Annotated in this window: 45 protein-coding genes, 1 tRNA gene and 1 pseudogene (2 of these 47 cut by a window edge); 22 read left to right on the top strand and 25 right to left on the bottom strand. The window is 60.7% G+C overall.

Annotation, left to right across the window (positions count from 1 at the left end):
- Together BLU74_RS18625 and BLU74_RS14930 are read right to left on the bottom strand one after the other, a co-directional pair.
- Positions 1–481: the beginning of a cupredoxin domain-containing protein gene (locus tag BLU74_RS18625; RefSeq protein ID WP_139175857.1), read on the bottom strand. It extends 1,184 nt beyond the left edge of the window; 481 of the gene's 1,665 nt are visible here — the first part of the coding sequence; the start codon lies at positions 479–481; the stop codon falls past the left edge of the window.
- 309 nt (positions 482–790) lie between these two features.
- Positions 791–1,807 (bottom strand): tyrosine-type recombinase/integrase, encoded by a 1,017-nt coding sequence (locus BLU74_RS14930; RefSeq protein ID WP_089768760.1) that lies wholly within the window; start codon positions 1,805–1,807, stop codon positions 791–793.
- Between the two features lie 734 nt (positions 1,808–2,541).
- On the opposite strand from BLU74_RS14930, the gene BLU74_RS14935 reads away from it, so the two are divergent.
- On the top strand, positions 2,542–3,327 hold the full coding sequence (locus BLU74_RS14935; protein WP_089768762.1) for a DUF8102 family protein: 786 nt from the start codon (positions 2,542–2,544) through the stop codon (positions 3,325–3,327).
- Between the two features lie 126 nt (positions 3,328–3,453).
- On the opposite strand, the gene BLU74_RS14940 is transcribed toward BLU74_RS14935, so the two are convergent.
- Positions 3,454–4,281, bottom strand: coding sequence for an IS5 family transposase (locus BLU74_RS14940; RefSeq protein ID WP_089768847.1), 828 nt, complete (start codon positions 4,279–4,281; stop codon positions 3,454–3,456).
- A 73-nt stretch (positions 4,282–4,354) separates the two neighbouring features.
- Positions 4,355–4,585 (bottom strand): annotated as a pseudogene (locus BLU74_RS14945) (hypothetical protein); the annotation flags it as partial.
- A 112-nt stretch (positions 4,586–4,697) separates the two neighbouring features.
- Here BLU74_RS14945 and BLU74_RS14950 point away from each other — a divergent pair.
- Both BLU74_RS14950 and BLU74_RS14955 read left to right on the top strand, forming a co-directional pair.
- Positions 4,698–6,995: a pentapeptide repeat-containing protein gene (locus BLU74_RS14950; RefSeq protein ID WP_089768764.1), complete on the top strand. Its 2,298-nt coding sequence runs from the start codon at positions 4,698–4,700 to the stop codon at positions 6,993–6,995.
- 34 nt (positions 6,996–7,029) lie between these two features.
- The gene (locus BLU74_RS14955) at positions 7,030–9,555 is read left to right on the top strand and encodes an HsdM family class I SAM-dependent methyltransferase (protein WP_089768766.1); all 2,526 of its coding nucleotides are present in this window, start codon (positions 7,030–7,032) and stop codon (positions 9,553–9,555) included.
- A 110-nt stretch (positions 9,556–9,665) separates the two neighbouring features.
- On the opposite strand, the gene BLU74_RS18630 is transcribed toward BLU74_RS14955, so the two are convergent.
- A complete protein-coding gene (locus BLU74_RS18630; RefSeq protein WP_139175859.1) occupies positions 9,666–10,172 on the bottom strand; it encodes a hypothetical protein in 507 nt (168 codons plus the stop codon).
- Between the two features lie 231 nt (positions 10,173–10,403).
- On the opposite strand from BLU74_RS18630, the gene BLU74_RS14960 reads away from it, so the two are divergent.
- The 8 genes from BLU74_RS14960 (at position 10,404) to BLU74_RS14995 (ending at position 22,058) form a co-directional block, all read left to right on the top strand.
- Complete coding sequence (locus tag BLU74_RS14960) at positions 10,404–10,997, top strand: site-specific integrase (protein WP_089768768.1); 594 nt, start codon at positions 10,404–10,406, stop codon at positions 10,995–10,997.
- A 317-nt stretch (positions 10,998–11,314) separates the two neighbouring features.
- Complete coding sequence (locus BLU74_RS14965; protein ID WP_089768770.1) at positions 11,315–12,574, top strand: right-handed parallel beta-helix repeat-containing protein; 1,260 nt, start codon at positions 11,315–11,317, stop codon at positions 12,572–12,574.
- Between the two features lie 508 nt (positions 12,575–13,082).
- A complete protein-coding gene (locus tag BLU74_RS14970) occupies positions 13,083–13,670 on the top strand; it encodes a nucleotidyltransferase domain-containing protein (RefSeq protein WP_089768772.1) in 588 nt (195 codons plus the stop codon).
- Positions 13,663–14,151, top strand: a complete 489-nt coding sequence (locus tag BLU74_RS14975; RefSeq protein WP_089768774.1) for a DUF8154 family protein — start codon at positions 13,663–13,665, stop codon at positions 14,149–14,151. The genes BLU74_RS14970 and BLU74_RS14975 overlap by 8 nt, the downstream gene beginning before the upstream one ends.
- Positions 14,152–15,293: 1,142 nt before the next feature.
- The gene (locus BLU74_RS14980) at positions 15,294–18,122 is read left to right on the top strand and encodes a hypothetical protein (RefSeq protein ID WP_089768776.1); all 2,829 of its coding nucleotides are present in this window, start codon (positions 15,294–15,296) and stop codon (positions 18,120–18,122) included.
- A complete protein-coding gene (locus BLU74_RS14985; protein ID WP_089768778.1) occupies positions 18,115–19,035 on the top strand; it encodes a PglZ domain-containing protein in 921 nt (306 codons plus the stop codon). The genes BLU74_RS14980 and BLU74_RS14985 overlap by 8 nt, the downstream gene beginning before the upstream one ends.
- 9 nt (positions 19,036–19,044) lie before the next feature.
- Complete coding sequence (locus BLU74_RS14990) at positions 19,045–21,666, top strand: DUF1156 domain-containing protein (RefSeq protein ID WP_089768779.1); 2,622 nt, start codon at positions 19,045–19,047, stop codon at positions 21,664–21,666.
- Positions 21,667–21,668: 2 nt separating this feature from the next.
- Entirely contained in the window at positions 21,669–22,058 is a 390-nt protein-coding gene (locus tag BLU74_RS14995; RefSeq protein ID WP_089768781.1) for a DUF8076 family protein, read from the top strand.
- 281 nt (positions 22,059–22,339) lie between these two features.
- On the opposite strand, the gene BLU74_RS15000 is transcribed toward BLU74_RS14995, so the two are convergent.
- The 7 genes from BLU74_RS15000 to BLU74_RS15030 form a co-directional block, all read right to left on the bottom strand.
- The gene (locus BLU74_RS15000) at positions 22,340–24,466 is read right to left on the bottom strand and encodes a DUF7845 domain-containing protein (RefSeq protein WP_089768783.1); all 2,127 of its coding nucleotides are present in this window, start codon (positions 24,464–24,466) and stop codon (positions 22,340–22,342) included.
- Positions 24,467–24,803: 337 nt separating this feature from the next.
- Positions 24,804–24,875 (bottom strand) — tRNA-Ala (locus tag BLU74_RS15005).
- Positions 24,876–25,016: 141 nt separating this feature from the next.
- On the bottom strand, positions 25,017–25,325 hold the full coding sequence (gene rpsJ / locus BLU74_RS15010; RefSeq protein ID WP_049985148.1) for a 30S ribosomal protein S10: 309 nt from the start codon (positions 25,323–25,325) through the stop codon (positions 25,017–25,019).
- Positions 25,326–26,591, bottom strand: coding sequence for a translation elongation factor EF-1 subunit alpha (tuf, locus tag BLU74_RS15015; protein WP_089768785.1), 1,266 nt, complete (start codon positions 26,589–26,591; stop codon positions 25,326–25,328).
- Positions 26,592–26,868: 277 nt separating this feature from the next.
- Positions 26,869–27,828, bottom strand: coding sequence for a homoserine dehydrogenase (locus BLU74_RS15020; RefSeq protein WP_089768787.1), 960 nt, complete (start codon positions 27,826–27,828; stop codon positions 26,869–26,871).
- A complete protein-coding gene (locus BLU74_RS15025) occupies positions 27,825–28,373 on the bottom strand; it encodes an amino acid-binding protein (RefSeq protein ID WP_089768849.1) in 549 nt (182 codons plus the stop codon). The genes BLU74_RS15020 and BLU74_RS15025 overlap by 4 nt, the downstream gene beginning before the upstream one ends.
- Positions 28,374–28,899: 526 nt before the next feature.
- Positions 28,900–31,089 (bottom strand): elongation factor EF-2, encoded by a 2,190-nt coding sequence (locus tag BLU74_RS15030; RefSeq protein WP_089768789.1) that lies wholly within the window; start codon positions 31,087–31,089, stop codon positions 28,900–28,902.
- A gap of 240 nt (positions 31,090–31,329) precedes the next feature.
- On the opposite strand from BLU74_RS15030, the gene BLU74_RS15035 reads away from it, so the two are divergent.
- Entirely contained in the window at positions 31,330–32,094 is a 765-nt protein-coding gene (locus BLU74_RS15035; RefSeq protein WP_089768791.1) for a DUF5781 family protein, read from the top strand.
- A 116-nt stretch (positions 32,095–32,210) separates the two neighbouring features.
- On the opposite strand, the gene BLU74_RS15040 is transcribed toward BLU74_RS15035, so the two are convergent.
- The 9 genes from BLU74_RS15040 to BLU74_RS15080 form a co-directional block, all read right to left on the bottom strand.
- A complete protein-coding gene (locus BLU74_RS15040; RefSeq protein WP_089768793.1) occupies positions 32,211–32,825 on the bottom strand; it encodes a 30S ribosomal protein S7 in 615 nt (204 codons plus the stop codon).
- A gap of 1 nt (position 32,826) precedes the next feature.
- A complete protein-coding gene (locus BLU74_RS15045) occupies positions 32,827–33,255 on the bottom strand; it encodes a 30S ribosomal protein S12 (protein WP_089768796.1) in 429 nt (142 codons plus the stop codon).
- A gap of 247 nt (positions 33,256–33,502) precedes the next feature.
- Positions 33,503–33,925 carry a NusA-like transcription termination signal-binding factor gene (locus BLU74_RS15050; RefSeq protein ID WP_089768798.1) on the bottom strand — a complete coding sequence of 141 codons (423 nt, stop codon included), beginning with the start codon at positions 33,923–33,925 and terminating at the stop codon, positions 33,503–33,505.
- 3 nt (positions 33,926–33,928) lie between these two features.
- Complete coding sequence (rpoA2, locus tag BLU74_RS15055; RefSeq protein WP_089768800.1) at positions 33,929–35,176, bottom strand: DNA-directed RNA polymerase subunit A''; 1,248 nt, start codon at positions 35,174–35,176, stop codon at positions 33,929–33,931.
- Positions 35,169–38,093: a DNA-directed RNA polymerase subunit A' gene (locus BLU74_RS15060; RefSeq protein ID WP_089768802.1), complete on the bottom strand. Its 2,925-nt coding sequence runs from the start codon at positions 38,091–38,093 to the stop codon at positions 35,169–35,171. The genes rpoA2 and BLU74_RS15060 overlap by 8 nt, the downstream gene beginning before the upstream one ends.
- 12 nt (positions 38,094–38,105) lie before the next feature.
- The gene (rpoB, locus tag BLU74_RS15065; RefSeq protein WP_089768805.1) at positions 38,106–39,935 is read right to left on the bottom strand and encodes a DNA-directed RNA polymerase subunit B; all 1,830 of its coding nucleotides are present in this window, start codon (positions 39,933–39,935) and stop codon (positions 38,106–38,108) included.
- A gap of 3 nt (positions 39,936–39,938) precedes the next feature.
- Positions 39,939–41,507, bottom strand: a complete 1,569-nt coding sequence (locus tag BLU74_RS15070) for a DNA-directed RNA polymerase subunit B'' (protein ID WP_089768807.1) — start codon at positions 41,505–41,507, stop codon at positions 39,939–39,941.
- Positions 41,504–41,731 (bottom strand): DNA-directed RNA polymerase subunit H, encoded by a 228-nt coding sequence (locus tag BLU74_RS15075; protein ID WP_089768809.1) that lies wholly within the window; start codon positions 41,729–41,731, stop codon positions 41,504–41,506. The genes BLU74_RS15070 and BLU74_RS15075 overlap by 4 nt, the downstream gene beginning before the upstream one ends.
- Positions 41,732–42,104: 373 nt before the next feature.
- The gene (locus BLU74_RS15080; protein WP_089768811.1) at positions 42,105–43,397 is read right to left on the bottom strand and encodes a hypothetical protein; all 1,293 of its coding nucleotides are present in this window, start codon (positions 43,395–43,397) and stop codon (positions 42,105–42,107) included.
- Positions 43,398–43,494: 97 nt separating this feature from the next.
- Between BLU74_RS15080 and BLU74_RS15085 the strand changes: the two genes are divergently transcribed.
- From BLU74_RS15085 to BLU74_RS15105, 5 genes are all read left to right on the top strand, one after another.
- Positions 43,495–44,028, top strand: a complete 534-nt coding sequence (locus tag BLU74_RS15085; protein WP_089768814.1) for a DUF8056 family protein — start codon at positions 43,495–43,497, stop codon at positions 44,026–44,028.
- 97 nt (positions 44,029–44,125) lie between these two features.
- Positions 44,126–44,620: a DUF5812 family protein gene (locus tag BLU74_RS15090; protein WP_089768851.1), complete on the top strand. Its 495-nt coding sequence runs from the start codon at positions 44,126–44,128 to the stop codon at positions 44,618–44,620.
- Between the two features lie 85 nt (positions 44,621–44,705).
- Complete coding sequence (secF, locus tag BLU74_RS15095) at positions 44,706–45,593, top strand: protein translocase subunit SecF (RefSeq protein ID WP_089768816.1); 888 nt, start codon at positions 44,706–44,708, stop codon at positions 45,591–45,593.
- Complete coding sequence (locus tag BLU74_RS15100; protein WP_089768819.1) at positions 45,593–47,191, top strand: preprotein translocase subunit SecD; 1,599 nt, start codon at positions 45,593–45,595, stop codon at positions 47,189–47,191. Before secF ends, BLU74_RS15100 begins: the two co-directional genes overlap by 1 nt.
- Before the next feature lie 160 nt (positions 47,192–47,351).
- A complete protein-coding gene (locus tag BLU74_RS15105; RefSeq protein WP_089768853.1) occupies positions 47,352–47,564 on the top strand; it encodes a DUF7511 domain-containing protein in 213 nt (70 codons plus the stop codon).
- A gap of 91 nt (positions 47,565–47,655) precedes the next feature.
- On the opposite strand, the gene BLU74_RS15110 is transcribed toward BLU74_RS15105, so the two are convergent.
- From BLU74_RS15110 to BLU74_RS15125, 4 genes are all read right to left on the bottom strand, one after another.
- The gene (locus BLU74_RS15110) at positions 47,656–50,532 is read right to left on the bottom strand and encodes a beta strand repeat-containing protein (RefSeq protein ID WP_089768822.1); all 2,877 of its coding nucleotides are present in this window, start codon (positions 50,530–50,532) and stop codon (positions 47,656–47,658) included.
- 89 nt (positions 50,533–50,621) lie between these two features.
- Complete coding sequence (gene rnhB / locus BLU74_RS15115; protein WP_089768824.1) at positions 50,622–51,338, bottom strand: ribonuclease HII; 717 nt, start codon at positions 51,336–51,338, stop codon at positions 50,622–50,624.
- A complete protein-coding gene (locus BLU74_RS15120) occupies positions 51,335–52,675 on the bottom strand; it encodes a tRNA pseudouridine(54/55) synthase Pus10 (protein WP_089768826.1) in 1,341 nt (446 codons plus the stop codon). Before BLU74_RS15120 ends, rnhB begins: the two co-directional genes overlap by 4 nt.
- A gap of 92 nt (positions 52,676–52,767) precedes the next feature.
- Positions 52,768–53,373 carry a DUF4112 domain-containing protein gene (locus tag BLU74_RS15125; protein WP_245705815.1) on the bottom strand — a complete coding sequence of 202 codons (606 nt, stop codon included), beginning with the start codon at positions 53,371–53,373 and terminating at the stop codon, positions 52,768–52,770.
- A 118-nt stretch (positions 53,374–53,491) separates the two neighbouring features.
- On the opposite strand from BLU74_RS15125, the gene BLU74_RS15130 reads away from it, so the two are divergent.
- From BLU74_RS15130 to trmY, 5 genes are all read left to right on the top strand, one after another.
- Entirely contained in the window at positions 53,492–54,448 is a 957-nt protein-coding gene (locus BLU74_RS15130; RefSeq protein ID WP_089768828.1) for an ABC transporter ATP-binding protein, read from the top strand.
- The gene (locus BLU74_RS15135) at positions 54,445–55,212 is read left to right on the top strand and encodes an ABC transporter permease (RefSeq protein WP_089768830.1); all 768 of its coding nucleotides are present in this window, start codon (positions 54,445–54,447) and stop codon (positions 55,210–55,212) included. Before BLU74_RS15130 ends, BLU74_RS15135 begins: the two co-directional genes overlap by 4 nt.
- 144 nt (positions 55,213–55,356) lie before the next feature.
- Positions 55,357–56,262, top strand: coding sequence for a S49 family peptidase (locus BLU74_RS15140; RefSeq protein WP_089768831.1), 906 nt, complete (start codon positions 55,357–55,359; stop codon positions 56,260–56,262).
- Positions 56,249–57,241 (top strand): motility-associated ABC transporter substrate-binding family protein, encoded by a 993-nt coding sequence (locus BLU74_RS15145; protein ID WP_089768833.1) that lies wholly within the window; start codon positions 56,249–56,251, stop codon positions 57,239–57,241. Before BLU74_RS15140 ends, BLU74_RS15145 begins: the two co-directional genes overlap by 14 nt.
- A gap of 90 nt (positions 57,242–57,331) precedes the next feature.
- Positions 57,332–57,671: the 5' portion of a tRNA (pseudouridine(54)-N(1))-methyltransferase TrmY gene (gene trmY / locus BLU74_RS15150; protein ID WP_089768836.1), read on the top strand. The gene runs 257 nt beyond the window's last position; the window shows 340 of its 597 coding nt (coding positions 1–340); it begins with the start codon at positions 57,332–57,334; its stop codon lies beyond the right edge, outside the window.

Genomic DNA, 57,671 nt, shown 5'->3' on the forward strand with positions numbered 1-57,671 from the left:
GCCCGTCAATTGTTATGCCGCGGAGATGTATATGCTGGTGGCTGATCGTGAAGACGCTGTAGGTTTCTGTTTCTGGACGAATGACAGCATCTGCTGGCCCTTCAATCGTAATCGGATTATTGTGTTCACCATCACGAACGGTGAAAAGACTCTCGCGGTACTCACCGGATTTCAAGCGTATCGTCTCGCCGGGTTGTGCTCGATTTAGTCCTTCGCTTACTGTCGCAAGCGGGCTGTCTTGAGACCCGGTGTTTCCGTCTGCTCCGTCGGTACTCACGTAATAATCAGCTTCGCCTGTGGTTGATGTCGCTGAACTTGACTGTACCTCGCCGTTTTCGGTATTTGATGCTACCTTGTTGGTGCCTGTACTAGAGTTCGTACCACCTGATTTGGTGGTTTCACTGCAGCCTGCCACCACACCTGTTGTCACAACACCAAGCGTAGCGAGCATCCGGCGGCGAGACGAATAAATATCAGACATATCGAGCGGACACAACACGAGTACATAAATGATTTGGCGGAATTTCGGGGATGAGAGAGTCTATTCGCAAGCCAGCGCGCATCCTCGACACGGATCATTACGAACTCTCTAATGAGTCTGAATATACGAGCCACACCGCTGTCCAGCGATTCGGAAACTAAGTGGACTCGCTGGGATTCTCGTGAGCGCAGCGAACGAGAAGTCAGCGAGGGAACGACTCGAACGTAGTGAGAGGAGTGGACTCGCTGGGGAGGAACCTTTGAGTATTTGATACACAACTCTCGCATAGTACTGCCCGACTGTGGAAATTCATTTGTCTGGAAGATTATCTTTCCGAACGCTCATTTTTTCGCGCTCATCACGAACGTCGTAGTGTTTATATAGGACTTCGAGACTGACGTCCATTCGTTCGGACGCGACCTCCGGTGACGTACCGTGGGCGAGGTGGTGCGTGATCGAACCCCGTCGAAGCCCGTGCGGCGACCTCGACGACGGACAGCGGCTTGGATAGCCGTCCGTGGAGTTCGCCTCGCAGGTTTTCGGATCGCGGTCGTGTGGGCACTCACGGCCGTATTCGCACGGCTGCGTTGCCATATTGACCCACGTGTAGATCGTATCGCCGGTTGGACGGCCGTACCGGGTAGTAATCAGCGGTTCACGGCCGTAGTCGTCGGTTACATCGATACGGTTCTTGTCGATGTATTCGTCGACAACCTGGTACCAGCGCGGGCCGAGGTAGACCCAACGTTCGCCATCCTCGCGGTTCTTCAGTTTTGTCTCGGTCTCCAAGCGGTGTTTAAGGACGACAGCGTGTTCATCCGGGCGGAGGTCGTCAAGATCTATCGATCGCAACGCGGAGCGTCGCATCCCGGTACGCCAGAGTAATGCGACGACAACGTGTCGACGGCTGGCGTAGTCGTATTTATCGAGGTATTCGAGGACCTCCGTCGCATACTGTGGTTTGAGGTGGACATCGCGGGTGTCGGCACCATCCGGCAGTTCGGGGGCGTGGAGCTTCTCGGCGAGACCATCGGTAACCCCCTCAATATCCGCCCAGTAACGGAGCGCCTGGCGAACGGTGGACAGCTGTTTCTGGAGTGTGACTGTCGCGATCTCACCACGACGCCAGGTGACGAAATTGGCCAAGTCGCGTCCGGTGAGCTCGTTGAGATTCTCGATGTCAGCTTCTTTAGCCCACTCTCTGAAGTGCCGCAGCCGTGTGCGGGCGTTGGCCATCGTTGATTCGCCGACACTCGACTCGTGGTGTCGGAGAAAACGATCGATACCCTCTTTGACGTGAAGCGGCTGAAGATCGGCGTCGCTCACGCGCTTTCCACCTCCGTTTGTCTGGCTCCCGTCTCAGCGACGAAAGTAAAGACAATACCGTAATTGTCGATGGTAGGACGATACTCTTCGCCCCGCCCCGGAGGGTCCCATATGTAGTTGTGTGCGATTCGAGCATTCGATGCAGTCTTTCTATTTTGCATTAGATCGGTTTTCCGAACCGATCGAGCCGATACGGGACACTAAGTGGGGCACAGCCTTCACCCGAACCGTTATGTCCCTGCCAGACAAACCCTGAGACACAGGATCTGGTCTATCAGGCCCGATCCACTTCCTCACACGCCCGAAACTACTATCCTTGGCCGGGAGGGTTTCGGGTGTGTTGTTGAACTGTTCCATAGTAGCAGCTACTCGTCGACTTCGAGGTTCTCACTCGGGTCGTACTGCCGAGTCATCTTCTGGAGGAGCTCGTCGTATGACTCGCCTCCTCGTTTTTTCGCCTTCACCAGCTGGCGAGTTTGCCGCGAGCATGCGATTCGTGCTTCACTTGCGTTGGTCATAGTTTGCTACACTTGACAACAATAACATGCACTGGTAAAACAATTTCGGGTTATAGAATATCATATAATAACCGTATATCGATTATAATGAGTGCCGGTGAAATGTGGATAGAAGGGCTATGAGCGGAGACTAGAGTCGAGAACCTAGCAGATGAGTTCTCCATAACAACTATTACCGGCAATCAACTATTGTTCTATAACCGCATCCCGATTAGTATGTCTGATGATGAAACAGAAGATGCCGACAATATAGACGTCGAGGATCTAATCGAGAATCCACCTGAGGTGGAACGCGAGCCAACGCTATTTGAAGAACTACCGAACCTCTCTCTCTCAAGAAGGCTCGAAATGTGGAGAGATTCGGATATCGAAGGACAACAAAGACCTCGCGGAATATTATCTAAGACAGACCGAGAGTACCTATTGGGATTGAAAGAGTATGAGAACGAACAGTCTGAAGCCAACCGTAGGCAGGACATTCGCGACCGGATAAAAAACTCTCTCAAAGATTTCAAAATAATCTGGGCATTGCTGGATGAAAAAGATCGAAATCAAATTTTCAGTAGTCTTGATGATGAAACCGTCGATAACTGTATTGAAGCGATGGTTTCGTTCATCTATCTCGGGCTAGACGGTGACATCCCACGTATTGAAAAAGCAATCAAGAGGGGGATATTGGCCGGAGAGAATGCTACCTCGGAAGGGGAGACCAAACAGGTGGAAGTTTCGATCAATATTGATCACTATCCTGATGTGGAGGCTGCAAAGGAGAAAATGCAAAGAAGCCCATTGGTTGAGCTCACAGTGGAGGAGCTCGGAGTCTTGGCAAAAGCAAATGAACTAGACCCGAGTCATATTGAAAAATTGAATGATGACCATATCTACCCACCTCCAGGATACTTTGATTCTACAAAGACTGAACCTACAGTAGATAAAGATCCACTAAATTATGATCTTGAGGAAGCTGGGGAAGATTCGGATATCAATTCCGATGGCTCGTAATAGATGATGTGTCTGGTATCATAATTCGCTCTTCTAGAGCAATATGTCCCGTCTGCTCTGGATTTACCTCCTCAATCAAGATCCTGCTCTGATAGGCCGTGGTGAATCGCCAGCCGTAGCGTGATTTCACTGTTTCACCGTCTGCTTGATGTTGTGAACCGCACACATCAAGACGAGTTCACGAAATTCACCGTACCAACTTCGCGCACGTACGGCGTCGCCGAGCGTGCGCTTGATCGTCGAGAAGACGGTCTCACACATCGCTCTCTGACGGTAGCGAGGCCCATCGATCCGTGCGTTGTGCGCGTGATCGATGGGCCGGAACTCACGATGCTTCATCAGCGGTCTCACGTCCTCTTCACGGAGTTTTTCGCGTAACTCCATCCAATCGTAGCCTTTGTCGGCGGCGAGGCTGGCGAGGTCGCCCGCGTTGCGGCAGGCGACCTGCCAGCCGAGCTGTGTGTCGTGACGTTTCTCGGTCGTACAGTGAACGTCCAGAATGGCTTGGCTTTCTGTGTCCACGAGAGCAGTTGTTTTCAGCGTCTGGACGCGATAATTCGTCCGACGGCAGTAGTGCTTGCTCGCGTTTTCGCGGTCGAAAAACGTCGCGTCGATGGCGGCGTGTCCGCTCGGGTCGTCCAGTTGCGCCGACAGGCGCAGCAGCACTCGCCAGAGTGCTGTCTTGATCCTGTCAAACCACTCCACTAGCGTCGAGTGATGCGGGAGATCGGCCGGTTTGAGGCCGATCTCCCCAAGAATATGTGGCATCTCGCTCAGCAGATCCAACGTCTCTCGGTAGGACTTCTTCAAGTAAACCCGGAGACAGTGGAGCGATACAACGGCGTAATCGGCGAAGCCGCCACCACCTTCGGGGGCGGCGACTTCGCCTCGGCCACCGACAGCATTTTTAGCTAACTGAACCGCTTTGCTCGTGAAGCGGGAAATCTTCGACATAGGCATCGCGGTTTCCCGCTTCATTCCACTAGTTCTGACGGCCGAAGCCGACGCCGTCCAGCGATTCACCAGAGCCGAATACTTCGAAGTCGTGGCCGGCGAAGCTTTCTGGGTTGCAGCGTCGGATCGCCTCTTCGTTTTTCCACTCCCACAGCTCCACCGGCAAGTACTCCCGACAGAACTGCTCGAAGGCTAACTCCCCCAAGTTTCCGATCCGCTTACTGTCGATATCGTCTGCCCCTTGGATTACCGCTTGGTGGTGGGCCCGCTCTCTGTCAATCTTATCTGGAGTATAGAGATACACGCTTCGAACGACATCGCGTCACTTGATGAAGGTATTGGCACTTCTACGTCAGCAGGACCGATCTTGTCGGATGCATAAAGCCTAATTGTAAACCCCCTATTGGTAGCAGCATATGGCCCCGAATCCGGACACTGACGGGGACATTTGCGGCTTCGAAATCTCGGCAGGCACAGGATCTGGTCGTATCCTTGATTATGATGACGAAAACTGGGAGATCGTAGACGATTCTAAACGACGATGCCTTCGTCAACCAGTAGATAGTGGATTGACTGAATCCTGCTTTTGGCACGATCCTGTAGTGGGTGGTATTCCGGAACTTGAAAGCAGGCTTGACGATCCACAGAGAGTTGACGGGGCAACCTTTCAAGGGCTGGATAGCTCCCCCGAAAGTAAGTTAGATTTCAGTGGTTGGGGGCTGTATAACGTCACATTTAGCGGTTCGAGACTCTCTGATATATATTTCAATAAGACTGATATTAATGGGTCCGAGATCCGAACGGATCTTCGCGAGGCTACATTCGAGTTTGCGACACTGTCGGACTGTGAATTCAGAGAAGCAGAGCTTGCCGAGGCAGAATTTGATTTTAATTCTCCCAGTATTCTTCAGGACGCCGTATTCACTCGAGCAGAGCTTGATGGCACTGATTTCAGCGGCATCACATTTGAAGGCGAAATTGTTTTCGAGGGCGTATATGGTGACCAAACGAATTTCACAGCGACTACGATAACCACTGATCCCGTGTTTAATGATTCTAGGCTAACGGAGCCACAATTCAACCGGGGCATAGTCGTTGGGGTCGATTTCCATCGCGCCGCTAGGTTGCACGATCCCAATTTCGAGAACGCAGACATCGATGGATGTGACTTTTCGGGGTTGAATCTTAATGAGATGACTGTTTCTAATGCTACTATAACGAATTCGGTTTTCAGCGACGTGGTGATTGAGAGTTCCGATGGCGACACCTCATTTTCCGGGGCTACCGTTGTGAATGTGAATTTTGATGGATGTGACTTTTCGAACACCGAGGCTGTTGACGCTGATAGTATGCTATTCGTCCGTTTCGCCAAGAATCCAACATTCTCTGATCTCACATTCCTGAATATTAACTTACTGGGGATGACGTTTACAACCGATTCTGATACTGGTATGACATTTAACGGAACTCGTGCTGCCCTTCCTGTAGAGGAATTGCAAGGTGTCTTGGTTGATTCCAAACCACTTGACACGGTCCAGCGACGACTCAACGAACGGGAACCGGCAGCAGATGTGTCCTTCGACTCAAACACTGATATCTTGAGTTTTCGCTCCGAGATTGAAGGTGCCTACGAAGCACTCACAAATTGGACCCTTGATGATCTTCCACTAAGCAATTTTAATAACGACGCAATTGAGAAAGGCGATCACTTCAAAGAGATTCCACCACTATACCTTCGCGGGGCAGGTGGCAGAGACGGAGATGAGTTTGAGAACAGCCGGCTACGCGACCTTACGATTCAAGATGCGGTTCTGCACCGCTCACGTTTCGAAGGTATAGAACTCTACGATGCGGATTTCAAGAAAACCCTCCTGCGGTCGGCTCAACTTGACTCAGTTCACCTACGCGGGGCAACGTTTGACGGTGGTGATCTTGGCGGTCTAACCGCGCAAAACGTTGGCATCCCCGAAACAACGTTCAATGACGTCTCAGTCAATCATAGTACGGTGTTCGGGGCTGAAGCGCCGTTTTGGTCAGCGGGTTTCTTATCAACATCTGATGATGTCGAGACGTTTTATTTACGGGGCGAGATTGCTGCGATGAAGGCTGAGGGCACAGACGGGTCATATTGGTTAGGCGCGAGTAAAAATCTACCCAACGCTACCTCTGATGAGCAAGCTGAAGAACAGTATGAGCAGGTCAGTCAGCAGTACAAAAGACTTGAACAACTATTCGCTGATAACAACATCACCGACAGAGCAGCAGATTACTACTTCCGAAGCCAAGATGCACGACGGAAGAGCACGAGGGCATCACGACATCTAGGGAATATTCCGTCACTCCTGAAGAAGTTCGTCTATGGATACGGGGTTAGTCCGCGCAAGGTCGCGGGAAGTATTGCAGTGCTATGGTTTGTGTGGGCTCTGTTATTCTCCTTGGTTCCGCTTGGGCAGAGCCAGGCAGGCTATTTGATACTCCAAGACCCAATTACACCCTTGAGCGACTGGCTATTCGATTCGGAGTCCTATGCCACAATTTTCGCTATCCTCTGGGAACGAGCGTATTTTAGTGCTATAACACTCTCATCTATCGGATACGGTGACCTAACCCCCATAACTCCTACAGGGCAATTCTTAGCAGCGGTTGAAGGATTTCTTGGAATGGTATTGGTTGTCCTGTTAGGGTACGTACTCGGGAACAAGGAAGCATGGTGAAGAATTATACAGCGAGCACTGAAACGGTGCAAGTATGGTGAAGATGGGCGATTCAGCTCTTGCTGAGCGTGTCAGGCGGCTAATCGCCCAAGAGTTTGATTATGTCAACGGTGTGTTTGAGGCTGATGACTATCTGCTAGTCGTCTTAGATCACCACGAGACTGAGGGCTGGGCAGAGGAAGAAAGCCTGCCTGAGGCATATAATCACCGTGACGTTTATGTCCTTGAAGTGACCTCGGGAGGAAACATTCGTGTTTCCTCAGGGCCTCAAGGAGAGCCAATCCCAGATCAGATTCTGCTTGAAACTATCGGCACAATTGAAGACGTTGACCGCAATTTAGTTTCACAGATTGAGGATTTGATATCAACATATCGTGAATTCGATGGGGAACGACAGGCAAAGGAACTTCATAATTGGATTCATCGCACCCGTCGGGACCTGCTCACAGCGTTCGCCGAGGAGATCGATCCAAACGGATCTATGGATAGGTCCACGGTTGAAGAGATAGGGTGGCAGGTCCCAGACCGACATACACTTCAGGAGTTCCTCCAATTAGCCGCTGCTACGATAACCAACCGGTTGGCGTTCGCCGTGGTTCTGGATAGACGAGGAATTCGAAGACCAGGACGCTCTCTTGATCAAGTAGAAACCGGGGCGGAGATCCTCAAGTCGATGCTCACCTTAGGAGAGGTACTACGCCCACAAAGTGATGCTGAAACAAGTCTGTATTTCCGTCTCCTGAAGGATGCAGGCCCAGCAAAAGAGAAACTCCAACAGAATGTGGACCTGCTCCGAGACTTGGAGATCGCCGGGCTCGGAAATGACGTGATTAAGACTGCGTTTCAGGAAGCAAACGCTGAGGCACAGCGTGCAGCTCTCGGGAACTATCTGACACCAGAGGAGGCACGCTTCGCCCTCTCATGGTATGTCATCACTGACGGAAACGAGTGGGTGCTTGATCCAACGTGTGGCTCCGGTGGACTGTTGTCCGCTGCATTCGAAGTAAAAGCAAATGAAGAAGCTTCTGCGTCTCTCAGCGATATCTATGGGGTAGATATCGAGCCTTATGCTACCGAGTTGGCAGGTATTACTCTATTTCTCCAGCACGGCAAGGGTTTAGAGATCGTTCCACAGATCTATCGGGCCGATTTCAGAGACGCAAAGATTGAGGGATCCGCTCTGAAGAACTTCAACACTAACCGGGATGGTACCCGCTTCGAATTACCGCAGACCGATGTTATTCTCTGTGATCCCCCTCGTCTCAGTCCGGGGCAACTTGACACCGATGCGCAGAAGTCAATTATTGAGACGATACCCCATCTCTCAAAACGGACCGAGCCCGCACTCTATTTTGTCAGTCGAGCTCTCGAATTCCTCAAATCTGGAGGTCGTGCCGGCTTCTATTTGCCAACAGGGTGGCTCACACAATCTTCCGCAGAAGACTTCCGGGCGTTCCTTCTTGAGAACTTCGCGATCGATGGGCTACTGCGTATGGAGAGTGGCCACACTCAAGAAGAATCAGCTGTTCTCCTGTTTCTCCGCAAGCAGCGGCCACAACAGAATTGTATGGCCTTCGAATCTCATCAGAACACCACGGATTTAGAATACACAACCGGTACTGCTGGCTCTTTGCCCGAACAACTAGAGGAGAGTGAGCGTAAATTCGATCAAAAAGAAATCGTCGCTGACGAATCGTGGTGGCAATACTTCAAAGCTCCACCAGTCTATTTTGAATGGAAAGAAAGAACGACTGCGACGCTGGATGAATTCTGTTCCATACAGATCGGTGCTATCTCCGGAGCCAACGATTTCTTTTATTTCCGCGAGGGAGACAACTGGCGATCTAAGCTTGATGATTACGTACGAGATGCCCTTGTCGAGACGGTGAACCAAGATATGTTCAGAACTTCGGATGCGAAATTACAGGGTGTTCTCTGGGTACCGGATGAGGTTGTTGAAGGGACCGATCCCGAGATGGAGGACACAGAAATCCTAGATACGATCGCAAACCAGGAAGACGAAGCACTGGCAGACTATCTCAAAACCGGCCTTGAACAGAGGTATCACGAACGGTCAACGTTAGATCGTCGAGAGTACTGGTTCCAGCTACCGTCGCAAGAAGCCCCGGATATTGTCCTCCCGAGAATTGCCTCGTCAACCACGAGGGCAATATACGTCGATCGGGAGGTCTACATTTCAAGTCAGTACTTAGGGTTGCAGGTTGACCACGAGAAGTTGGACGCTCAAGTCGAAGATGAAGTAGTCACCAAAGCAATAACAGCGTTGCTCAACTCCTCACCAGTGAAATTCGATCTCTACGCTCGAAGCACCCGATCTGGCTCCGGTCTCGTGCAAGCCACCGTGGGGGATCTCGAAAATCTTGAACTACCAGATCTAACGGAGCTCTCAGAGGAAGAGTGGAGTGGATTAGCCGACCAGTTTGAGAGGTTTGCTGCGGAGAACTCCGCTCAAGCACAAGAGGAGTTGGATCGCCACGTGGCAAATCTCGCAGGAATTGATCGGTATGGTGTTTTCTGGGACTGTCTCCCATCAGAATAAATGAGTAGTTTCACACTGCGAGAAATATCCAACATCTATCAAATAAGAAGTTGAACTTCATATCACGATTCATGGGCTATTCTGGATACTTGTGCTTTTGATTCAGAAGGTCACTGACTCCAAGGCACTCGCAGACGACCTTGGTGCTCTAATTCCTCAATTGTCTTTTTGAGGAGCTGCTCACTCTGTTTCGCCATATCGACCGTGGCACCGCTACCAGAATAGATCTCGTCAATATCTGAGTATCGAGAGTCTCCGGGAGTGATTATTCCATATCGGGCCATTTGAGCCCCTTTGAGTTCGACTCCATCCACCTCACGGAAGGTTGCGCAATTCGGTTCCCACTCACCAATCGTAATGATTTCATCATCGTCGTTTGGCGTTCTAATTGTACCAAGTCCCCCGACGTGACTGAGATCTATAATCCGATTAAATGCGTTGCCTGCTGCGGGACGATGATCTTTATCCGATACCTGTGCACTACTCAGCGACCATCCGGAACCGTAATCAGCGACGAATAGACCCTCTGCGGTAAGACGAGCTTGTGTTGATGCTTGGATACCCGGTTTGTTGTAACAACGAATGATTGGCTGGTCCGGCAGTTGATCTGAACCCATACGGCTTCCTCAATTAGTGGTGATTAACTGATTGGCCTACAAATATCAGTATAGATAATATATGTCGTTCAGTATACCGCCAAACTGGCCAGTCCCCTGTCCGTAGCTCGGTACTTTGAGTAATCGACTTATAGAATAACCTGATTACGAACCCACCGTTGGACGGCATACTCGGGCGAAGTTGGCCCAAGCAAACCAAAAATATAATCGGATATACTGTCGTATCCGATTATGGTTCGCGTCGACGACAGCGATGACGTGACGAAGTGCTGGCTTTCTCCCGACGAACTGAACCGCCTAGAGCGAACTGCTGGAGAAGGTGGTTGGGAGCGTGAGGTGGCGATCCATCTGATGGGTCGGTGTGGGCTCCGGGCGTCGGAAGTGGGCTATCCGAGCGATAGCAATCTGCGCTACTCCGACGATGGCGACATCTGGCTCTTTGAGGTCCAGGGGAAGAATACGAAAGGTGGGTCAAAGAAGACACGCGACGTATGGATGCCGGACGACGTCGCCGACGACATTCACAAATACAGCCGTGAACGGGGGCTCAGTCTATCCGACCCGTGGGTCGACGCCAGCACCCCCTCCGTTCGTCGTTGGGTCAAGGAAGCCGCGCACGCCATTGCAGAGCAAACTGACGACCCACGCTGGCATTCAGTCTCGTCCCACGATCTCCGCCGGTCCTGGGCGACCTACCATCTCGTCGAGCGCCAAGTCGACGTCCGTACTATGATGAGCATCGGTGGATGGTCCGATTACTCTGCCATCGAACCCTACCTGGCAGAGCCGACTGAGGCACGTATCGGAGAAGCGATGCAAACATAGCGCCCCCGGAGGGTTTCATAGAACTATTCACGGGGGTTTGATTCCATCCGTAATTGGGATGAATAAGCCGTTAAAGAGAGCGTACGAATTAATCATGGACGCGTCTGTCAGAGCAGAGTAATATTGAGAATGGCCTGCTGAATACAGCACGCATATGCAGCAATGGTGGTAACGTCAGCCCAGGAGTAGTCGAGTGGTGGAGAGGAACTGCTATCCCTATCGGCGGTATCAGGGGCGGTAATCGGCCATTACCATTGAAAAACAGCCTGAACAGGTGGCAAATAACTACATAATGAGGCGACATCGCTCAAATTATAATGTCACCAAACATACAAAGGAAGGCGACAGACCGCAGAACAATCCTCAAAGGGATAGGTGCGAGTGGCTTGAGCATTGTTGGATTCGGAGGGGTGGTAAATGCACAGCCAGGCGGAAATGCACAGCCAGGCGGTGGAGCAAACACGTGTGATGTAGTTGTTCCTGATGATGAATCGACGATTCAAGCTGGCGTGGCCGCTGCCGACGCTGGCGATACAGTCTGCGTGAAGGCAACGGGAGGGCCCTACACGGAACAGGTAGTCGTCAGTAAAGACCTTACACTACGAGGGGTGAACGACCCAACTATCGAGGCATCGAACTCAGCAAGCGAATTTACTATCCCCGAAAGTGGCCCCACTTGGGAGCCAATAGTGTTTGTCTTTGGGGGAAGTACCTCCGGAGGGGATATCTCCGGGACTGGCGTCATAAATGTCGATATCTCGGGCTTCACCATCGATGGAGCAGGGACACAACCATCCGCAAGGCGGAAACCCGGAATCCTCTATCGCAACGCGAACGGGAAGATCTCGGACAACAAGGTAGAGAATATGGGTGTTGGTGGGAAACAAACGTTCGGTATTCTCGCATACGGGGACTCGACAGTTACAATTATGGACAACAGTATCAGTGAATACGAACGCGGTGGCATTGGCGTCGTCGGAGACGGCGGTACCCATCCGTCACCCACCGCAGATATTCGAGCGAATACAGTGACGGGTTCGACGGGCATTGGTGAAGGATGGGGCCCCAACGGGATTCAGATCGGCTTCGGTGCAGACGGAAAAATCATCAATAACGAAGTCAGCGACAATCGATACGCAGATAAGGCCTTCACCGCGTCAGGTATCATCATCTTCGAAAGTGATGGGGTTCAGGTGAAGCGAAATACCATCACGAACAGCGACGTCGGGATCGCATGTGGCTCATGGGGGTGGTACCTCCCGACAGCGGACAATACGAAAATCGTACAGAATGACGTGAACGAAGCGAATGCCGGCATCCTACTTCGAGCAGTGTCCTTCGAGGGAATCACTCAATCTGATCCTTCCGTGAGTAACACCAAAGTCGTAAACAACACAGTCAGTGATCCAGATCCGGATGACATTGATACTGGTATCGCAGTGCAAGCGCTTGATGTTGACCCTAACTACGATCCAACTGTTGACAATAACAAGGTAATCCGAAACACGGTCACAGGATTTGCTGATCAAATTCTTGAAGGTGTTACTGGAACGAAGATTCAAGCTATCGAACCATAAAACGCCCTCACTGAATTCTACAGTCGACGCTGTTTATCAAAACAGTCCGGTCATATCCTATCGGGCTCACACTCGGATCAAAACAATATGAGCGTCATATATCCTATCTCGGTTGGCTTCGGTCGCCGCTCGGAATTTCGTGGTGTGCACAGAAATCACGACGAGAATATAATATCTCTCTCACCAAACCCCGACTGACAATCAGAGATACACCCTCTATATTCAGCAGCTCGTTCCTGACAGATCCTGAGTAGATGATGGCCCAATGTGATACAGCGTTCGTCTGTACTGACCGATTCGCGAGTCTCACAAAGGGTATGGAAAACATTCTATGACACCCTCTCCCCAGGTAATGCAAACGCAGTTCAGCACGTTGTAATTGGACTAGTTCACCGCCAGAGTTTTCAGACTGTTTCCTAATAGGAATCTTATGCCTAATAGGAAAGAATCGATTTCGATCGAGTTGCAGTATCCGTTTCCGGAGGATCGGGTATTCCGATACCAGGCAATGCAAGACATTCTCGACATCCTCATCGACCAACCGTATGCGGCGTACTCGATGAGCGAGCTCGCAACACTCACGGGGGCAAATAAAGGAACGATCTCGAAGGCGGTCAAGCTGCTTTCTCAGCTCGATGTCGTCAAGACTGCACAGGACGGGCGGACCCAGCAGGTCCGGATCAACCGCGACCGGCTCACGAAACCGGACCCGATTCTCTCGATCCCGCAGGCCGAGTTTCACCAGCCGGTCCAAGCATTTCTCCAACGAATTCAGGACGAACTGGACGAGTTAGTCGGGGTCGTCCTGTTCGGAAGCGTCGCTCGGGGGGAGGCGGATCGGGCCAGCGATATCGACCTGTTGGTGATTGTCGACGACGACAAAACGGCAGCCCGTCGGACTGTCCAGTCAGTCGTCAGTGATCTCGAAGACCAACGGTTCGAGAGAAACCGATACACGTTCCAGCCGCTCGTCGAATCGACGGATAGCGTCCAACGTATTGGTGACCAGCTCCGCCCCCAGTTCGACGATGGGATCACGTTGGTCGGCTCCGACCAGCTCTCCGAACTCCGGACCGAGGTATACGCTGATGAATGACGATATCCGAGACCAATTGGTGGAGGCCGAGCGAACCTTCGAGGGCAGCCCCGGAACGATCGAGGAGGGATTGGACGTCGACGACGCAGAATTGGTCCAACTTCGCCGTGCGTGTCGGCTCTTGGAGGTCGGATCGAACCTCCTCGAACAAGGATACTACACGGTCGTGATCGAGTCGGCGTTCGTCGCTATCGAGCGCACTATCCAGTTCCGGTTGATCCACGACGGGGCGATGTCCCCCGAGGAAGTCATCAGCAGCCACCGACGGCTCTACCAACGTGGTGCCGAGATCGGCCTCTACGACGACGCATTCGGCGACGACCTCGCCGAGCTGTGGAACCGGAACCGAACGAAGACCTATTACAGGCTGGGGATTGCGACGAAGGAACAGGCCGAGGCAATGTACCGGCTCGCCGACGACATCCACCGGCACCTTGTCGAGATGACACGGGTGTCACACGAGTGTCTTTGCCGAGACTGATCAGTCGATACTCTACGAATAGATAGGGGTCGGTTAGAGGCCGGGGAGTTGGTCGGGGAGAGGAAGAGATCGTCGGTGAGGAAGATCCCGGGGCAGAAGTAGAATCGAATCTATCCGGAGGATCGGGATTTCGCTCGGCCAGAACATCGGAATTCGGATTTGGGAATACGAATACAATGGTCGGGGACTCGGGTCAAGCCTTCCCGGCTCATCGGGATGAATTGGTCGGGGGTGGCCGGGGGGACTGTCGGGCTCCTATGAGCAACAAACGAACGGGTTAGCGAATAACCCCGATCTGTCGGTAGAACATCTTTTTTCGCCGGGCGAAATGCCCGGATTCTGGTTTCGAGGGAATTGGCTCCGCCACCTATAGGCCAGGTCGAATTGGTCGGATACCGACCTATTCTCAACCGGCACTCGGCCGGAATTTCCCGAATGTCGGCAGAGAGCATCCTCGGTGTCGAATACTGTGGATTATTCTATCGGCTAAACCACGATCTTCGCCGAGCGAAACGACCGTCTCTGGGCTTATACAGGGACGGGGTCGTCACCTATTAGACCGTGGCGAATTGGTCGGGGAGAACTCCAATACCACTGGCAGTTGGTCGGGGCTATTGGGTATCTGTTGAAAGCGATTCGCAGAACCGGTTTCTGTCGGTAAAACTGCTGTTTTCGCCGAGCGAAACGTCCGAATTCGGTTCGGGAAACGGATCTCCAATGCCCCGCGTCGGCTATGGTGGTTGGGGACCGGTAGGAAGGTCGTCAGCAATCGGTACGACCAGATACTGACGTAACAGATCGGTTCAAGAAGAACAAGCCGGAAGTCTTGACCTATTTTTTCTCTTGGTGGTTGTACGACATTCCCAAGAGATCTCACGCGACGGTGTGCGGAGGAATCTTGACGAATCGGTGGCACTCCACCAGAAAGAGATCAGACGAGAACCGACAAACGCGGATTTCGAGGAGTGGGACCGATCCGGCATACAAAACGACAACAGGCGACTAGGCACCCATCGGGCTAGAGATCGTCTCAAAGGAATATACCCTAATCGGAACCTATCGGATGCTCTGGAAGCAACAGAATCTGCAGTGTCGAAACATCAACCCAAGGACTAATTAACTGCTCTATAGAGTGTAATTAGATGACGGCCCGTGTAATCTCTGATTACGTTTCTCCCTCCGAAGAGATCAGAAGTGAGAGCGGGGAAATAACGGCTGACAACCTCCTTGACGAGGTCAGTCTGTACAACCTCTACGATAGCAGAGAGTCACCGGAACAGGATGCCGAGCGAATTCTAAACATCACCTATCCGACGGAGACGCTAACTACCATCATCGAACGGACGGCGGAGAAGTTCGATGCTTCCACGAGCGTTTCCGAAGGCGCACACATCATCGGCGGTGAGTTTGGGAGTGGTAAGAGCCACATCGAGCTCGTGCTGTACCACCTGCTGTCCTCCCCGGACTTAGGACAGCGATGGCTCGACGAGAACGACATCGACGCCTCCCTTCCCGACGGCGCGCAGACCTCTGCCCTCCAGATGCTGAACCTCGACAGCGACTACGACAAACTGCACGTCGCCGTCGGGGACTATCTGGACATCAACGGGTGGCAAATTGGTGACCCGCCAGGGGTCCACGAGATTCGAGACGCGCTGGACGACCAGCCGACCGCGGTCTTCATTGACGAGTTCGAGCGGTGGTTCGGGATGAGTGGACGAGCCGAGTACCGCGACGACAACCTCGGCTTCCTCCAGAACCTGCTCGAAGCCGCGGGAAGGGATGACACCCCGCTCGCGGTCTACGTCTCCCTCCTGTTCGAGGAGACGGACGTGGAGGCGATTCTCCCGCGGACGAACCCGTTCCGCCACGACCTCTCCCGTCGGCGCGACGAGAAGATTCGGTTCCTCCTCCACCGGCTCGTCGGCGACGTGAGCGACCCTGACGGCCTCGCGTCGCTGGCGCAGGAGTACACCGACGTATACCGAAATAACGGACAGATTCAACTCACCGACTATCAGGAGATGGAAGGGCGTATCGAGGACTACTACCCCTTCCACCCGGTCGCGCTGGACACCCTGATGGACAAGTTCTCCGAACAGCAGGGGCATCAGGACGCCCGCGGTCTCCTCCACCTACTCACCGAAATCTTCGCCGACAACTACCATGAGGAGGACCTCATCCTGACCGGCGACGTTGACGTGTTTGAGTACACCGGATGGTTCCGATTCATCGACGGAGAACTGGTGAGCAAGTACCTGAACGACTACCACCGGCTCGGCGAGGCGACCTCTGACGACCGAAACGGAGAGCGCAATTTCGAGCCGCACGTCGAGGAACTGCTCAACATCGTCCTGCTCCACAGCCTCGCACGAGGTGGGGAGGAGGGCGCGAACAAGCGGCAGATGCTGATGGGGACGATGCGGAAGGGCAAGAACGCCCACGAAATCGTCCAGACCTTCACCGAGGACGTGTTCGGCCACGCGTGGCACGTCTTCCGCATCAACGGCGAGTACGCCTTCGACACGGATGAGAACCCCGCGGCTCGCATCGAGAAGAAGGCGGAGGACATTCACAAAAACACGGCTATCCATCGCGTCGAGCGGCTCGTCAAAGACGACCTGTTCGGTGGGCACAACAACGTCCACATCCTCGAACCGGTCAACACCGAACAGGACATCTCCGACAACAAGACGCTGAAGGTCGTCGTCTCCCTTGCCGCGAAGCGGAGTTACGACGAGGACTTCGAGGCTCTCACGACGGGTCAAGAGCGAGAGTTCAACAATACACTTGTCCTCGTGACGCCGGAGAAACGGTCCAGCGTGGACTCGAACACGGGTATTCGAGAACTCGCACGGAAGGTCGTCGCAGGAGAGGAGCTCCAACGCGAGGAGGAAGTTCTCCCCGACGGCTTCGACGACATCCATGACCAGAATTACCAGAACTTGCGCGACCGCGTACGCGACAAGTACGGGACTGTCCACACGTCTACGGAGCGCGGTCTGTTCCCACAGGAACTCCCGGTGAGCGGGAACACTGATTTCTACAATGCCACCATCGAGGTAGTCAGCCCCGACAGTAGTCAACTCCGCTCCGACGTGGAGGAGGTCGTCGAAGCCGCGGAAGGCGGCGGCATCCAGTACCAGCACCTCCTCAACGACTTCTACCGGAACACGAAGTATCCGACGCTCACCGACGAGCGGGAACTCACGGACGCGATTCAGTCGCTCTGCCAAGACGAGGTCGTCAAGGTCGGGACCTACTTCGGACAGCGCGTCGGGAGTATCGGGAGCGACACCGTCCTCGTTCACGAGGATTACGTCCAGACTGTCGAAGAGGACGATGACGACGAGCCGGCGACCATAACGGTCGATGCGACTACTACGCAGACGACGAGCAGTTCGTCGACGGCGAGTACCGGAACTGATGAGGCCGGCGGAGCGACCTCAGAGGCGAGTCAGGCCTTCACCTGTCCGCAATGCGAAAACGAATTGGAGGGCACGAAGTGCGAGTGCGGCTTCGAGTTCGACGCCTCCGACATCAAGGAGGGGAAAGTTACGGTCGAGGGCGGTAACACCGCGGACCTCGTGGAGCAGTTCGAGGTACTGAAAGACGAGGTCGAGGAGGAAGACCTCGAAGGGAGCAAGACCACGCGCTTCCCGCTGATGGGCGAGTACGACGCCGACGACAAGCCGGGACTCATCGACGGACTGGAGCGAGAACTCGGTATCGACTGGAAGATTCACACACTCCATCTCTCGTACACCGGAACGCTCGACGATGAGGGAGTCGCCAATCGCGGTCTGAATGCCGACAGTCTCGCTGACCGCGTGACGGTCGACGAGACGCTGACCATCTCCCCGGACACGCCTCTCACTCGGGACGACCTCCTCAACGACGTTCTGCTCCGGCTTGACGTGCCGGATGACGCTGAGTTCGAGGTTTGGATGGAGGTCGAGAAGGGTGACTGACGGACTCTACGGCGCGGAGGAACTGTCCGAACTCGTCCGCAGTGAGTCGGTTCTCGACGGAACTTTCGAGTGTCTCCGCCGTATCTGGGCGAAGCCGGATGCGCTTGCGGATCGGAACCTGAACACCTCGGAGTATCGGACGCGGGCGCTCGAACACCACCTCAGCGAGCAAGAGCCTAAGTTGTATGACGAACTGAAGGCTTCGATGGGTGACCATCCCATCACACAACTCGACTCCGGCTGTGGCGTTATAATGGACGCGCTCAGTTTCCGTGAAGGTTTCCAACTCGAACGGGATCTCGTGGCAGACCACGACTGGGACGTGTCCTTCGACTGGGCGGCAATCGAGCGCCTCCCGTCGGAGACGACGTTCATCTGCCGGGAGTGGTTCGACGCCCACAGCCCGTCGGCGGTCAACCGCGACGACTACCGCTTCATCGGCGATCTCGACGTGCCGCAACTGCCCGGGACCGAACCGGAATATGTCTGGACGCGCCATCCCGACCGTCGGCTCGAAGAAGCGATGAAGGGCAACTACTCGGTCGAGGAACTGACCGACATCTACGAGGACGTGAAGAGCCTACTGGAAGATATCGTCGCCGAGAGCGTCCACGACGAGTTCCTCGTGACAAGCGACCATGGCTACGTCAACTACCTCGGTGGCAACCCCTACGCGCTCTCAAACAGCGACGAGGAGGCGCTCTCGAACAAATTCGACGGACGCCACCGCGAGATCGAGAACGGCTACGCCTTCGACCAACTGCGTGACTCCGGAGTTATCGAGCGTGTCGGCGGTCACTACGTGGTCAAGGGCCACTACACGTGGACCAAGCGCGGGGCATCGAAGCGGATTATGCACGGGGGATTCAGTCTGCCGGAGTGCCTGACGCCCGTTCTGCGAATTAACACCTAAGAGGAGACTATGACTGACAAAACCGAGACCTGGGACAAACTCCCGCTGAACCTGATGGACGAACTGGCTGAAAGCGAGACATACAATCGGTACCACTATCGACCCATTTATTCCCTCCACAAGTGGTGGGCGAAACGACCGGGGTCAACGTTTCGGTGCCTCGGACTGGCAACCCTCAGCGATGACGATGTGACCAAGGAGGACATCCTCACACGGAGGAACAGCGGTACTCACGACGGACTCTACATCAATCCCGATACATCACGGTTGGAACAGGATGCAACCGTTCTTGACCCGTTTGCTGGCGGCGGAACTACCCTCGTCGAACTCAACCGTCTCGGTGCCGATGTCATCGGGTACGAACTGAATCCTGTCGCTTGGTGGACGGAGAAGAAATCGTTGGATGATGTAAACATAGATGTTCTCAAGAACGAGTACGAAAGGGTACTTGAAGAGATTCGAGCCGAACTTAGCGAATTCTACACAACTACCGATCCGGATACAGGTCAAGAGTGCGAAGTCCTGTACTACTTCCAAGCACAGACTATTCCATGCTTAACGTGCAACGAGGACGTCAAACTCTTTCCCCGATACCAGTTAGCAAAAACGAAAAAGACCAGCCCCGGGGTGGTCTATTGTCCTAATGACGACTGCGACGACCGAATCATCCGCATCCAAAATCGGGACGTAAGTGAGAGCGAGGTCTGTCCGAACTGCGGTACCGAGTTTGACCCGAGCGATGGGAACGCCAGCAGAGGAAAGTACACCTGTTCAAACGGCCACAAGCATGACATCAAGGAGACTCTGAAGCGCCGGAGTGAGAAGCCCACGTTCAACCGGTTCGCTCTTCAATACATAACTCCAGACGGAGAGAAAAAATTCAAAGAGTTTGACGAAGATGACGAAAGGCGAGCTGTGAAGGCGAGGAACCGGCTCAAAGAAGTGGAGGACCACCTCCCAATACCTGAACAAACACTTCCAGAGACCAGTACAAGGACGGGGACAGGTCGTCTAAAGAACTACAATTACACTCACTTCCAGGATCTATTCACAGATCGTCATCTTCTCACCTTCGGGTTACTATTTAAGAAATTCTGGAAAATCAAAGATAAAGAGTTTGAGGATGCCGATGCCCAGAACATTGCTGAATTCTTGGTAACAACGGCATCAAATAATCTGAACCGGGCAAGCAATCTCTGCAAATGGGATACCTACTACTCACAAATCAACGACGTATTCCAGCGGCATGCTTATATCCCGCGTGTTCAACCTGTAGAGGCAAACCCACTCAACCACGAAGAGAACGTAGCCTCACTGGATAGTGCCTTCACAAAGGTAATCCGAGCAAAGGACTACTGCCAACGTCCCTTCGAGAAAATCAAAAATCCAGAATCAGGTGAGGTGGAGCAGTTCTACGTTAACGGCGAAACTATCTCTGATGACCGAGTTGCGGGCCTCAACTGCAAAACTTCCGAACGACTTGATGAAGACGACGAATCGGTAGACTACGTCATCACTGACCCCCCGTACTACGACAACGTTGAGTACTCCACTCTCTCCGACTATTTTTATGTCTGGCTTCAACAGTGCCTCAATGAGGAATACAACGAGTTCGAACCCGATTTAGTGCCGAAAGCCCGTGAAATCATCGCCGACAAGACATCACAGAAAGATGAGGAGTTCTTCATCGACTCTCTCTCTAATGTGTTCTCAGAATGCAATCGTGTTCTCAAGTCAGACGGCGAGATGGTATTTACGTATCATCACAACGAGAATGAGGCATGGTCCGTCATCCTTGAGGCTCTCATCGACAGTGGCTTCACTGTGGCCGGAGCGTATCCCGTACAGTCGGAGATGCCAATTAATCCGCACATCTCCGAACTTGACAATGCCGAGTATGACATCCTCATCTTCGCCAACAAGGAGAAGACGGATGAGGAAATCACGCTCACGGAACTCCGCCAGAACCTGTTCTTCGAGTTGCAAGACATGGCCGCTGAGGAACGCGAGCGCCACGAAAACCTCTCGAAGGCCGACCTCGGGGTCATCCTCCGCGGGAAGTGCATGTACTACTACTCGCGGCACTACCCGAACGTCTACTCTGAAGGCGAGCAGGCCGGTATCGACGAGGCGCTCGATACGGTGGACTCCATCATTGAGCAGGTTCTCGAAGGCTCGGTCAACCTCCCGGCGAGCATCGACTCCATCAGCGAGGCGTACGCCGCCTTTGTCCAGCGCGGCCCCGAGGGCTACGATGATCTCAACAAGCAACTGCTGGCGAAGAACCTGAACGTCAGCGACCTCGAAGACGAGAAACTCGTGAAAGGGCCGCGCGACAAGAAGGAGCCGGTCTCCGGTGACGAGCGCGTCCACCACATTGAGCGGAAACTCAGCAAGAGCGGCAACGGCTCACAGCAGACGCTCGGCGGCGACGAGGCGGACTCCGACGCGCTCCTCGACGTGGACAAGGTGCAGTACCTCTACCACCTGTACAAGACCGACCAGAACACCTCGGAGTACCTCAGCGAGTGGAAGACCGATGACCTGCAAGAACTCGCCGAGTTCCTCGCCGACGCGACAGGCGACGACCGCTACGAGAACGTGATGGAAATGAGCCTCTCCCAATTCTGACCATGTCCCTCAACGCCGGCTACAATCTCGTGACGGACCGCATCGAGGACACCGAGGAAGAACTCCCGGCGTTAGCGTTCTTCCGCCGGCTCGCCAACAACGGGACGCTCCCGCCACGGCTCACGGTGACTCGGCTCGAAGACCTGCTGTATGAGACCGACGAGGAAGAGCGCGATGAGGCCGTCCGCGAACTCCGCGACGTGCTTCGGGAAAGTGGGTCATTCCGGGGTCCGAAAGCCATCCAGTTCGTCTTCGATGGCGACCTCGTGGACGACGACGTGTTCAGCGTGCGTATCGAACGCGGCGGCGACGCCATCTACCTCCCGGTGGGGAATCTGTTCGTGGAGGAACCGCGGGTCGTTGAGGCGGGTCACGCGGTGGCTCGGAAATAACGGTCGGTGTCAAGGCGCGCCGAGTCAGGCGCGCCGACCAACCTCTGTTTCTGCTGGACATCTGCCGAGCGAAGCGAGGCAGTGGTTTACTCAGGTGGCTCCTTAGCCACACCCCTAACGGAGAATTGGGTACCCCGCCTCGGAATCGACAGAACCGGCTTGACACTGTTGAGTCGCACAGTCGAATCAACGCTCGAATCGGCCGCTATCCACCTCGAAAACAAGCAAAAATACCCGCCAAACAGAGCAATCGATAGTGATGCCTCTCACGAGTCGCCGCGCTACCCGGGGGTCCCGAGCGCGTCCGCGAAGTGCTTCGGCGCGTAATGCTCGCCGTCGACAGTGGTGATTGCGGGGGCAAACTCAAATCCGAAGTTTCGAATCGGCTCGTCAGTCACCTGTGACCATTTCAGAGCCCCCTCTCGGAGAATCCGACGCGCTTCCTCTATCGTAGACGGCTTGAATCCGACGTCTAACTCGTCCGGATCGGCATCATCTGTCCGGCTAATCTTACCACCGTATCTATCCAGCCAGCGACTCCACGGGTCATCATCGGCATACGACTCTGCCCGAGTAAGTCCGTCCAGAGCGTTTTCCAAGCCGGATTGGATGCTCCCGGTGACTGTATCGATGTAGCCTGTCAGCTCTTGAGCGATGTATTTCGACCCAAGTTGTACCTCGCCGTAGGTATGATCAACGAGCGGTGAGAGACGTTTTAGCGCCCGGTAGATCGTGTCCAGATGGACACCGATGGACTCAGCTAACTCTTTGGGGGATGTCTTTCCGCCGTCCGTGAGCAGCGTGTCGACGAGCTCAGCGTCGGTTGAGTTCATCTGGTTCATCGTCGCGACCAGTTGGTCGTCCTGTTTCGACTCGATTCGCGGCAGCTGGTCGGGGAGTAGTTTCCGCCAGCGCCGCGATCCCGAGACGTCGAAGTAGTCGTCAGCGACATAGAACTCGTCATCCGGCTGGGCTGGGATGTTCGACCATTCCAAGACGTTCAGAAGCGCCTCGTCTAGTTCTTTGACGAGTTGGTCGAGATCATCCCAGTACAGCGTCCCGTCGTGTATCGAATTCTGGAAAGAGACGCAAATCTTTGGGTTTTCGAGAGCAGTTCCTTCGACAGCGTCCGGATTACGTAGATGGTAGTGCTTGAATTCTTTTGCGAGTTCGTGGTCAGCGATGAGTTGCCCAGCACGCCTTGAGTCGATAGTTGTCGTGTAATAGTGACCAGGACACTCTCTATCGTCACGGACAGTTTTCGTGTACCCTTCTTGGTCCCCTGATAAGAGATGAGAAATCCGATGTAGTGTACCATCGAAGGAGATGACACGCCCCGTTTTCCCATCTTTGACGCGGACGTGTAGCTCGCCGTCGATGATGTTTGACGAACGGTGAATCTGATCAGGTGCGAAGTCCTCCGGGTGGAGTAACGTCGGATTACTGTACCGGAAGCCCTGACGGTCTGCAAGCGCACTGAGCGCCTGCTGTAGAATGTGGGGATACTGTTCGAAGTCCCAGTAAGAGCCTGTAACTTCGACGTCGTATCCCTCGATGTCATACGGATTCGACAGCGTGGAATACCCTTCTTTGCTTTCGATATCGGGCCAGCGCGGTGATATTAGGAAGTAAGCTCGCTTTCTGGCCTCTGATCTTGCGTCATCCCACGATGAATACGCACTCGGATAGACGCGGATAGGGTACTCGCGGACCTCATCGAGCTCGAAGTTTGGTGAATCACGTGGAGCGATACCGCACTCATCGAAACCAAACTCGACGTTCAATTCCTCTCCCTCAATATCGATACTGGTACGTAGTTGACCGTGTTTCTCGAAGTCGTGCTCGCCTTGCAGTGATCGAAGCCCGAAGTACGATCTGAGTGGATTCTCGCGATCGCTACAGTCCCATTTGAGATACGCTTTAAATTCGTGTGGCTGTGTGTCGATGAACTGTCGAGAGAAGTGCCCGTCGTCCTCTGAATTAGCCGCCTCGGATGTCTCGTCGGTGACGGTCGCGTCCGAATCATCCTCGTCTTCGAGACGTGTCTCGGCGCGCTCGTACGCTTCACAGGTCTTGAGATGGATCTCTGGATCATCCGTCCGGGTATGTGACTTGCCACAGTATTGACACTGTGAGACTGGTTCAGCGTCACACCTGCCCTCGTGTCTCACCGCGATGCGGTGCTGTTTGAACTTACATCGGCAGAACCGGCACCTGGCGACGTAACGGGGCGAAACGGTTCGTCGCCGTGATTTCGTTGATGTAACTGACTCGGATGCAGTGGTGGCGCTCTCCTGGTGTTCAGCGGATTCCGTTTGCTCGACCGAAGACTGGATCGAGTCGGCATCATCACCAGTGACCAGTTCAGCCTCATCGAGTTGGCTGAAGAAGTCGTCTGGGTCGGTCACTGTGACCAATCTCTTCCATCGCTGCTGGCGTACGGGACCGAATGTCGGCTCGCGCAGCACCCTGGGGGGAGAATACTAATAGGTGCGATTCCCCCTTTTTTCGGGGAGATTGAACGAATCGTACTGAGCCTAGGCCGGGTTATTCTTCCGGTCGTACTCAGGTATCGGGACAGAACCTTCCTTCTGTAAATCGCAATACTCCAGGCATCCGGAAGAAAATCCCTCGTGGACTCACTCTCAAGCAGATCTTTTTTCGCAGATAACGAATTAGAATATTGGCTGCTGACCGTCGGAGACACCTCTCCACGGCGAAACTCTAAATGAAGAATAACCGATATGGACTCGCTGGGATTTGAACCCAGGGCCTCTTCCTTGCGAAGGAAGCGATCTACCGCTGATCTACGAGCCCGCAATTCGATCGAAGGCGGGGCGTCATTTGTACTTTCTGTTTCGTCCCCTGCGCGTGGTGCGATCACACGCGAAGCGACGCGCGTGACGCCGACGCCTTAGCGCCGTGACCGACGGGTGCGCGTCGGACGGGGCGTCGACCTCAGTCTTCGAGGACGATCTCGATGCTGACGTCGTTCGGCACCTGGATCCGCATCAGCTGCCGAAGCGCGCGTTCGTCGGCGTCGATGTCGATGAGACGCTTGTGGACGCGCATCTCCCAGTGCTCCCACGTGGCCGTCCCCTCACCGTCGGGGGACTTCCGCGCGGGCACTTCGAGCGTCTTCGTCGGCAGCGGGATCGGCCCGCTGAGGTTGACTCCCGTCTTGTTCGCGATTTCGCGAACGTCGTCGCAGATGTCGTCGAGGTCATCCGGGCTGGTCCCGGCGAGACGGACGCGTGCCTGCTGCATTTATCGCTCGTTGACCTCGAGGACCTTCCCGGCCGCGATGGTCTGACCCATGTCGCGGACGGCGAAGGACCCGAGCTCGGGGATGTCGCCCGACGGCTCGATGCTGAGCGGCTTCTGCGGGCGCACGGTGACGACCGCAGCGTCGCCGGACTGGATGAAGTCGGGATCTTCCTCGGCGACCTCACCCGAGGCGGGGTCGAGCTTCTGATCGATGGATTCGATCGTACAGGCGACCTGTGCCGTGTGGGCGTGGAAGACCGGCGTGTAGCCCGCGGTGATGACCGACGGGTGCTGCATCACGACGACCTGGGCCTTGAACGTCTCGGCGACCGTCGGCGGCTCGTCCGCGGGGCCACAGACGTCGCCACGGCGGATGTCGTCCTTGCCGATGCCGCGGACGTTGAACCCGACGTTGTCACCGGGGCCGGCCTGCGGCACTTCCTCGTGGTGCATCTCGACGGTCTTGACCTCGCCGCCGACGTCCGACGGCTGGAAAGAGACGTTGTCACCGGGGCTGATGGTGCCGGTTTCGACACGTCCGACCGGGACCGTCCCGATACCCGAGATCGTGTAGACGTCCTGAATCGGCAGGCGCAGCGGCGCGTCCGTCGGCGGCTGCGGCTCCGGCAGGTTGTTGAGCGATTCGAGCAGCGTCGGGCCGTCGTACCAGGAGGTGTTCTCCGATGCCTCGGAGACGTTGTCGCCCTCGAACGCGGAGATCGGGATGAAGGTAGCGTCGTTGGCGTTGAACTGGACCTGGTTAAGAAGCTGCTGAACCTCTTCAGTGACCTGCTTGTAGGAGTCCTCGCTGTAGTCGACGAGGTCCATCTTGTTGACGCCGATGATGAGTTCGTTGATGCCCAGGGTGCGAGCGAGGAAGACGTGCTCGCGGGTCTGCGGCGCGACACCGTCGTCGGCGGCGACGACGAGGACCGCGTTGTCGGCCTGGGAGGCACCCGTGATCATGTTCTTCACGAAGTCACGGTGGCCCGGACAGTCGACGATCGTGAAGTAGTACTCGTCGGTGTCGAACTCTTGGTGGGCGATGTCGATGGTGACCCCACGCTCACGCTCTTCGGCGAGGTTGTCCATCACATAGGCGAACTCGAAGCCGCCTTTGCCCTTCTCTTCGGCTTCTTCGCGGTGCTGCTCGATTACGTGCTCGGGGACGGATCCTGTCTCGAACAGGAGTCGCCCGACCAGCGTACTCTTACCGTGGTCGACGTGGCCGATGATGGCCAAGTTCTGGTGCGGTTTGTCACTCATAGGTAGGTCACGCGCTAAGGCGCTCTGTACCGCCTTCTTTAGCCAGAAAGCCCTAAAACCATTTCGATACGTAGACGGCCGAAACGCCGCAGTATCGCGGTTTGTGGCAGCATCTACCACGGATATCGATCGCACTTTCGTTCCGTCCAACGTCGCGTGAGGAGCCCGCAGACGGGGTCCCGAGCCGGTCGGTTGGCGGTCGGCGGATCTGCGTTCGTCGGCGCCTCGACACTGTCAGCGGTGGCGAGGCCGACGCCACCCGCGGCCGGGATGCCCGCTACTCCAGTCGGCCGACGTCACCGAGAACTGCCGACGCCGTCTCCGGGCCGCCCGCACCGCGGCCACTGAGGTTCAGTTGACCGGCGTGGTCGGTCTCCAACTGGACGATGTTCCGCGTACCCGTGACCGCGAGCGCGGCGTTCTGCGGGACGAGGCGCGGCCCGACGCGGATTCCGTCCCGGGTGGCCTCGCCGACGAGCCGGATCGTCCGGCCGTCTTCGGCGGCCAGTTCGAGCGCGCTGCCGGGGACGTTCGTGATCCCCTCGACCTCGGCGTCCTCGAGCGTGAACTCCCGTTCGCCCTCCGAGAGGACGTTCGCGAGGATGACGCACTTCAGCGCGGCGTCGGTCCCTTCGACGTCGAAGGTGGGATCTGCCTCCGCGACGCCGAGGTCCTGGGCCTCTGCGAGGACGTGTTCGTAGTCGATACCCTCGGCGGCCATCCGCGAGAGGATGAAGTTCGCCGTGCCGTTGAGGACGCCCCGAGCGGCCGTGACGTGAGACGGCGAGAGGTCCTCGACCGTCGAGACGATCGGGATCGCGCCGCCGACGGTGGCCTCGAAGCGGACGCGCCCCTGACTGTCGCGTTCGAGGTCCCGGACGTCGGCGTAGCGCTCGGCGACGGGCCCCTTGTTCGCGAGCACGACGTGGCGGTCGCGTTCCAAGGCAGTCCGGAGGTGTGAGAAGCCGGGGTGGGCGTCGCCGAGTGTCGTCGGCGTCGCCTCCACGAGGACGTCGTAGTCGGCTGCGAGGGCGTCTTGCGGGTCGCCGTCACCGACGTGACCCTCGCTGGCCTTCCGGTCGAGAGCCGTCCCGGTGTCGATGCCGTCGTCGTCGACGACCGCCGACGACGAGTCCGCGAAGGCGACGACGCTGTGGCCGTAGTCGGCTGCCAGTTCGACGACCGATCCGCCGACGGCACCCGCGCCGACGACCGCGAGGCGTTTGCTGTCGGTCATACCGCACCCCCTGCGAGCGGCTCGACGACGTGCAGATCTTTCTCCTCGGCGATCTCGTGGACGATCGAGAGGGCTTTCGTCGCCTCGCCCGCCCGCGTCGCCATCCGGAGTCGGGCGCTCGACGTGTCGCTGCGGCCCTCGGGGGCGTTCAGCGAGAAGTCGTCGATCGAGGTCGCCGAGCAGTCTTCGATCCGGCGGAGCGTATCGGAGAGGTCGGTGTCGACGAGGTGACCGACGAGCAGCACGACGACTTCCTCGGCGTAGTGCTCTGCGCCCGCCTGCACGACGTTGACGCCCTCGTCGCGGAGCGCAGCCACGATCGCGTCGAAGCGGTCCGGCGTCGCCTCGACGTCGATCTCGACGGGGATCCGCCCGCGCGGGGTGACGTTCCCCCGCTCGTGGAAGATCGAGAGGAGGTTCCCGCCGTTGGCCGAGATGGGTTCGAGCGCGTCGAGGAGCTGTCCCGGTTGGTCTGCGAGTTCGAGCCGGATCGTGTGCGGTTGCGGCTCGCCGTCGGCGTCGGTATCCGGGTCGGTGCAGTCCACGCGGTTCGGCCGCGAGCGCTCGGTGGCGTCGGGGTCGGTTTCAGCGTCGGGGTCGGTTTCAGCGTCAGCCGTCGATTCGGCCTCCGCGTCGGGGTCTAACGTCGACGTCACTGCTCGATCACTCCCGAGCGGGAGCGGGCCTCACGAGCCACGGTTCGATGAGAGACGACGACTCGACGGCCGCTGTGAGCGACGGGTCGAGATCGTGAGGTCGGAGCCGTACACATACCCCAAGGTCAACCCCCGGACCGATATAAGCCTTCGTCGATGCACGCGTTGCCGCCGGCGAAAACTGCCGCCGACTCGGCAGTGTGGGCGACGTCGTCGTCAGCCATCGACTCGAGCGGGGACCCGAAACCGAGCTGGTCGGGGAGTGAGAGCAGTTGCAGACGCAGTCAGTCGCCCGAATTTCGCGAGACCGGTGCTCGAACGTGAAGGTTCAGCTATCGGCGTGAAGAACGAGAACGTCGAGAGCGTCGAGAGCGGAGAGACTGCGTTCGGGCCGACGGGAGTCCAGTCGCGCGACCTAGAACTGGTCGACGGACTGGGGGAGTTCGAGCTTCATCCCCTTGCGCTCGCGGATCTCCATAATCTTCTCTCGCTGGAGGTTGTCCGAGAGCACGCGGAAACCGGCGTTCTCGGTGTTCCACGAGGCGCGGCCTTCCGTGGCCGAGCGGATATCCGAGGAGAAGCCGATCATCTCTTCGACGGGCGCGATGCCCTCGATGACCATCAGGTCACCTTCCTGGAACATGTCGTCGACGCGGCCACGGCGACCCTGGATCTCGCCGGACGCCGAGCCCATGTGTTCGGAGGGAACGTCGATACGGACGTTCTGGATGGGTTCGAGCACTTTGATGTCCGCGTCGATGAGCGCGCGGTGAACTGCGTCCCGAACCGCGGGGATGACCTGCGCGGGACCACGGTGGATGGTGTCCTCGTGGAGCTTCGCGTCGTGGAGGCGGAGCAGCGCGCCCTGGACCGGCTCGTTGGCGAGCGGGCCGTCGTTGAGCGCTTCCTCGAGCCCCTCGATCACGAGTTCCATCGTCTCGTTGAGGTGCTGGATCCCCTTCGTGTCGTCGATGAGGATGTTGGTGCCGTGGATGTGCTCGACCTCTTGGGAGGTGTCTTTGTCCATCCCGGCCTCCTGCAGCGCCTCACGACGCTCCAGTTCGGGCATATCCATCGAGACTTCGCCGAGCTTGATCGCGTCGACGACGTCGTCCGAGAGGGGTTGAACCGTGATGTAGAACTTGTTGTGACGGTTCGGCGAGACGCCCTCGACCTCGCGGGAGGCGTCCTGCGGGGACTCCCGGAAGACGACGATCGGTTCGCCGGTCTGGACCGGAATGCCCTGGTTCTTCTGGATGCGCTGGGTGATGACCTCGAGGTGCAGTTCGCCCTGCCCGCTGATCAGGTGCTCGCCGGTGTCCTCGTTGATCTCCACCCGGATGGTCGGGTCCTCTTTGGCGACCTGCTGGAGCGTCTCGATGAGCTTCGGCAGGTCGTCCATGTTCTTCGCCTCGACGCTCTTCGTGATGACCGGCTCGGAGATGTGCTCGATCGACTCGAACGGCGTCATCTCCACGGAGGAGACGGTAGAACCGGCGATCGCGTCACGCAACCCAGTCACGGCCGCGATGTTACCCGCGGGGACGCCACGATCGAGCTCCTCGCGTTCACCGCCCATGAAGATCCCGACGGACTGGACGCGGTTCTGCCCGACTGTTCCGGAGACGTAGAGTTCCTGCCCCTGTTTGATCGTCCCGCTGAAGAGTCGCCCGGTGGCGATCTCGCCGGCGTGGGGGTCCATCGAGATGTCGGTCACCATGAAGACGACCTCTCCGTCGTCGTCGACTTCCTGCATCTGCCGGGCGAGCTCTGCCTCGTCGTCACCGCGCCAGACGCGCGGGATACGGCGGGGCTGAGCGTCGAGCGGGTTCGGGAAGTGCTCGGCGACCATATCGAGGACGACGTCCGACAGCGGCGTCTGCTCGTGGAGTTCGAGCCGCTGGTCGTTGCGCTCCATCTCGATGATCTCGGGGAAGCCGATGCCGGTCCGAGCCATCGAGGGCGCGGAGACGCCCCACTTGTACAGGGCCGACCCGAAGGCGACGGTCCCGTCTTCGACCGAGACCGTCCAGTCTTCGACGTTGTCCATGTCCTCGGTCATCCCGCGGATGAGTTCGTTGACGTCGCCGATGACGTCCATCAGCCGCTCTTGCATCTCCTGGGGCCCCTCCTGGAGCTCGGAGATGAGGCGGTCGACCTTGTTGATGAACAGCGCGGGCTTGACGCCCTCGCGCAGCGCCTGCCGGACGACCGTTTCGGTCTGCGGCATCGCGCCCTCGACCGCGTCGACGACGACCAGCGCGCCGTCGACGGCACGCATCGCCCGCGTCACGTCGCCGCCGAAGTCCACGTGGCCCGGCGTGTCGATGAGGTTGATGAGGTGATTCTGCTCTTCGTACTCGTGGGTCATCGAGACGTTTGCCGCGTCGATGGTGATCCCACGTTCCTGTTCGTCCTCCTCGGTGTCCATCATCAGGCGCGTGGCCTCGCCCTCGTCGGCGATCATCCCGGCACCGGCCAGGAGGTTGTCCGTCAGTGTGGTCTTTCCGTGGTCAACGTGAGCCGCGATGGCGATATTCCGGATCTGCTCCGGTTTGTCCATCAGTTGCTCACACTCTTGTACGATCTTCTTTCGTCGGCCCATTATGTGCCCCTGTACCGGTAGGAGGGTCAAAAGGGTAGTGTTTTGCCGGTGGCGAAATCGACCGATACGACGGTCACTACGGAGGTATGTACCCGTTTGACACGGGGTTCGCGGACCGCCAGATGATCGAGACGCTCGATCGGAACGCATACCGTGGGGCGACGTCGCGTCGGCTGTGCCGCGTTGAGCCCGGATCCGGGGGTAAGAGTCTTGTCGCGCCACCCCGTGAGAAAGATACGCATGGACCTTCGAGTACGCGGCGACGTCCCGGCCGACCCATTCCTCGGCGCAGCGGACCTCTTCGAGACCGAGTGCGACCTCGACCTCCCGGTGTACGTCGACGTCCGGACGGACCCCGACGAGCGGACCTGGGCGGCGCACTACGAGGACCGCCACGTGTTGAACATCTCCCGGCAGGCGGCGACGAGTGCGATGGCGCGCGAGTTGGTGGTCCACGAGTTGGCTCATATGGCTCGCAACGAGGAGGGCCACGCCTCGCACCATCTCAAGACCGAAGAAGCGCTCTTTCTCGCGCTCTCCGGCGAATCAGTCGAGCGGCGGAAGGTCGCACACTGCTATCAGATCGCGAATCACATGAAGGACATCTACGCCGACGACATCACGCTCTCGGTGATGCCCTCCGAGAAACTGGTCTCCTTTCTGGAGTCCGAACTCGCTCGCGCGGTCGCGACGCGGTCGGGTCCCGCGCCGTGGCCCGAGTCACGCCGCGTCACGGCGGGGTCCGATCCGGAGATCACCGCCGTCAACGCGGCGTTCGCGCTCGGCCTCGTCGAGCGCCACGACGTCATCAGTCGCGATCACCGGCTCTACGACCTCGCGCACGCGGCGGCCGACGACGCACCGAGCGTCGACCTCGACGCGTTCAAGCGGCGCTTCAGGTCGCTCGGTGACGACCCCTCCGACAGCGACTACCGGAAGACGCTGGTGGACGCGACGCGGGCGTACGTCGTCGGCGAATCCGGCACCGGTATGGCCGCCGACTGAGGACTGAGGTGTCGACCGAGGCTGTCGACTGATTTCCGACGACTCGACGCGACGACGCGGCGGCTCTCGAACGAAGCAAAGAGAGAAAGAACCAGACGCCGTGAGTGGCGAACGGCCTACCGGGCCGCTTCCGCGACGCGCTCGGACTCTTCTTTCTGGCTGATGGCGTACGACTGGACGTCGTAGTCAGCCGCGCCGATGAGGACCTGTGCGAGTGCCTCGTGGGCGCTCTGCGGGTTCTTGTACGACCCGCGCTGGGTGCCCTCGGCGATGAACTTCAGCGCCTGGTCGACGCGGCGCTGCGGCGCGACGTCGACGGCCTGCGGAACCGAGATCCCGCCGTACTTGAGGCGAACCGTCTCCTCGCGGGGCGCAGCGTGTTCCACCGCGCGGACGAGGACCTGCACCGGGTTCTCTTCGGTGCGCTCGTGGACGAGTTCGAAGGCCTCCTTGACGATCTTCATCGTCTTCTGCTTGTGGCCCGTGTTCTCCTCGGTCTGCATCAGGCGGTTGACGAGGCGCTCGACGACGCTGATCTCGGACTTCTGGAACTGCTTGGAGGCGTGGCGACCCATCGTGTGAGCGATGGGCGTCACGTTGATGTAACGCTCCGTCGAGGGGTCCGAGTACTCGATGTCGGTGACGTTCCAGACGCCGAACAGTTGCGCGTTCGTCTCCGCTTCCTCGCTGTCGGCCGGCGCGTCCGGCTCGGGGGCTTCGCTTTCGGACATCTTAGCGCACCGGCTTTTCGGCGTTGCCGCGGACCAGTTCGATCATCGAGACGCCGTTGACCTTCTCGACTTTGTAGTTCACGCCCGAGAGGTCGCCCATCGCGCGACCCTTCGCGCCGCCGATCCCGGCGATCGTGACCTCGTCGTGCTCGTCGATGAACGAGATTGCGCCGTCGCCCGGGCAGAAGGCGGTGACCTGCTTGCCGTTCTTGATCAGCTGCACCCGAACGCACTTTCGGATCGCCGAGTTGGGCTGTTTCGCTTCGATCCCGACCTTCTCGAGGACGATCCCGCGTCCCTGCGGGGCCCCTTCGAGGGGATCGGACTTCGCACCGAGACCGCGTTCGCGGCGCGCGTACTCAGAGTCGGACCAGCGTCGTTTCTGCCGGTCCTGCTTGAGCTTCCGCGCGGCGTATTTGCCGTTCGCCATAGTGACCCTGAGTTCCCCGCGGAGGTACTTAAGCCTCCCTTTTCGGACCCAGCGAAACGGCCGCACGTCGGGTTAGCGCCCCCTAAGGACGATTCTGCGGCCGTCGTTTCGTCCGTCACGCTGTGCGGTACACGCCCGCTCACTGGGGGAAAGAGGCTGAACGGCGGAGAGAACGTGTCGTTTTCGATCGGGCTCCGGTCCAGATCGGTGGAAGCGGGGCGACGCCCGACGGCGGCCGTTCGGAAACTCAGGTCAACTGGATGTCGTCGATCTCGTGGTGTCGCGCGGCGAGCGTTCGGGCGGTCTCGATGTGCGTCCCGTCCGCACCGATCGCGACCCCGCGGTCGTCGTCCGGCACTTCGACGTAGGCGATCGTCTCGCCGCCCTGCTCGGAGAGCGTGACGTGTCTGACCGCCGCGGGCGCGAGTGCGCTCTCGACGAAGGCGCTCGGGGTCTCGGCGTCTTCGACGAGTTCGACGTCGCGGCCGATCGCCGACTCGACCGCCTGGACGTGCGCGCCGCCGGGGCCGATCGCTGCGCCCATCTCGCCAGCCGCGACGAGGATGACGACGCGGTCGTCGTAGGGAAGGCAGTCGCGCGCCGTCGCCCCCGTCTCGTCCTCGAAGAGGGCGATGAAGCGCCGCGCCTCGTCGGAGAGCGTGACTCGCATCCCTCAGTCGTCCGTGTGCTCGGCGGCGGAATCGGACGGTGCCCCGCCGTCTGTCTCGAGCGATCCCATCCGCAGGTCCACGTCGCCGGTCCCGATCGAGACGGGCTTGCCGACGATGACGTTTTCGATGACGCCGTCGAGGTCATCCTCCTCGCCGTGGACCGCCGCGTCGAGCAGGTGGTTGACCGTCACCTCGAACGCAGCTCGCGCCAGCACGGAGTCCTTCGAACCCGAGATACCGTGCCGACCGATCGACTCGATCTCGCCGCGGTTCGTCATAATGTCCGCGACGAGCATCAGGTGCCGGACGTTCACGTCGTCGAGCCCCTGCTCGCGAAGCGTCTCCATCGTCTCGTTGATGATGGCCTCGCGGGCCGCCTCGACGCCGAGGTTGCGGTAGACCTCGTGGATGTTGTTACTCGTCGTGCGGGAGGCGTCGACGCCCTCGATCGAGAGCACGTCGCCGAAGGCCGATCCCTCGGTGTAGAGGACGAACTCCTCGCCGTCGGTCTGCTCGTTTTCCTCCTTGCGGATGACGACGCGGGAGATATCCTCCAGTCCTTTGAACACGATGTCGCGCAGTTCCTCGACGAGTTGGAGGAGTCGGCGGTAACTCGGTTCCTCGGGGCCGAACTCGATGAGCGTCTCCGAGCGCCGCGTCGAGACGCCGAGAGCGTCTTCGATCGTCTCGGCGATCTCCTGGGCGACGGTGTCGATGTTGTCGACGGTCGGCCACCGCTCGGCCAGCGTGTCTTCGTTCAGATCGACCTGCACGATCATGTCGGCCACGTTCGTCGAGATGTCCCCGAGCGCGAGAATCTTCGTCGCCTCCATCTGCCAGACAACCTCGTGGGCGCGCTCGCGGTTCTCGGCGTACTCGTCTTCGAGGTGGACCGTCATCATCGGCGTGTCCGGCGTCTTCCGCGCGTCGACGAGTTCGATGAGTCGGGGAAGCCCCTGCGTGACGTCGATCTCGGCGACGCCCGCGTAGTGGAACGTGTTCATCGTCATCTGCGTTCCGGGTTCGCCGATCGACTGCGCCGAGACGGTCCCGACGGGGTCGTGGGCGTCGACGCGGGAGTCCTCGTAGCGCGAGGAGATCGCCTGGGCGATCTCGTCGGCTTGCTCGATGGTGACGCCCTCGCGGTCCTCGATAGTCTCGTAGATGCGGTGCCGGAGGCTCTCGGGCAGATTGTAATCTGTCACGATAGCCTCGATGTCGTCGGTGATGTACTCGTACTCCTCAGTCATCGGACTCCACCTCCAGGCTCTGGGCCTTGTCGAGGCCGGGGCCGGCGTACTCGGAGATGTTCGTCGGTCGTTCCTGCCGGCCGAGGAACAGCTCTTTCTCCTCTTCGGACTCGAACTCGGCGTCGAGGATGCGGTCGGCGACGTTCTCGACGTCGATCGGGTTCTCCTCGGAGGAGGAGACCTTCACGGGCGAGGTGCCGTCCTCACCGAACTCGAACTGGACGACCGTCCCCGAGGTGTCGCGGACGGTGCCGTCGTACTGCGCTTCCAGTTCGGAGAGCGCGTTGATCAGCCGACGCTGCAGGTACCCGGACTTCGACGTCCGGACGGCCGTGTCGACCAGTCCCTCGCGGCCACCCATCGCGTGGAAGAAGAACTCCCGTGGGTTCAGGCCGCTGCGGTAACTGTTCTCGACGAAGCCGTGCGCGTCCGCCGAGAGGTCGTCTTTCTGGTAGTGGCTCAGCGTTCGCCCCTCGTAACCGCGGTTGATACGCTCGCCACGAACGGCCTGCTGTCCGACACAGCCGGCCATCTGCGTGAGGTTCAGCATCGAGCCACGTGCGCCCGAGCGGGCCATCACGACGGCCGGGTTGTCGTCGCTGAAGTGGTCCTCGGCGATCTCACCCGCGGAGTCGCGGGCCTTGCCGAGTTGCTGCATAATCTTCATTTCGAGGGTCTCGTCGACGGTGCGGCCCGGCAGCGACTCGAGTTCGCCGGCGTCGTAGATTTCGATGAGTTCGTTGACGCGGTCGTAAGCGTTGCCGATCGCCTCGTCGACCTGTGCCGTCGCCTCGTCCGGAATCGACTCGTCATCGATCCCGATCGAGAACCCGAAGTGCATAATCGCGCGCATCGCCAGCGAGGCGACCTCGTTGACGAACACGCGGGCGCGAGTCTTCGAGTGAACCTTCGCGAGCGTGTCGACGACTTCGCCACCGAACGCGCCGACAGCGTCCTCGTCGATCGTTCCCGAGACGAGCCGTCCGTCTTCGATCAGCACCTCGTCACCGGCAGAGGAGGTGAATTCGAGGTTCAGGTCGTCGGGGAGCAGTTCGCTGAAGAGCTGCCGACCGGTCCAGTAGGGCTCGCCGGTCTCGTCCTCGCCGACCGGCTCGGGAAGGGTGTCGATGCTCGTCGCCCGCAGGAGGTCGAGCGCCTGCGTCTCGGAGAACTGCGGATTGCCGTTGGTGAGGAGATACGTCCCGGAGATGTGGTCCTGGATCGCCCCGATGATGTTCTCACCGAACCGCGGACTCAGGAGCTGCTCCTGGACGCGCATCAGGACGCGGGCCTCGGCCCGCGATTCCTCGGTCTGCAGCGCGTGCATATTCATCTCGTCGCCGTCGAAGTCAGCGTTGTACGGCGGACAGACGACCGTGTTCAGCCGGAACGTCTTGTACGGCATCACGACGACCTCGTGCGCCATAATCGACATCCGGTGCAGCGATGGCTGCCGGTTGAAGATCACGATGTCGCCGTCGATCAGGTGCCGGTTGACCTCCCAGCCGGCGTCGACCTTCTCGGCGAGTTCCTCGCAGTTCTTCTCGGTCACCTTCAGCCGGCGGCCGTCTGGGCGCTTGACGTAGTTCGCGCCGGGGTGGCCCTCGGGGCCGTTCCGAACGTACTGCTTGGCCTGTTCGAGGTTCCGTTCGGAGACGTTCATCGTCTGAGTCATCTCGCGAGCGACGCGCTCGGGGACACCGACCTCGTTCAACGAGAGGGTCGGGTCCGGCGAGATGACGGTCCGTGCGGAGAAGTTCACGCGCTTCCCGGACAGCGAGCCGCGGAAGCGGCCCTCTTTGCCCTTCAGGCGCTGGCTCAGCGTCTTCAGCGGACGGCCCGAGCGGTGTCGCGCCGGCGGCGTCCCCGAGATCTCGTTGTCGACGAAGGTCGTGACGTGGTACTGGAGCAGTTCCCAGAGGTCCTCGATGATCAGCTGCGGGGCACCGGCCTCGCGGTTCTCCATGAACCGCTGATTGATCCGGATGATGTCGACGAGCTTGTGCGTCAGGTCGTCCTCGGAGCGCTGGCCGTTGTCGAGCGTGATCGACGGCCGCGCGGTGACCGGCGGGACCGGGAGGACGGTGAGGATCATCCACTCGGGCCGCGAGCGGCTCGGGTCGACCCCCAGCGTCTCGATGTCCTCGTCGGGGATGTCCTCGAACCAGTCGCGGATGTCGGAGGGCATGAGCTTGTTCATGTCCTCCTCGGTGAGGTCGACGTCGAGCGACTTCTCGATCTTCTTTCGGTCCTCACCGACTGGACGGAACTCGCCGGAGAGGATGTCGTTGACCCGGCTCACGTCGAGCCCGGAATCCTCGGCGAGTTCGGCGGGTGAGACGCCGCCGTCGCCCTCGTCGTCGGGCTGCATCGCCTCGGCGATGCGCTCGGAGTAGTCGCCCGCGAGGACGTCCTGGACCTCGTAGTAGGTGGTCGGCTTCTCGTGCTTGATGTCGTGCTGGGGCGCACCGCAGTGCGGGCAGCGGTCGGCCTTCCGGGCCTGACGGACTGCGGATTTGAGGACGTCGGTCCAGTCCTCGCCCAGTTCCTCGTTGCGCTGGAGGCCATCGCGGAACTCGTCCTGTTCCTCGGCGGTCAGCGAGAGGCGGCCGCACTCCCGACAGGTCGAGCGGAGCAGGCGGCGGATGAGTTTCGTGAAGCCGACGTGGATGACGGGCGCAGCCAGTTCGATGTGGCCGAAGTGGCCGTTACACGAGCCCGAATGTGACCCGCAGGTGCGGCACTCGAGGCCGGGGTCGATGACCCCGAGGCGGGGGTCCATCAGCCCCATATCGATTGGGTAGCCGTCGTCGTCGTAGGTGTCCGCGGTGATGATCTTCGTCGCGGACATATCTCGGTACGTCTCGGGGTCCATCAGCCCGAACTGGATGGCTCCGATCTCTTTGGGTGTCTGCATTGACATTGGTGGTTAGACTGCGTCTTCGAGGTCGAGGCGCGGTCGGATGCCGAGCGCGATCATCTCATCGAGGAGGAGCTTGAACGCGTAACTGATCTCGATCTCGTGGATGTCGTCTTCGTCGCCGGTCACGGGGTCGTAGATGCGGCGCTGGCCGCGGTCCTCGACGGCGACCATCCCCGTCTCCGCGGAGATGTACACCGTCTCTTTGTCCGAGGAGTCGAGCAGGCGCTCTTGGAGCACCATCGCGGCACCGTGGCCGATGACGGTGTCGCGCTCCATCTCGCCCAGCCGGAGGCCACCCTCGCGGGCGCGCCCCTCGGTGGGCTGGCGGGTGAGCACCTGCACCGGCCCGCGCGAGCGGGCGTGCAGTTTGTTGCTCACCATGTGGTAGAGCTTGTGATAGAAGATGGTCCCGACGAAGATCTCGGCCTCGATCTTCTCGCCGGTGACGCCGGAGTACATCACTTCCTTGCCGGAGGATTTGAAGCCGTGATCCTCGAGCGCGCCGCGGAGTTCCTCCTCGTCTTCGCCCTGGAAGGCGGTGCCGTCGACGCGGCGGCCCTCGAGCGAGCCGACCTTGCCGCCGAGCATCTCCAGCACGTGCCCGACCGTCATCCGCGACGGGAGCGCGTGGGGGTTCAACACGAGGTCGGGCACGACGCCCTGCTCGGTGAACGGCATATCTTCCTGCGGTGCGAGGTGGCCGACGACGCCCTTCTGTCCGTGACGGGAGGCGAACTTGTCGCCGAGTTCCGGGACCCGCTGGTCGCGGACGGAGACCTTCGCCAGTTTGGAGCCGTCTTCACCCTCCATCAGGGTGACCGTGTCGACGACGCCGGATTCGCCAGAGCGCATCGTGACCGAGGTCTCGCGGCGCTTCTGCGGCGAGAGCCCGCCCATATCGTCGGGTTCCTCGAGGAACCGCGGGGGAGAGGTCTTGCCCAGCAGGACGGAGTTCTCGTCGACCCGCGTTTCGGGGTTGACGAGGCCGTCCTCGTCGAGGTGGGTGTACGCGTCTTCCCCGCGCGCACCGCGGACGTCCTGACTCGGGATCTCGAAGCGGTCTTCCTGACCGCCGGGGTACCGGCGTTCCTCGCCCTCGTAGGTCCGGAAGAAGTGCGAGCGCGCCATCGCGCGGTCGACCGAGCCCTGGTTCATCACCAGCGCGTCCTCGATGTTGAAGCCTTCATACGACATCACGGCGACGACGAAGTTCTGCGCCGCCGGCCGCTCGTCGAACCCGATCTGTTCGGTGGTCTGGGTCTTGACCATCGACAGTTGCGGGTAGTGCAGGAGGTGCTGTCGCGTGTCGGGACGGATCCGGTAGTTGGCCGCCGGGAGCCCCAGCGACTGCTTCATCATCCCCGCGCCCATCGTAATCCGGGGCGAGGCGTTGTGCTCGGGGTAGGGAATCATCCCCGCACCGATGCCGAAGATGAGTTGCGGGTCGATTTCGAGATGCGTGTGGTCCTCGGTGACCTCGTCCTCGTCGACGGCGACGTAGATGTCCTCTTCCTCCTCGGCGTCGATGAATTCGACGTAGCCGCGCTCGACGAGGTCTTCGAACTCCAGAGCGCCCTGCTCGACGGCCTCGATCTCGTCGTCGCCGAGGAGCGGTTCCCCGTTCTCGACGACGATCAGCGGGCGGCGCGCGCGGCCAGCGTCGGCGTTGACGATGACCTCGCGTGTGCGGTCCTTCACCGAGACGTTGACCATCTCGCTGATGTCGCCGCGACGGCGGGCCTCTCGGATCTGTTCTGCGAGCTGTTCGGGGTCGGGGTGGGTGCCGACCAAGCTACCGTTGACGTAGACTTTCGCCTCTCGTTGTGTCTGAGCCATTGATCAGTCGTCCGCGGGGGTTCCAGCTGCCGGTCCCTCGATACCGGGAATTCCTTCGACGCCCATCGACGCCAGTTCGCGCTTGAGCGACTGTTCGTCCTCGATGTTCTGTGAGAGCTCCATCGCCTGCGCGAAGTTCTTCACGAGACCGCAGTTCGGTCCCTCCGGGGTCTCAGAGGGACAGATGCGACCCCACTGGGTCGCGTGCAGGTCGCGCGCCTCGAAGTGCGGCTGGCTCCGCGAGAGCGGACTGCGGAGCCGACGCAGGTGCGAGAGCACGCCCATGTAGTCCGTCCGGTCGACGAGCTGGGAGACCCCAGAGCGGCCGCCGACCCAGTTCCCCGTCGCGATCGGGTGTTCGAGCCGCTCGGTGAGCACGTCCGAGCGGACGACCGTGTTGACGGTCAGCTGTCGATTCCGCATATTCGCCCGTTCGAGCTGGTACTTCACGTCGCGGGCGAGCTTGTTGAGCGCCGTCCGGAAGAGGTCCTTCATCAGATCGCCGGAGACCTTGAGCCGCTTGTTGGCGTAGTGGTCCTTGTCGTCGGATTCGCGGCGTTCGAGCGCGAGCTCGAAGCACGCCTCGGCCATCCGGCAGAGGTAGTACGCCTTGTTGATGCGCACGTCCTCGTCGTCGACGCCGTCCTCGTGGAGGTGTGGGAGGAGGTACCGGTCGATGACGTAGTTCGCGCGCTTCAGCTGGTAGTTCTTGCCCTGGCCGCCCGCGACGCGCTTGCCGAGTTTCTCGATGGCCTGCTCTTCGGTCTGGACTTCGGCCTCCTCCAGATTCTCGAGCATAAACTTCACAATCTCGGGGTCGTCGCTCACGCGGTGGACGATCTCCTCGTCGGATTCGAGTCCCAGCGCGCGGACGAGCGTCACGAAGTTTACGCTGCCCGAGACCGAGGGGAAGGAGACTTCGAGCAGTCCTTCGCGGTTGCGTTCACAGAGCACGAGCGCGCGGTAGCCACGGCGCTGTGAGAACGTCTTCGCGACCTGGATCTCGTCGCCGTACTTCGAGTCGTACTCGGCGAGGATCTTGTTGGGTGCGAGGTCCTCGGACGTCATAAGCACCCGCTCGGAGCCGTTGACGATGAAGTAGCCGCCGGGGTCGACGGGGTCTTCGCCGATCTCGATCAGTTCCTGTTCGTTGAGGCCGTCGATGTTGCACTTCGTCGATCCGACCATGATGGGCATCCGGCCCACCTTGGTCTCGGTCGTGTCGACGACGACTTCCTCTTCCTCCTCGCCGCCGCGGACGATGGACATCTCCATGAACACCGGCGCGGCGTAGGTGATGTTCCGGAGGCGGGCTTCCTGCGGGAAGAGCAGTTCCTCAGAACCGTCGGCTTCGCGGACGCGCGGGGTCTCGACACGCACGTCGCCCAGTTCGACGAAGACGGGCTCTTCGCCCTCCTTGTCGCCGATGTCGGTCTCGATCCGTTCCTTCTCGGTGACGACGTCCTGCATTCCCCGCTCGAGGAAGTTGTTGAACGAGCGGAAGTGGTGTTCTGCGAGCCGTTCCTCGGAGAAGTACTCGCGCGAGACGACGCGTCGGTCCTGTCGGTTCATTCGATCACCAGTCGGTAGGATACCGCTTTGTCTGTGGTTCGAGAGTCGCGGACGATCTTGACGACGTCACCGACCGCCGCGTCGTCGGGCAGCGCCGGATCCTTCCGCTTGATCTTCGGCAGGTCGGCGCGTTTGACGTCGTACTGCGTCAGCATCGACTCGACCTCATCCTCGTCGATGAGCGTGTGCTCTGGGACGAGCTCGTGTTGGCTTACGTCTACCATGTCTTGTGATGGGATGTGGTTGGGGAAGAAGTTCTCACGGGATACTACAGCCCGGTTCGAAAGGGAGCCATTTAACGCTTGCCAACTTCGGGTCAGAGAAGCGCGGCTCACCGTCACGGGGGACCACTCACCCGTGTTGGGTCGACCCACGGAGGACGACAATAAAGATGTTGCGGCGAACGCGACGGGTGTCGTGACGCGAACCGCGACTCGGGTCGGGTCGGCGCGGACCGCCACGAGGGGTTATATACGATGACGGGACCAGCGACCCCGTGAACTGAGTGCAGTCCCGCGTCGGGAAGCGGTTGCCCGGCACGTCGGCGCGGGAGCGGTCGTGCCGGCTGTTCACCCCCTTCAGCTGACGAGTCCGTCGCTACTCTACCACCAGGCTCGTCCGTTCGTCGACGGCGTCGGCCTCCTCGAAATCGCCCCCACCGAGCAGTCCGCGAGCGGCGCGTTTCCCCCACTCGACCGCCGGCTGCGTGAACGTCGAAACCGACGCCAGTTCGCCGTAGAGGACGCACGCCGCCTCCATCTCGTAGAGCAGCGAGCCCAGGGACCGCTCGTCGACGGCGTCGATCTCGACGCGGATCGCGGGCACCCCCGACTCGACGAGACTCGCCTCCGTCGCCTCGAACTCGGCGTCGAGCAGTTCGCCGAGCGAGGAGCCGCCGAGGTACGAGAGCCCGTCGAGTTCCGTCGCCGGGATCCCGAAATCGGGCCGATCGCGCGGTCGGACGAGGGTCACGAGCTTGTCCCGCGGGCCGGCGCGGTACAGTTGCAACTGTGAGTGCTGGTCGGTCGCGCCGAGCGCCCGCGCCGGCGTCTGCCCGAGGCCGTCCTTGCCGAGGCTCTCGGCCCAGAGCTGGGCGAACCACTCAGCGAACGTCTCCAGCCGCTCGGCGTACGGCATCATCGCGTTCGTGAGTGCGCCGCGCCCGGTGAGCGCGTAGGCGGTCGCGCCGTAGGCGTACGCGGGCGTCTCGAACAGCGATCCCGAGAGCCCGTCCGCCGCCGCAGCCGCACCCGCTCGGAGCGCATCGAGGTCGTGCCCCTGGATCGCGGCCACGGCGAGCCCGACAGTCGAGAGCGCGGAGAACCGGCCCGGAACGCCGTCGGGGACCGGCAGCGACGGCAGGTCGTGTTGCTCCGCGAGGTCGCAGAGGTTCCCCGACTCGCCAGTCGTAACGAACGTCCGCTCCGTCCAGTCGACGCCGGCGTCGGCCATCGCCTCGCGGACAACGAGGAAGTTCGCGAGCGTCTCCGCGGTGGTCCCGGAGCGAGAGACGACGTTCACGACGGTCCGATCGAGCGGCAGCGACGCCAGCAGCCGGGAGACGTGCTCCGGATCGACGTTATCGAGGAAGTACGCGTCCGGATCCGCCGGTCCAGCGAGCGCGTCGGCGAGCGTCGCTGCACCGAGTGCGCTGCCCCCGATACCGACCGTGAGGACGGCCGCCGGATCCTCGAACGGCGCGACTGCGCCGCGGATGGCATCGAGGTCGACCGTCTCGGGGAGATTCAGCGCCGCGTAGCCGTGTTGGCTGTTCCGACGACCGGCCTGAATCCGCTCGTGAGCGGTCGCCACCTGTTCGTCGAGCCGTTCGAGCGAGTCCCGGGAAACGCCGGGCGTCGCGCCGAGCGCGCTGCCGAGGTCGACGTACATACGTACCGACTGCCGCCGCAGGCGAAAAAGCGGTCGGTCCACGTCGGGCCACCGAGAGACCGGTCCGTTGAAACGGCCCGACCTCCTACGTCGGGCGATGACATCCGATTACGGGGGCGTCTTCGGCGCGTACCCGTTCGCGTTCCGAGCCAGCGAGTCGCGGCTGTTCAAGCTCTACGTCGTCGCGAGCGCACTCGCCGTGGCGCTCATCGCCCTGCTCGTCACGATCGCGGTCGTCGTCCTCATTGGACAGACCGCGGCCGTCCAGGGTGGCTCCCTGACGCTCTCGCGCGCCTTCTACGTCGTAATCGGCCTGCTCGTCGTTCTCCCCGCAGTCGCGCCGACGCTCGTCGTGGCGCGGCGGCGGCGGCGAGGAACCGACACCTCGAGCCGGCACGAAACCGCCCTCGCCGCGGCCGGGTTTCTCTTCTTGCTCTCGCTGTATCTCGGGCTGGTCGCGTCGATGCCGGAGACGTTTATGCTGGACGGCGAGACGGTGACCCGCCCGCAGCCGACGGGGGCCTTCGCCCCGGTGATCGGTGTGTTGTACGCGATCCCGCCGGTGCTCTCGTGGTCGGTGCCGCTCGCCGGGGCGGCGCTCGTCGGTCTCGCGCACTGGCTCTTCCGCTGATCCGTCGGTGAGTCGGCAGTGAGCCGACAGAGCGCCGCGGATGCGGAGCCGAGACACGACGAAACCCGGAAGTGCGCCCGCCGTGTATCCGCGAGCGATGACTGACGCCGACACCGCCGCCAGCGACGAGCAGGTCGAGGGGACGTTCCTCGTGACCGCCGCCGACGACACCTCGGCCGTCCTCAAGAACGTCGAGAGCGGCCAGGTCCACACGTTGTCGTCGAATCCCGGCGTCGAACGCAACGACGTCATCGAGGGAACCGTCTCCCCGGACCCGCCGATGAACGTCTCCTACCAGCTCGTCGAAACCGTCTCCCGGCGATCGCTGTCGATCGGTCGGAGCGAGGAACCGCCGACGGCTCACTCCGAGGAGCTGGCCGCCGCACAGGACGTGGGCGAGTTGACCCGTGAGCCGCGTGAGGGGATCGGGGAGATACACGTCATCACGGTTCCCGACGACGGCACGGAGACGGCCGTCGACGACGTCCTCGAAGACGAGGAGGGGCTGCTCTCGCGCGCGGCGCGGCTCGGGGTGAACCGGGTCGAGATCCGCTCGTCGCCCGGCGTGCTCTCGGTACGGTATCTGCCGTAGACCCCTTCGTTTCGGGCCGAGGCGGCAGCGACTGGCAGCGACGAGCATAAGAAGGCTTATTCGGCGGGGCTCTCCACCGGCACCTATGGTCGAGTTCACGGTACCGGAAGTCGATTACACCCGGTACACGAACCGCCAGTTGGCGGCGATTCCGCTCGCCGTGCTGGTGGTCGCGCTCATCGTCATCGGCGGGTGGTACGTAATGACCGGATCGCCAGTGAACCAGGGAATCGCATTCACCGGCGGCACCGAGGTGCAAGTGGCGATCGACGGGCCGCAGTCGGCGGCCGAAGAGCAGATCAGATCGGCGTTCTCGGCGGAGCCGGAGACGATACGCTCGGTGCCGGCCCAGAGCGTCTACGTCGTCACGTTCCAGTCCGAAGCGGGATCCGATGGGATCAGCGCCGCAGCGTTAGAACGCCAGGCGCAGGACGCGGGACTGGACGTCAGATCGGTCTCGTCGGTGTCTGCGAGTTTCGGTGCGAACACACAGGTGCTCGCACTCGGGGGTCTCGGCGTCGCGTTCTTGGGGATGAGCATTCTCGTCTTCGCGATGTTCCGCGTGTTCGTTCCCTCGGTCGCGGTCGTCCTCTCGGCGTTCTCCGATATCGCGATCCCGATCGCGCTGATGAACGTCCTCGGCATCGAACTCTCGCTGGGGACCGTCGCGGCGCTCTTGATGCTCATCGGGTACTCCGTCGACTCCGACATCCTGCTGAACAACCACATCCTTCGGCGGTCGGGCGATTTCTACGAGTCGACGTACCGGGCGATGCGGACCGGTGTGACGATGACGCTGACGTCGATTTCGGCGATGATCGTTATGACGATCACGGCGACGCTGTTCGGGATCCAGTTGCTGGCGGCCATCGGGACCGTGCTCGTCTTCGGGCTCGCAGCTGACCTGATGAACACGTATCTGCTGAATCTGAGTCTGCTGCGCTGGTACAAATTCAGGGGGGTGTCCCGCTGATGGTCGATCTCCGCGACAACTGGCGGATCATCCTCCTCATCGTCTTCATCCTCATTTCGGGATTCGCCCTCTTCTCGCCGACGCTCGCAGCCGACGACGACGGTGGCGGTGGGAACGTCGCAGCCACGAGCAGCGTGACGAACCTCCAGTACGGCCTCGAACTCTCCGGCGGAACGCGCGTCCGTGCGCCGCTCGTCGGGGTGACAGCCGAGGGTGTCGAGTTCGGCGGCGACGATCCGCGGGTAGTGGGACAGAACGTCTCGGACGAACTGGACGGCGCAGGGCCGGCTGATGTCACCGCCCGCGTCGACGCCACCAGCGGACAGACGACCGCGCAGCCCCAGTCGGAGCCGAGTTCGACTGTCGAAGTGACCGCGGAGGGCATCACCACCGACGAACTGGCAGCTGCGCTAAGCGCCGCCGGCTACGAATACGAGACGGTCAGAGAGGGCGTGACAGAGTCCACTCGAGAGGAAGTCGTCCGTATTCTCCAGAACAAGATCAACGAGGCGGGCCTCTCCGGCGGAACGGTTCAGCAGGTGACCACCGCGCAGGGCGAGAACTACGTCCTCGTCGAGGTCCCCAATCAGGACGCCTCGCAGGTCCGTGAACTCGTCTCAGAACGCGGGACGGTCGTGATCGAGGCGCACTATCCCACCGGTGAGAACTACACCCGCGACGTCGTCCTCCAGCAGGACGACTTCCAGAGCATCGGGACCGCCCAGGAAGGGCAGTCGACGGGCGCGTACGTGCCGGTGACGGTCTCCGAGTCGGTCGCACCGGAGTTCCAGCAGGATATGGTCGACACCGGGCTGGCCCAGCAGGGCGGGACGCGCTGTACGTACCAGCAGAATCCCAACGGCACCGACCCGTGTCTCCTCCTCGTCGTCAACGGCGAGGTGACCAACGCGTTCGGGATGAGTCCTGGACTCGCCGACAGCCTCCGGGGCGGCTCGTGGGCCGACGACCCGGTCTTCCAGCTGCAGACCACGAACATCTCCGAGGCACAGCAGGTCTCGATCAACCTCCGCGCGGGCGCGCTGCCGGCCCAACTGGACTTCTCCCAGGCCAGCGGCGGGACGGTCTCGTACATCTCGCCGAGTCAGGGGGCTGACTTCCGAATCAACTCACTCATCACCGGCATCGTGGCCGTGCTCGCGGTCAGCGGCGTCGTCTTCGTCCGCTACAGCGACGTCCGCGTCGCCGCACCGATGGTCGTGACGGCGCTCTCGGAGGTCGTGATCCTGCTCGGGTTCGCCGCCGGGATCGGCTATCCGTTGGACCTCTCTGTCATCGCCGGGTTCATCGCCGTGATCGGGACGGGGGTGGACGACCTCATCATCATCGCTGACGAGGTGATGGCCGAGGGCGAGATCAACTCCCGTCGCGTCTTCCAGTCACGCTTCCGCAAGGCGTTCTGGGTGATCGGCGCGGCTGCCGCGACGACCGTCTTGGCGATGTCGCCGCTGGCAATCCTCTCGCTCGGCGACCTGCAGGGCTTCGCCATCTTCACCATCCTCGGCGTCCTCATCGGGGTGCTCATCACCCGACCGGCGTACGGCGACATCCTGCGTGCGCTGACGACGGTCGATCGCTGAGACGGTCCCCTGAAGCGACCCTCGGATTCGTTGTCGCATCTTCGAGTCGCGGCTCGCTCTCACCCTACAAGAATAGGCGACTGTTTAAATACGAACCCGAGGTAACATCGAAGCGTACCGGGCGACGAGACCGACGGACGCCGCCAAGATGATCAAGACTATGTCCACGAACTCCCACCTCCCCGATCCCGCTACCCCTGACGACCAGACCGATACGCCGACTGACCGGCGTTGTGTCGCCCGAATCGAGGAGTACGACGACGCTCCCGACGAGTGCACGCTCTATCCCGCGGACGCGACTCCTTCCGAGCTCCCGACGACGTGGATCTCCGCGAAGGAGGGGTCCTACGTCTCGCTGGACGAGATGCGCTAACCGGACCCGCAGTTTCACGTCCGTCCGATCAACGGAGGGCTGATCCGAAGACAGATCCGGGGTGTAATCGACTCACGTTCACCGAGAGTCGTTACGCGCGCCGCCGGAATCCGATCACAGCCGCGGTGAGCGCGAGCACGGCCGCGACGACGCCAAATCCGGGCGTCGACGCTCCCGTTTCCGTCCCCGCTGCCGTCCCCGTCGCAGTACTCGAGTCGGAGGCTGTCGGAGCCAGCGTGGACGGTGTATCGGTGGTTTGGACTGAATCGACCTCAGTCGCTGTCGGGCTGACCGTCGTCGTGGGCACTGATGTCGGAGTAGCTGTGAGCGTGGGCGTAGCGGTTGGCGTCGCCGTCACGTCGTCGGAGTCGTCGCTACCGGAGGACCCGCCGCTACTGCTGCTCTCCGGGTTGGCGTTCACCTCAACGTAGCCGGCGGAGTACGTGATGTTCTCGAGTCGGATTCGCGCACCGTTCTGGGTCTCGGTCACAGTGAAGTCCTGACTCTGCCCTTTGAACAGCGCACTCAGCTCTGATTCGGGGTCGTCGACGTTCCAGGCGTTCAACTGTGCGTCGGGAATGGTCGCCTGATAGAACCCCGTGTGTTCGTCACCGTCGACGGTCTTACTCGGACCGGCGATCCACAGTCGGAGGCTATCGTTGCGCACCACTGGTGCCGAGAACGATTGCGCGTTAGTCGTGACACTCATTCCCTTGAGCGTCTCTTCGACACCCCCCGGGGCCTTGTCGAGGTCGAAGACGCCCGCGTACACCGTCTGATTGAATCCCATATCGGCGCGGGAGTCCCGGCCGGTCGGCCACTGCACCTGGTCAGGGTCCTTGAACAGCAGTGGGCCGATCTGACCGTTCGAGGTGCCTTGGAGATCGACTGGTGACCCGCGGATGGTGATGTCAGTGCCGTTCTGTAGCGTCTCGTTCGGCGACGTCTCGAATCGGGCGTCGTCAAGCGCCCACAGCAGAGAATCGGCGCTGAAGTTCGTCACTGTGAGGTTGATTTCGACGGTGGTGTCTGACCGGAGGCCGAGACTTTCTAATCCCTGCGGCTTACCGACCCCGCTGCCGGCCGGTGTCGAACTTTCGTTGACCAGTTGCATCTGCAGTAGTCCACCCGACACCGATGCGCGGACGCCGAGGTTCGACGCGTCACCCGGGCCGTCGGTAATCGCTACGGACGCGACGGGGATTTCAGTCGTCACGAGATCGAAGTCCGTCGTGGTGACCGAGCCGCCCGCCCCCGCACTGACTGACTTCGTCGAACCGCTCTGTCCCGTCGCGAGGACAGTCACCGAGTACGAGCCGTTGGCCGGCACGCTGATGTTGTAGTGTCCGGTCGCGTTGGTCTGCGGATCAGCGTGGAACTCCTCTCCCGTCGTCGCGAGGACGGGGATCCCGGAGACGCCCCCGCTAGCGTTTGTGACGCGTCCCGTGAGATACGCCGTCGCCTCGGGGGTCAGCGATACCGACGTCGTCCCCGTCGCCGTGACCTCGACGCCGTTCTTCCGGACCGGCGCGTAGCTTCCGGCATCGCTCCACACTCGATAGGTGTCTTCGGGCACTTCCATCGAGAAATACCCCGTCGCGTTAGTGGTCGTCGAGTTGTAATGTTCGTAGTCGCTACTGCCCGCACTCACCGTTACGCCCGAGACAGGAGTCCCGTCCGAAGCGACAATCTGGCCGGAAATGTTGCCCGAGTCCGGAACCGCTGTCAGCGTCACCGACGAAGTCGTCGTCAATCCGGACGACGCCGACACGTTCGATGTGATGTTGAACTCGTAGTTCGGGTTGTTGAACGCCACCAGATCGTATCGGCCCGGCCCGACTGCCAGCGAGAACGACCCATCGGGCGCAGTCGTGTTCGTCACAGCACTCGTCCCGGTCAGTGAGTCCGCCACGAGGTTGATCCCCCCGAGAGGCGTGCCCGACTGGTTCCGGACCGTCCCGTTGATGTACCCGAGTGCTGCCAGCGTCACGTTCTGTGTGGTCGTCACACCGCTTCCGGTGATGCTGGCTGTCGTTTTGTTCGTGGCGTAGCCGTCGGCGGTCACGGAGAGCGTGTACGTGCCTGGTCCCCCGGCCACCGAGAACGATCCGTCCGCCGCTGAGACGTTGGAATCGACGAATGCACCGGTCGAACTGTCGGAGAGACTGACGCTTGCACTGCCGATTGAAACGTCGCTGTCGTTGAGAACGGTCCCGTTGATGTAGCCCACGCGGACGATCGTCGGGTCGAAGGTCGTCTCAGCGTTGGTCTGGACAGTCGTCGTCGTGCTGTTGGACGTGTAGCCGCTCTTGGAGACAGAGACGAAGTAGTCACCAGCCGGGACGTGCGCGGAGTAGCTTCCCGACCCACCGGAGGAGACGTTCGTCACGCGATCGTTTGTGGTGTTATTGCGAACCGAGACCGCCGCGCTGGTCACCCCGCTTCCGGTGCCGTTGGTGACGGTCCCGTTGAGATGCCCGCCCTCGACGATCTCGAACGATTCGACCGTGCTCGCGAACGTCGAGGTGCTGTTGTTCAGTTCCAGCGAGGCGGTGTACGTGCCACTCACGGTGGGGTTCTGTACAGTATTGACCGTCACCTCGACGGGATCGTTCGCGGAGACCTGGACGGGTGAACTGAGTGTGAGATTCAATCGAGTGTCCGAATCGACCGACGTGGACACCCCCACAGGCGTCCCGTTGACCGTGACGCTAGGACCCTCGATGGACGCCCCGGGAGATGAGAGATTCGCTCCCGTTCCGGTGTAGTTGACGATCAGATATTCGACCGAGTCACCGCCCGAGGAGACCGTGGTGTTCCAGGTATGCGTCGTCGTTTCACCCGTGGCCGTGTTATCAACGGCGAGTCCGGTACCCCCTCCAGCAGCCGAAGCCGGTGCGACGAGCACCAGCCCGGCGAGAACGAGACAGCAGACAAAAAGCGCCTGCTGCCGGTGTGCCCTTGCCATACAGTCTCAGTGCGGAGAGACTCGTAAATATGCTCGTGCGTGAATACAGTATCTGATAATCACCGGCAACGAGGCTCGAACGGGAGGACTCAGAACTCCGAGAGGCCCGACTGCTCGGCCGCCGCGAGAACGTCTGCCGACGTCGCCCACGACGCCCGCGCGCAGTCCGGAAGTTCGCCCGTCGCTTCGACGTATCGACGGAGGAACTCGCGCGTCGTCGGATCGCTCGGGTAGCCGCTCCCGACCGGCCCGTAGTCGGCGTATTCGTCGTCGAGTGCGTCGATTCGGTCGTCGCGTTCGACTTTCGCGATCACGGACGCGGCGGCGACCAGCGGGTACACCTCGTCCGCCCCGTGTTCGGCGTGAACCTCGACCGACGGACCGGCGCTCGCGACGCGGTCGCCGACGCGGCGCGCGAATCGGGACTCGCTCACGTCGCCCGCGTCCGCGACGACTCGGTCGCCGTCCCGGCCGATCTGCGCCACCGCCTCGGCCTGTGCGGCGACCGTCAGCGAGTTCATATCCGTCTCGGAATCGTCGATCCGGTCGGTCGAGATCGCCGCGACAGCCACGTCCACGTCCGGCGAGTCGTGCAACGTCGCGGCGAGCGTGGTTCGAACCGCCGGCGTGAGTCGCTTCGAGTCGTCGACGTCGTCCGGAATCGACGCCGGGGACGCGCGGACCGCCGCGGCGACCATCGGCCCGAGGACCGGCCCCTTGCCGGCCTCGTCGGTGCCGAGAGCTGTCTCGTCGGCCGCCGGTCCGGCGTCACCCGTCGGGTCGTCGTCGGGCTCGCGAGCGGTCATTCGTCCGCAGCGTCGGCCGGGCTGCCCGCGTCGGTATCGGAGGTCGCCGCGGCGTCCTCGCGGAAGAACTCCTCGGCCTCGAAGTCCTCCGCTTCGCCGTAGACGCCCACGACGTCGAGCGCGGTCACCGTGGCATCGACGCCGAGCAATCCAGCGAGACTCGGTTCCGTTCGGCCCTCGTCGCCGGAGATCAGTTCCTTGATGTAGAGACCGCCCTCGCCGTGGATTTCGACAGTGGCGTGGTAGGCGTCCGCGCGCTCGCCCTCCGCCTCGTAGACGGCGCGTTCGCGGGTGAGGTTCGCCCGGCGGTGATCGACGCGGTGCGGCGTGTACTGCTCGATCGTCGCGCCTTCGAGTTCGGCGAGCGCGTCGGTGAGTGCCGCATCGTCCACGGCGCCGTCGAACTCGACGTCCGCACGGTACCGCTTGGAGGCGTCGAGTCCCTTGACTCGCTCGACCATCTCGTAGGTCGCGAGTCTGAGCCCCTCGACTTCGACCCGGCCCTCGGCGAACGCGTTGATGTCGCCCTCCAGACGCTCGACGTCGACGTTGCGGCGGCGTGGCTCCATCACTTCGATCACGAACGGCCGACCGGTGCCGAGCATCCGGGCGTCGACGTCCTCCCGGCCGGCCCCGTGGAACGTCGCCTCGGTCCCGTCCATCACGTCGCGGACGACTGGCGCGGTCAGCCCCTCGACGCTGTCCTGATACAGGTAGCCCGAGCCGTCGCAGGTGTCACACACCTGTTTCCCGACGTATCCCGAGCCGTCGCAGTCGCTACAGGGCCACTCCGTCTGGGGAATGTCGCGCTCGAGTTTCCGGTAGCGGCCGTAGACGAACGTCGAGTGGACGTCGACCTCGACGTGATCGGCCTCGAGATCGAGCGTGAACTGGATCTCCGGGCGCCCGAACTCGACGGTCGTATCGGTGAGTCGACCGACGCGTTTGCCGACTTCGCGGTTGAACTCGGATTTGAACAGTTCGCCCGCCTCGGGGTCGAGATCGGCGGTCTCTCTGAACAGCCGTTCGTTCTCTTCGATCAGTGGCGGCGTCCGGGTCCCCACCTGATAGGTGTCGAACTCGATGTCTTCGACGGCCGCCGCACAGCGCTCGGCCCACTCGTCAAACGCAGCGCAGCGGCCCTCACAGACCCAGCACGATTCCGGATCGATCGGTTCGTGGGGCTCGTCGTCGTCGAGCGCGGCCGCGATCCGGAGACTGCGGCCCCGCTCGTCGTTCGTCAGCCCGTGGCTCCGATCGGCGAAGACCCGGCCCAGGCAGGCGTCACAGACCGGTTCCTGCGCGTCGAGCGCGCGGGCGTCGGCGAGAATGCTCATACCGGTACGAACGCCGGGTGGCGCTTCTGTCTTGCCCTTCGTCGGCCGGAGCGAACCGCCTGTGGGACGAGGCCGACGGATCCAGACAGCCATCAGACGACGCCGGCGAGGCCGAACAGCCACCAGATGGCGACGACTGCGGCCGTGCCGACAGCGAGTACGAGACCGAACACCGCGACACCGAGCGCGATCACGGCGCGTCGGTCCCGGCGTTCGCCTCCGGGGTCGTCGATGCGCGCCTGCAACAGCCGAACGTTGCGGTCGTTCGCCCGCCAGACCGCGTCGAACGCGTCGCCGACCAGCGGGATCGACCCGACGACGGCGTCGACCAGGAGGTTCAGACACATCCGTACCAGCGTGGTTCTCGGCGCCCCGAGCGCTGCGGCCTCCGCGACGACGTACGCTGAGGCGGCCGTCGTCGGTGCGTCGCCGACGACTGGGAGCAGGCCCACGATCGGATCGAGCCCGATCCGGACGTTCGTGCCGGGTATCGCCACCGCGCTGTCGAGGACGTGGCTGAGGCGGCGGAGGCGGGCGAGGCGCGCGCGGTCGGCGTCGCTCGGGAGGTCGGTCGACGCGCCCGCGTCGGCGTCGGCGGGGTCCTCGGCGTCGCTGAGAGTTCCGGTCACGCCGGGGCTTCCGGTGCGACCGGACGCGTCCGCGCCCTCGAACGTCGCTGATCCATCGGAACGGTCCACACCTGGTGATGTGCGGCCACGAGCATCGCTGTTTCGCTGCGGGGACCCGGCGAATCTGACCGGGAGCGGCGTCCGACTTCGTGGTCCTTAGGTCCGCAGAGCCACAAGTCGGGATCGAATGGAATCTGCGATCGAGATACGCGATCTACGGAAGTCCTACGGCGACGTACAGGCGCTCGATGGCGTCGATCTGACCGTGCCAGAGGGCTCGTTCTTCGGTCTGCTCGGCCCGAACGGCGCGGGCAAGACCACGTTCATCAACGTTCTCGTGGGGCTCGTCCGCGGGACCGACGGGGACGCCCGGGTGTTCGGCCACGACGTGCAGGAGGAGTACCGCGAGGTCCGCGACCGCATCGGCCTCGCTCCGCAGGAGTTCAACGTCGACCGCTTCTTTCCGATCCGCGAAGTGCTCGAACACAAGGCGGGCTACCACGGGATTCCGAAAGCCCGCGCGAGCGAGCGGACCGAAGAAGTCCTGAAGCGCGTCGGCATCTACGACAAGCGCGACACCCGATTCGACTGGCTCTCTGGCGGGATGAAACGTCGGTTTATGCTCGCGCGGGCACTCATCACCGAACCGGACCTCCTGATCCTCGACGAGCCGACAGCCGGCGTCGACGTCCAACTCCGGCACGAGCTGTGGGAGACGATCATCGATCTGAATCAGCGGGGAACGACGATCCTGCTCACGACGCACTACATCGAGGAGGCCGAGCGGCTCTGTGACGAGGTCGCGATCCTCGATTCCGGCCGCGTCCTCGACGTCGCGAGCCCCGAAGAGCTGATGGACCGCGGGACCGACGACGTCGTCGTCCAGTTGCGCGAAGAACCGACCGCCGTGCCGGATTTCGCCGCACTGGACGAGCGCGTGGACGCGGTCGAACTGGATGGGACGCGCCTCGTCGTCACCGCGCGACAGGGCGGACTCGTCGCCCCGGACGTCGTGCGGCGACTCGACGACGCGGGCCACGAGATCGTCGATCTGGAGATCCAGCGCACCTCTCTGGAAGAAGTATTCGTCGAGATGACGAGAGCAGGTGAGGGGCGGGCGACGCCGGAGGTGTCCTCGCAGTGAGATTCGATTCGACGGGCTTTCTCGCGCTGCTCCGCCGGGAGGTACTCCGCTTCCTCCGCCGTCCGCGGAACACCTTCCTGCCGCCGTTCATCACCAACGTCCTGTACTTCTCGGTCTTCGGCGTCATCCTCGGCGAGCGGATCAATGAGATCGCCGGGGTGCCGTACATCCTGTTCATCCTCCCCGGGCTGGTCGTCCTCGGCGCCATCTCGAACGCCTTCGAGAACACCTCGTTCAACATCTTCCACGGCCGATGGAACCGGTACATCGAGGAGGTGCTCACCTCGCCGCTGTCGTACCAGACGATGGTCGGCGCGTACGTGCTGGCGGCGGCGATCCGCGGCGCGATCGTCGGCATCCTGATCGCGCTCATCGGGGCGTTCTTCACCGCCGTCGGCGTGGTGCAACCGCTCTATCTCGTCGCGTTCGGTGTCGTCATCACGACGCTGTTCGCGAGTCTCGGCGTCATCGCTGGGCTGTGGGCCGACGACTTCGACGACCTCACGATGCTGAATCAGTTCATCCTCCGACCGCTGGTGTTCTTCGGCGGCGTCTTCTACTCGCTGAACGAACTCCCGGAGACGGTCCAGCAGGTCTCGCTGCTGAACCCGATGATCTATATGGTCAACGGCGTCAGGTACGGCTTCCTCGGTGTCAGCGAGGTCGATCCGAACGCGTCGCTGGCGGTCCTCTCGGCGCTCACGGTCGCGGTGCTCGGCCTCGACATCGCGCTCTTCCAGCGGGGGTACGGACTCACCGACTGAACCCGCTGTGCGAACTCCCTGAAACCGTCGGACAGAGCCGCGATCTCCCGACGCCGACCCTCCGGTGGGCACGACCGTGAGTGAAATCCGATTTTGTGCCACACGAAGTCCTTTACCCACCTACCGACACCACGGTGATGCAGTATGAGTAGAGATTCATCCGTGGCGCAAGCGAGGACGATCTTCGTCGTCGCAATCGTCGCGGCCGTCCTGGTGAGCGCGGTGCTCGCCCCCGTTGCGTACGACTACGGTACCTCCGCTCAGTCCGACGGAACGGTGTCGGTCATCACGATCTCCGGCACCATCTCCGGGACGACAGTGGACGGTATCGCCGAGGACCTCCGAAACGCACGGACCAACGAGTCCATCGAAGCAGTGGTTCTCAAAGTCGACAGCGGTGGCGGTGCCGTCGCTCCCAGCGAGCGATTGTATCTAGAAGTGTTGCGCACAGCAGAACAGATGCCGGTCGTCGCCTCGGTGCAGGGCGTCGGCGCGTCCGGCGCGTACTACGGAATGCTCCCGGCCGACGAGATCTACGTCCTCTCCTCCTCGCAGGTCGGCAGCGTGGGCGTGATCGGTTCCGGCGGAAGCGTCCCGGTTCCGGATTCGATCATTCGGACCGGTCCCGACAAGGCCCAGCCGACCGCCGACCAGCGCGAGCGGACGATCGAGTCCCTCAAGCGGCAGTTCGTCGGTCGGGTGATGGAGCACCGTGGCGAGAACATCAGCCTCTCGCGCGAGGAAGTCGCCTACGCGAGGACCTACCTCGGCCCCGAAGCCGTCGAGAACGGCTACGCCGACGGCATCGGCTCGCTTCCGGCGGCGATCGATCACGCCGCGGAGCTGGCCGGAATGGAAGACTACGACGTCGTCAGACAGGAGCCGCCGAATACGCTCGGCCTCTTCCTCTTCGCCACAGAGACTGACAATGGCACACAGATCTACAAGCAGAGCGATCGGACGAGCGGCGTCGTCCCCGTCACGAGACCGCTGATGGTGGACGAAGTACCCTACCACAGCCCGGAGGTGATCGCCAATGCAAGCGCGTGATCTGACGGCGCCCGCCGTCGCGTTCGTCGTGATCGTCGCCGTCGTCGTCGGCGGCGCGGCGGCGCTCCCGTTCGTCACCGGCGGCGACACGCCCGAAGTGACGAATCTCGCCGAAGAACAGACCGACCTCGACGCGGTCCGCGTCGATGCCGCCGAAGAGAGCGGCACGATCTCGATGGAGAGCAGCGCCTCGGGGAAGACGATCCTCGTCGATCAGGCGCACGGAAATCAGCTCTCCGAAGAGAAGCGCTCGACCCTCGTGAGCACGCTGGTCGAGAACGGGCACGAGGTCCGGTTCGTGACCCAAGAGCAGGCCCGCGGGCAGGCGTGGAATCAGTCGCTTCGGAACGCCGACGCTCTCCTCGTCGCGAACCCGGGACAGCCGTACACGCCCGACCAACTCGCTGGCGTCCGTGCCTTCAACGAGGCGGGCGGCCGTGTCGTCCTGCTCTCCGATCCGGCCTCCTCGGGTGGCGCGAGCGCGATCACGAGTCTGCTGGGACTGAGAGTCCAGCGGCCCTCGAGCGGCGGTGCCGGCCTGAGTTCGTCACTGGGGGTCGCAGCCCAGTCGGGCTATCTGTTCAATATGAACGAGTACCAGCGGAACTTCGAGAACGTCTACGCGACGGGCGGCAGCGGGTCGCTCGCTGAGGGTGTCGATCGAGCCGTCTTCTCCGACGCGCGCCCCCTCACGATCGACCGCGGACAGACCGCCCTCTCGACGATCGAGGGGACGCGACTGTCGACGACCCGCCGCGCGGACACCTACGCCGTCGCGGTGCAGTCCGACGATGTGGCGATGGTCGGCGACACCGATTTCCTCGAGCCGACGAACGCCTATCTCGCGGGCAACGAGGCGTTCATCGGGAACCTCGCCGACTTCCTCGTGAACGGCGAGAAGACGCGAAACGCGCCGGCACCGCCGTCGAGCGGCTCGTCCGAGAGACCGACGGCACCGACGCGTCCGCCCACGGCCTGAATCGCGATCGACGCGTCAGGTCGCTATCACCCGCCGTTCGGATCGGCTGCGAAGCGCGCGATTGATCATCACTGAGCCGAGAGACGGGCTATGCGCCAGTTTCTGATCGTCGGCCACGAGGCGCCGACGACGCCCGATTTCTCGCTCGACGACATCACCGGCGGCGCCGGGCGCCTCGACGTGCTCTGCCGCTGTGTGACGAGCGCGTTCTTCCTCTCGCACGCGATCCGCGAGTCCGTCAGGGTCCACCTCGTTCTCGACGATACATTCACCGTCCGGTTCGAGGGGGCGGACCTCCGCCGACTCAACCCCGACGAGCGGAGCACCGCCGCGCTGATCCGGGGCGCGCTGGAGAATCGCGAGGACGCCATCGGCCACCTGCCCGCGGCGGCGTCCCCGGGGGTCTCCATCCGTCGGATGGGGTTCGCGG

The organism is Halobellus clavatus, from assembly GCF_900107195.1.
Classification (GTDB): Archaea; Halobacteriota; Halobacteria; order Halobacteriales; family Haloferacaceae; genus Haloquadratum; species Haloquadratum clavatum.

Coding starts and splice junctions, on each gene's coding strand:
- BLU74_RS14935 (WP_089768762.1), top strand. CDS start 2,542: ATGTCTGATGATGAAACAGAAGATGCCGACAATATAGACGTCGAGGAT.
- BLU74_RS14940 (WP_089768847.1), bottom strand. CDS start 4,281: ATGTCGAAGATTTCCCGCTTCACGAGCAAAGCGGTTCAGTTAGCTAAA.
- BLU74_RS14950 (WP_089768764.1), top strand. CDS start 4,698: ATGGCCCCGAATCCGGACACTGACGGGGACATTTGCGGCTTCGAAATC.
- BLU74_RS14955 (WP_089768766.1), top strand. CDS start 7,030: ATGGTGAAGATGGGCGATTCAGCTCTTGCTGAGCGTGTCAGGCGGCTA.
- BLU74_RS18630 (WP_139175859.1), bottom strand. CDS start 10,172: ATGGGTTCAGATCAACTGCCGGACCAGCCAATCATTCGTTGTTACAAC.
- BLU74_RS14960 (WP_089768768.1), top strand. CDS start 10,404: ATGGTTCGCGTCGACGACAGCGATGACGTGACGAAGTGCTGGCTTTCT.
- BLU74_RS14965 (WP_089768770.1), top strand. CDS start 11,315: ATGTCACCAAACATACAAAGGAAGGCGACAGACCGCAGAACAATCCTC.
- BLU74_RS14970 (WP_089768772.1), top strand. CDS start 13,083: ATGCAAGACATTCTCGACATCCTCATCGACCAACCGTATGCGGCGTAC.
- BLU74_RS14975 (WP_089768774.1), top strand. CDS start 13,663: ATGAATGACGATATCCGAGACCAATTGGTGGAGGCCGAGCGAACCTTC.
- BLU74_RS14980 (WP_089768776.1), top strand. CDS start 15,294: ATGACGGCCCGTGTAATCTCTGATTACGTTTCTCCCTCCGAAGAGATC.
- BLU74_RS14990 (WP_089768779.1), top strand. CDS start 19,045: ATGACTGACAAAACCGAGACCTGGGACAAACTCCCGCTGAACCTGATG.
- BLU74_RS14995 (WP_089768781.1), top strand. CDS start 21,669: ATGTCCCTCAACGCCGGCTACAATCTCGTGACGGACCGCATCGAGGAC.
- rpsJ (WP_049985148.1), bottom strand. CDS start 25,325: ATGCAGCAGGCACGCGTCCGTCTCGCCGGGACCAGCCCGGATGACCTC.
- tuf (WP_089768785.1), bottom strand. CDS start 26,591: ATGAGTGACAAACCGCACCAGAACTTGGCCATCATCGGCCACGTCGAC.
- BLU74_RS15020 (WP_089768787.1), bottom strand. CDS start 27,828: ATGACCGACAGCAAACGCCTCGCGGTCGTCGGCGCGGGTGCCGTCGGC.
- BLU74_RS15030 (WP_089768789.1), bottom strand. CDS start 31,089: ATGGGCCGACGAAAGAAGATCGTACAAGAGTGTGAGCAACTGATGGAC.
- BLU74_RS15035 (WP_089768791.1), top strand. CDS start 31,330: ATGGACCTTCGAGTACGCGGCGACGTCCCGGCCGACCCATTCCTCGGC.
- BLU74_RS15040 (WP_089768793.1), bottom strand. CDS start 32,825: ATGTCCGAAAGCGAAGCCCCCGAGCCGGACGCGCCGGCCGACAGCGAG.
- BLU74_RS15045 (WP_089768796.1), bottom strand. CDS start 33,255: ATGGCGAACGGCAAATACGCCGCGCGGAAGCTCAAGCAGGACCGGCAG.
- BLU74_RS15050 (WP_089768798.1), bottom strand. CDS start 33,925: ATGCGAGTCACGCTCTCCGACGAGGCGCGGCGCTTCATCGCCCTCTTC.
- rpoA2 (WP_089768800.1), bottom strand. CDS start 35,176: ATGACTGAGGAGTACGAGTACATCACCGACGACATCGAGGCTATCGTG.
- BLU74_RS15060 (WP_089768802.1), bottom strand. CDS start 38,093: ATGCAGACACCCAAAGAGATCGGAGCCATCCAGTTCGGGCTGATGGAC.
- rpoB (WP_089768805.1), bottom strand. CDS start 39,935: ATGGCTCAGACACAACGAGAGGCGAAAGTCTACGTCAACGGTAGCTTG.
- BLU74_RS15070 (WP_089768807.1), bottom strand. CDS start 41,507: ATGAACCGACAGGACCGACGCGTCGTCTCGCGCGAGTACTTCTCCGAG.
- BLU74_RS15075 (WP_089768809.1), bottom strand. CDS start 41,731: ATGGTAGACGTAAGCCAACACGAGCTCGTCCCAGAGCACACGCTCATC.
- BLU74_RS15080 (WP_089768811.1), bottom strand. CDS start 43,397: ATGTACGTCGACCTCGGCAGCGCGCTCGGCGCGACGCCCGGCGTTTCC.
- BLU74_RS15085 (WP_089768814.1), top strand. CDS start 43,495: ATGACATCCGATTACGGGGGCGTCTTCGGCGCGTACCCGTTCGCGTTC.
- BLU74_RS15090 (WP_089768851.1), top strand. CDS start 44,126: ATGACTGACGCCGACACCGCCGCCAGCGACGAGCAGGTCGAGGGGACG.
- secF (WP_089768816.1), top strand. CDS start 44,706: ATGGTCGAGTTCACGGTACCGGAAGTCGATTACACCCGGTACACGAAC.
- BLU74_RS15100 (WP_089768819.1), top strand. CDS start 45,593: ATGGTCGATCTCCGCGACAACTGGCGGATCATCCTCCTCATCGTCTTC.
- BLU74_RS15105 (WP_089768853.1), top strand. CDS start 47,352: ATGTCCACGAACTCCCACCTCCCCGATCCCGCTACCCCTGACGACCAG.
- BLU74_RS15110 (WP_089768822.1), bottom strand. CDS start 50,532: ATGGCAAGGGCACACCGGCAGCAGGCGCTTTTTGTCTGCTGTCTCGTT.
- rnhB (WP_089768824.1), bottom strand. CDS start 51,338: ATGACCGCTCGCGAGCCCGACGACGACCCGACGGGTGACGCCGGACCG.
- BLU74_RS15120 (WP_089768826.1), bottom strand. CDS start 52,675: ATGAGCATTCTCGCCGACGCCCGCGCGCTCGACGCGCAGGAACCGGTC.
- BLU74_RS15130 (WP_089768828.1), top strand. CDS start 53,492: ATGGAATCTGCGATCGAGATACGCGATCTACGGAAGTCCTACGGCGAC.
- BLU74_RS15140 (WP_089768831.1), top strand. CDS start 55,357: ATGAGTAGAGATTCATCCGTGGCGCAAGCGAGGACGATCTTCGTCGTC.
- BLU74_RS15145 (WP_089768833.1), top strand. CDS start 56,249: ATGCAAGCGCGTGATCTGACGGCGCCCGCCGTCGCGTTCGTCGTGATC.